General features: G+C 60.5%; 39 protein-coding genes and 4 pseudogenes (1 of these 43 cut by a window edge). 16 read left to right on the top strand and 27 right to left on the bottom strand.

Annotated features, from left to right (window positions below; all coding sequences use genetic code 11):
• Positions 1-124 precede the first annotated feature (124 nt).
• Complete coding sequence (locus FYJ31_RS04880) at positions 125-511, bottom strand: hypothetical protein (RefSeq protein WP_229773852.1); 387 nt, start codon at positions 509-511, stop codon at positions 125-127.
• Positions 512-686: 175 nt separating this feature from the next.
• Here FYJ31_RS04880 and FYJ31_RS04875 point away from each other — a divergent pair, with 175 nt between their 5' ends.
• Entirely contained in the window at positions 687-2,165 is a 1,479-nt protein-coding gene (locus FYJ31_RS04875) for an ATP-binding protein (protein WP_016463194.1), read from the top strand.
• 5 nt (positions 2,166-2,170) lie between these two features.
• Here FYJ31_RS04875 and FYJ31_RS04870 read toward each other — a convergent pair whose 3' ends face one another.
• The 3 genes from FYJ31_RS04870 to FYJ31_RS04860 all read right to left on the bottom strand — a co-directional run bounded on the left by FYJ31_RS04870 (position 2,171) and on the right by FYJ31_RS04860 (position 5,892).
• Complete coding sequence (locus FYJ31_RS04870; RefSeq protein ID WP_154536130.1) at positions 2,171-3,583, bottom strand: ABC transporter permease; 1,413 nt, start codon at positions 3,581-3,583, stop codon at positions 2,171-2,173.
• A complete protein-coding gene (locus tag FYJ31_RS04865; RefSeq protein ID WP_007052113.1) occupies positions 3,570-4,808 on the bottom strand; it encodes an ABC transporter permease in 1,239 nt (412 codons plus the stop codon). The genes FYJ31_RS04870 and FYJ31_RS04865 overlap by 14 nt, the downstream gene beginning before the upstream one ends.
• A gap of 100 nt (positions 4,809-4,908) precedes the next feature.
• Positions 4,909-5,892, bottom strand: a complete 984-nt coding sequence (locus FYJ31_RS04860) for an ABC transporter ATP-binding protein (RefSeq protein ID WP_007057287.1) — start codon at positions 5,890-5,892, stop codon at positions 4,909-4,911.
• A 385-nt stretch (positions 5,893-6,277) separates the two neighbouring features.
• Between FYJ31_RS04860 and FYJ31_RS04855 the strand changes: the two genes are divergently transcribed.
• Both FYJ31_RS04855 and FYJ31_RS04850 read left to right on the top strand, forming a co-directional pair.
• Positions 6,278-7,630 carry a sensor histidine kinase gene (locus tag FYJ31_RS04855; protein WP_065443996.1) on the top strand — a complete coding sequence of 451 codons (1,353 nt, stop codon included), beginning with the start codon at positions 6,278-6,280 and terminating at the stop codon, positions 7,628-7,630.
• Positions 7,630-8,283 (top strand): response regulator transcription factor, encoded by a 654-nt coding sequence (locus FYJ31_RS04850; RefSeq protein ID WP_007052109.1) that lies wholly within the window; start codon positions 7,630-7,632, stop codon positions 8,281-8,283. The genes FYJ31_RS04855 and FYJ31_RS04850 overlap by 1 nt, the downstream gene beginning before the upstream one ends.
• Before the next feature lie 183 nt (positions 8,284-8,466).
• Here the strand turns inward: FYJ31_RS04850 and FYJ31_RS04845 are convergent, their stop codons facing one another.
• A complete protein-coding gene (locus FYJ31_RS04845) occupies positions 8,467-9,090 on the bottom strand; it encodes a DUF47 domain-containing protein (RefSeq protein WP_154536129.1) in 624 nt (207 codons plus the stop codon).
• 17 nt (positions 9,091-9,107) lie between these two features.
• Positions 9,108-9,485: pseudogene (locus tag FYJ31_RS04840) on the bottom strand (inorganic phosphate transporter); the annotation flags it as partial.
• Between the two features lie 119 nt (positions 9,486-9,604).
• Between FYJ31_RS04840 and FYJ31_RS04835 the strand changes: the two are divergent.
• The gene (locus tag FYJ31_RS04835; protein ID WP_326831180.1) at positions 9,605-10,900 is read left to right on the top strand and encodes an alpha-amylase family protein; all 1,296 of its coding nucleotides are present in this window, start codon (positions 9,605-9,607) and stop codon (positions 10,898-10,900) included.
• 170 nt (positions 10,901-11,070) lie between these two features.
• On the opposite strand, the gene FYJ31_RS04825 is transcribed toward FYJ31_RS04835, so the two are convergent.
• The 6 genes from FYJ31_RS04825 to FYJ31_RS04800 all read right to left on the bottom strand — a co-directional run bounded on the left by FYJ31_RS04825 (position 11,071) and on the right by FYJ31_RS04800 (position 18,836).
• On the bottom strand, positions 11,071-11,712 hold the full coding sequence (locus FYJ31_RS04825; protein ID WP_229773851.1) for an MFS transporter: 642 nt from the start codon (positions 11,710-11,712) through the stop codon (positions 11,071-11,073).
• Between the two features lie 148 nt (positions 11,713-11,860).
• Complete coding sequence (locus FYJ31_RS04820) at positions 11,861-14,077, bottom strand: DEAD/DEAH box helicase (protein ID WP_326831179.1); 2,217 nt, start codon at positions 14,075-14,077, stop codon at positions 11,861-11,863.
• Positions 14,078-14,475: 398 nt separating this feature from the next.
• Positions 14,476-15,765 (bottom strand): uracil-xanthine permease family protein, encoded by a 1,290-nt coding sequence (locus tag FYJ31_RS04815; protein WP_154536133.1) that lies wholly within the window; start codon positions 15,763-15,765, stop codon positions 14,476-14,478.
• Positions 15,766-15,876: 111 nt separating this feature from the next.
• Positions 15,877-16,707, bottom strand: coding sequence for a histidine phosphatase family protein (locus FYJ31_RS04810; RefSeq protein WP_012577951.1), 831 nt, complete (start codon positions 16,705-16,707; stop codon positions 15,877-15,879).
• A 50-nt stretch (positions 16,708-16,757) separates the two neighbouring features.
• Positions 16,758-17,339: a haloacid dehalogenase-like hydrolase gene (locus tag FYJ31_RS04805; protein WP_012577952.1), complete on the bottom strand. Its 582-nt coding sequence runs from the start codon at positions 17,337-17,339 to the stop codon at positions 16,758-16,760.
• A 126-nt stretch (positions 17,340-17,465) separates the two neighbouring features.
• Positions 17,466-18,836 (bottom strand): MFS transporter, encoded by a 1,371-nt coding sequence (locus FYJ31_RS04800; protein ID WP_154536126.1) that lies wholly within the window; start codon positions 18,834-18,836, stop codon positions 17,466-17,468.
• A 132-nt stretch (positions 18,837-18,968) separates the two neighbouring features.
• Here FYJ31_RS04800 and FYJ31_RS04795 point away from each other — a divergent pair.
• A pseudogene (locus FYJ31_RS04795) lies at positions 18,969-19,067 on the top strand (YccF domain-containing protein); the annotation flags it as partial.
• A gap of 381 nt (positions 19,068-19,448) precedes the next feature.
• Here the strand turns inward: FYJ31_RS04795 and FYJ31_RS04790 are convergent.
• From FYJ31_RS04790 to FYJ31_RS04780, 3 genes and pseudogenes are all read right to left on the bottom strand, one after another.
• A complete protein-coding gene (locus tag FYJ31_RS04790) occupies positions 19,449-20,288 on the bottom strand; it encodes a sulfite exporter TauE/SafE family protein (protein ID WP_154536125.1) in 840 nt (279 codons plus the stop codon).
• Positions 20,289-20,715: 427 nt separating this feature from the next.
• Positions 20,716-22,002, bottom strand: a pseudogene (locus tag FYJ31_RS04785) (nucleoside recognition domain-containing protein); the annotation flags it as partial.
• A gap of 159 nt (positions 22,003-22,161) precedes the next feature.
• Positions 22,162-22,413 (bottom strand): FeoA family protein, encoded by a 252-nt coding sequence (locus tag FYJ31_RS04780; RefSeq protein WP_229773850.1) that lies wholly within the window; start codon positions 22,411-22,413, stop codon positions 22,162-22,164.
• Positions 22,414-22,850: 437 nt separating this feature from the next.
• Here FYJ31_RS04780 and FYJ31_RS04775 point away from each other — a divergent pair, with 437 nt between their 5' ends.
• The gene (locus FYJ31_RS04775) at positions 22,851-23,405 is read left to right on the top strand and encodes a helix-turn-helix transcriptional regulator (RefSeq protein WP_154536123.1); all 555 of its coding nucleotides are present in this window, start codon (positions 22,851-22,853) and stop codon (positions 23,403-23,405) included.
• A gap of 21 nt (positions 23,406-23,426) precedes the next feature.
• Here FYJ31_RS04775 and FYJ31_RS13290 read toward each other — a convergent pair whose 3' ends face one another.
• The 3 genes from FYJ31_RS13290 to FYJ31_RS04755 all read right to left on the bottom strand — a co-directional run bounded on the left by FYJ31_RS13290 (position 23,427) and on the right by FYJ31_RS04755 (position 26,818).
• Positions 23,427-23,543, bottom strand: a complete 117-nt coding sequence (locus FYJ31_RS13290) for an excalibur calcium-binding domain-containing protein (protein ID WP_442778609.1) — start codon at positions 23,541-23,543, stop codon at positions 23,427-23,429.
• Positions 23,544-23,736: 193 nt separating this feature from the next.
• Positions 23,737-24,900, bottom strand: a complete 1,164-nt coding sequence (locus tag FYJ31_RS04765; RefSeq protein WP_022527557.1) for an SPFH domain-containing protein — start codon at positions 24,898-24,900, stop codon at positions 23,737-23,739.
• Between the two features lie 373 nt (positions 24,901-25,273).
• Positions 25,274-26,818 (bottom strand): DUF6591 domain-containing protein, encoded by a 1,545-nt coding sequence (locus FYJ31_RS04755; protein ID WP_154536122.1) that lies wholly within the window; start codon positions 26,816-26,818, stop codon positions 25,274-25,276.
• Positions 26,819-27,251: 433 nt separating this feature from the next.
• Here FYJ31_RS04755 and FYJ31_RS04750 point away from each other — a divergent pair, with 433 nt between their 5' ends.
• Together FYJ31_RS04750 and FYJ31_RS04745 are read left to right on the top strand one after the other, a co-directional pair.
• Positions 27,252-27,692, top strand: a complete 441-nt coding sequence (locus FYJ31_RS04750; protein WP_195839441.1) for an XRE family transcriptional regulator — start codon at positions 27,252-27,254, stop codon at positions 27,690-27,692.
• Positions 27,693-27,741: 49 nt separating this feature from the next.
• Entirely contained in the window at positions 27,742-29,442 is a 1,701-nt protein-coding gene (locus FYJ31_RS04745) for a serine/threonine protein kinase (protein WP_154536120.1), read from the top strand.
• Between the two features lie 37 nt (positions 29,443-29,479).
• Here FYJ31_RS04745 and FYJ31_RS04740 read toward each other — a convergent pair whose 3' ends face one another.
• Both FYJ31_RS04740 and FYJ31_RS04735 read right to left on the bottom strand, forming a co-directional pair.
• Positions 29,480-30,970, bottom strand: coding sequence for an MFS transporter (locus FYJ31_RS04740; protein WP_154536119.1), 1,491 nt, complete (start codon positions 30,968-30,970; stop codon positions 29,480-29,482).
• A gap of 310 nt (positions 30,971-31,280) precedes the next feature.
• Complete coding sequence (locus FYJ31_RS04735) at positions 31,281-33,332, bottom strand: MDR family MFS transporter (RefSeq protein WP_326831178.1); 2,052 nt, start codon at positions 33,330-33,332, stop codon at positions 31,281-31,283.
• 879 nt (positions 33,333-34,211) lie between these two features.
• Here FYJ31_RS04735 and FYJ31_RS04720 point away from each other — a divergent pair.
• Both FYJ31_RS04720 and FYJ31_RS04715 read left to right on the top strand, forming a co-directional pair.
• Positions 34,212-34,874 carry a TetR/AcrR family transcriptional regulator gene (locus FYJ31_RS04720; RefSeq protein ID WP_025262926.1) on the top strand — a complete coding sequence of 221 codons (663 nt, stop codon included), beginning with the start codon at positions 34,212-34,214 and terminating at the stop codon, positions 34,872-34,874.
• Between the two features lie 154 nt (positions 34,875-35,028).
• Entirely contained in the window at positions 35,029-36,300 is a 1,272-nt protein-coding gene (locus FYJ31_RS04715) for an MFS transporter (protein WP_154536116.1), read from the top strand.
• A 183-nt stretch (positions 36,301-36,483) separates the two neighbouring features.
• On the opposite strand, the gene FYJ31_RS04710 is transcribed toward FYJ31_RS04715, so the two are convergent.
• The gene (locus tag FYJ31_RS04710) at positions 36,484-36,612 is read right to left on the bottom strand and encodes a helix-turn-helix transcriptional regulator (protein ID WP_229773849.1); all 129 of its coding nucleotides are present in this window, start codon (positions 36,610-36,612) and stop codon (positions 36,484-36,486) included.
• A 317-nt stretch (positions 36,613-36,929) separates the two neighbouring features.
• Positions 36,930-38,186 (bottom strand): HipA family kinase, encoded by a 1,257-nt coding sequence (locus FYJ31_RS04705; protein WP_154536115.1) that lies wholly within the window; start codon positions 38,184-38,186, stop codon positions 36,930-36,932.
• Positions 38,187-38,359: 173 nt separating this feature from the next.
• Here FYJ31_RS04705 and FYJ31_RS04700 point away from each other — a divergent pair, with 173 nt between their 5' ends.
• A complete protein-coding gene (locus FYJ31_RS04700; RefSeq protein WP_003829112.1) occupies positions 38,360-38,605 on the top strand; it encodes a type II toxin-antitoxin system RelB/DinJ family antitoxin in 246 nt (81 codons plus the stop codon).
• Positions 38,592-38,915 carry a type II toxin-antitoxin system PemK/MazF family toxin gene (locus FYJ31_RS04695; RefSeq protein ID WP_154536114.1) on the top strand — a complete coding sequence of 108 codons (324 nt, stop codon included), beginning with the start codon at positions 38,592-38,594 and terminating at the stop codon, positions 38,913-38,915. The genes FYJ31_RS04700 and FYJ31_RS04695 overlap by 14 nt, the downstream gene beginning before the upstream one ends.
• Before the next feature lie 216 nt (positions 38,916-39,131).
• Here the strand turns inward: FYJ31_RS04695 and FYJ31_RS04690 are convergent, their stop codons facing one another.
• A complete protein-coding gene (locus tag FYJ31_RS04690; RefSeq protein ID WP_003829107.1) occupies positions 39,132-39,746 on the bottom strand; it encodes a cupin domain-containing protein in 615 nt (204 codons plus the stop codon).
• A 151-nt stretch (positions 39,747-39,897) separates the two neighbouring features.
• Positions 39,898-40,254, bottom strand: a pseudogene (locus tag FYJ31_RS04685) (class I SAM-dependent methyltransferase); the annotation flags it as partial.
• A gap of 236 nt (positions 40,255-40,490) precedes the next feature.
• Between FYJ31_RS04685 and FYJ31_RS04680 the strand changes: the two are divergent.
• Both FYJ31_RS04680 and FYJ31_RS04675 read left to right on the top strand, forming a co-directional pair.
• Positions 40,491-40,856: a YccF domain-containing protein gene (locus FYJ31_RS04680; RefSeq protein ID WP_013140585.1), complete on the top strand. Its 366-nt coding sequence runs from the start codon at positions 40,491-40,493 to the stop codon at positions 40,854-40,856.
• 544 nt (positions 40,857-41,400) lie between these two features.
• Complete coding sequence (locus tag FYJ31_RS04675; RefSeq protein WP_154536113.1) at positions 41,401-42,666, top strand: Fic family protein; 1,266 nt, start codon at positions 41,401-41,403, stop codon at positions 42,664-42,666.
• A 155-nt stretch (positions 42,667-42,821) separates the two neighbouring features.
• Here the strand turns inward: FYJ31_RS04675 and ychF are convergent, their stop codons facing one another.
• From ychF to FYJ31_RS04660, 3 genes are all read right to left on the bottom strand, one after another.
• Positions 42,822-43,916: a redox-regulated ATPase YchF gene (gene ychF, locus FYJ31_RS04670; RefSeq protein ID WP_154536112.1), complete on the bottom strand. Its 1,095-nt coding sequence runs from the start codon at positions 43,914-43,916 to the stop codon at positions 42,822-42,824.
• A gap of 133 nt (positions 43,917-44,049) precedes the next feature.
• Entirely contained in the window at positions 44,050-44,871 is an 822-nt protein-coding gene (proC, locus tag FYJ31_RS04665) for a pyrroline-5-carboxylate reductase (protein WP_071478401.1), read from the bottom strand.
• Between the two features lie 61 nt (positions 44,872-44,932).
• A complete protein-coding gene (locus FYJ31_RS04660; protein WP_154536111.1) occupies positions 44,933-46,411 on the bottom strand; it encodes an alpha/beta fold hydrolase in 1,479 nt (492 codons plus the stop codon).
• Positions 46,412-46,510: 99 nt separating this feature from the next.
• Between FYJ31_RS04660 and FYJ31_RS04655 the strand changes: the two genes are divergently transcribed.
• Together FYJ31_RS04655 and FYJ31_RS04650 are read left to right on the top strand one after the other, a co-directional pair.
• The gene (locus FYJ31_RS04655; protein WP_154536110.1) at positions 46,511-48,904 is read left to right on the top strand and encodes a sensor histidine kinase; all 2,394 of its coding nucleotides are present in this window, start codon (positions 46,511-46,513) and stop codon (positions 48,902-48,904) included.
• An 83-nt stretch (positions 48,905-48,987) separates the two neighbouring features.
• Positions 48,988-49,461 carry the 5' portion of a response regulator transcription factor gene (locus tag FYJ31_RS04650; protein ID WP_136500154.1) on the top strand. 417 nt of this gene lie beyond the right edge of the window, so only the first 474 of its 891 coding nucleotides appear in the window; the start codon lies at positions 48,988-48,990; the stop codon falls past the right edge of the window.

The raw sequence follows: 49,461 nt of genomic DNA, 5'->3' as shown, positions 1-49,461 counted from the left end.
CCGATCTCGATCCGGATGCCCCGGCGTTCCTCTTCCGACAGGCGCGAACATGCTTCCCCCATAGGTGCAACATCCCTTCGGACTGGTTATCCGGACAATCTCCAATCTAACGGGTGTTGCACTTTCATTTAGACAACGGGTCTGACCAGTCGCTCAATGAGGACGGGCTGATCATCACCGATGGTTTCGCGGCAGTGGTGGATGGAGTGACCAGCAAAAGTGTGCACCACCCTGCCGGCCTTGTTCTTGGCCGCGTCCAGCACCGGGGTGATGTCAGCGGCCCATTTTCACGCACCGAACGTCCGGCGAGCATGTCGTTGCTGCCCACGCACACGATCAGCACGTCCGGCCGGTCGTTGATATCGCCAATCATCCGGTAGCGCACGCGCCGGGCGGTCGCGCCGAGCTTGCCGACCGTACGCCAGGCCACCGGCCGACCGGTACGCTTGGTGACGCGCGCGGCGAGCAACGGCATGATGCCTTTCGACTGGCCGTCCACGCCACCCAACATAGTCCGCCCGCCTCGACCGGCCGATCTCGTCAGTGAACACGCGGAACCGAACCCTACATCGACGTTCGTTTCGTCTGGTTTGGCCCATGAATTCTGCATGAATTGGGGTGAACTGGCGGGGCTGGAGGCGAGCGGGCGGCGGATTATGGGGCACAATGGTTTCAAGGAGGCCGCCATGGTCGATGACTATACTGCCAAAATGACTGAGCTGATCGAACTCATGCGTCTGATCGGCAACGATACGCAACAGTGCGAGGTCAAGGAATGCAAGCGCAAGATCTCCTCGACCATCACCGATACGCTGTCCGCGTTCTCCAATGGCTCCGGCGGCTGGATCATCCTTGGCCTGTCCGAAAAGAACGGGTTCACGCCGGTCGAGGGATTCGACGCGCGCGCCATGCAGGAGGCGCTGAGCCAGGCGTGCGAGAAGATGACGCCGGTGGTGCGGCCCGTGATCGTCACCTGCCCGTTCGAAGGCGCGAATCTGGTGTTCGCGCGCATCGACGAGATGCTGCCGCGCGACAAGCCCTGCTTCACCACCGCGCTCGGACCGCACGGCGGCTCGTTCATCCGCACCGGCGACGGCGACCGGCGCATGACCTCCTATGAGGTCGACCGGCTCATCGAGGAGCATCTGCAGCCCACATACGATCTGGATATCGTGCCCGGCGCCACGACCGATGACCTCGACCCGCAGCTCGTTTCCGGATTGTTGGCGCGCGTGCGCGAACAGCATCCGCGCGTGTTCGCCGACCGAGACGGCATCGATGTGCTGCTGGATCTGCAGGTGTTGCGCCATGATGATTCCGACGAGTCGGAGGTCGGCGGAATACTGCGTCCCACCTTGGCCGGACTGCTGGCGTTGGGCCGCTATCCGCAGAAGTTCTATCCGCGGCTCGGCATTTCGATAGCCGTGTTTCCGGGGACGAGCCGGGACGATGTGTTCCGGGGCGACGAGCGATTGGTCGCCTCGAAGTCGGTGGTCGGTTCGATTCCGGTGATGATCGACGATGCGGTCGACTCGTTGATGCGTTGGATTGGCGCGAAGAAGCCCGATTATCCGCCGCTCGTGTTGCGCGAGGCGATTGCGAACGCGCTCACCCACCGTGATTATTCGCCCGATGCGCGCGGCACGCAGGTGCATATCAGCGTGTTCACCGATCGCATCGAGATCACCAATCCGGGTGGTCTGTACGGCATGGTGACACATGATGTGCTGGCGAGTCCGCATCCGGTGACGGGTGCACCGTTCGTCTCCACCCGAAACCAGTTCCTGTTCACGCTGCTGGAGTCCACGCCGTATCCGGGCGGCGGGTTTGTGAACCCAGAAGGCGGCGACGGCTACCAGCGCATCGCCGCCGCGTTGCGCGAGGCCGGCATCGAGCCGGCGACCACGCGCAACGACATCAACACGTTCACGATGACCATCACCAAGCAGCGCACGATGGCGAACAGTTCACCGGGTGACGTGGTCAAGGCGATTATGACCGTACTGGAACGGCATTCGGCGATGAGCGTCAAGGAGATCATGCGCGAACTGCAGTTGACTCCGCTGGCCGCCACGTCCGGCATGCGCGAGCTGATGAAGGAAGGGCGGGTCGCCCGAGTCAAGTTCGCCGATGACCCGGTGCAGCGGTATCGGTTGAAAGGCTGATTTTCTCACTCGGCCAGCTGCGTGGTGGCGGGCGCGGCCAGGGTGGGACGGGATCGGCGGAAGCGGCCGGCGGCCAGGCCGATGCAGATGAACATCACACCGAACAGTGCGACCAATCCCAGCGAGCCGGCCCAGCCGGCGACGCTCACGCCGCTCTCCGCAGCCGTGCCGAAGCCGAGCGCGTTGTCGATCGCGGTGCAATACCACCAGCCGGGCAGGAACTTGGCTATGGTCACCATCACGCCGGGCATCATGTCAACCGGCAATGCGACGCCCGACGTGAACATGATGAGCAGGCCGAAGATATTGGCGAATCCGTTGGCAGCCTCTTCCGAGAGCCCGAACTCGCTGAGCATGAATCCGCAGGCGACGGTCATCAGCGCGTACACGCAGGTCGCGCCGAACGTCATCAGCACTCCCCCGACGCTCAGGTGCAACGGATCGAGCCCCGCCGCCATCATCAGACCGATTGACAGCACCAAATAGCCGACGCATACGACGAGCGCGAATCCGCCCAACGTCAGCAACCGCTGGACTCCCATCAGGACCATGCGTCGGGGCGAGGCGGTGAGACGCCGCCGCACCTCGCCGGTGGTGAACGCGCCCAGGATCATCGATCCGCAGATGGTCATCGCCAGGGACAGCGGGTACATCGCGGTTTTCATGGTGCCGCCGAATCCGCTGACCGCCGTATCCGCAGCGCTTGCCGACTCCTCGGTCGGCGTATCGACCACGGCGATCTGATGGTTCACGTCTGTATCGCTGGCCGATTCGGCGGCCATTTTGGCGGCCTGGGACAGATCCTTGATATCCGGCTTGTCGACTTGCCCTTCCGGCAGCGAGTCCAGCATGTCTTGGTCCAGACTCGCGCCATCAAAACCGGCGGCCCCTCCTGTAGCGTTCATCATGCCGGCGAGCGCCGCCTGGTCGACCCTCGTCTGCGCGCCGATCAGTGCGGTGCGGGTGAGCGAGAGGAACCCGCCGACGTTCATCCGCGCCATCGACCCGGAGCCGGATGCGTAGCTGGTAACCGTGTCCACGTTCGGCGGATTGTCGCCGTCCGCCGCCGCGGCGACATAATCGTCAGCGAATCCGTCGGGAATGATGACGATCAGGTCCACCCAGTTCGAGGCGACGGCCTGTTGCAGCGTTTCGCTGGTGTCGTCGAGGTCCACCAGTTCGCTGGAATCGCGCAGGTAGGCGCGCATCGACGTGGCGATATCACCCCGGTCGGAGTCGCGGTCGATGATGGCGACGCGCGTCTTGGTCGATTCGAGCACCGCGGACATGGAGCCGGATGCGGAGGTCAGCATCGCCCAGCTGATGGACATCATCAGGATGCCTATGAATACGAGGTAGATCATCAGGTAGACCCAGTGCGCGAACAGCACGCGCAGCGTGGCTTTACAGGTGTTCATAACGTTGCCTCCTCAGCATTGCGATGCCGGCCAAGAGGAATACCGCGCTCATCGCCAGCAGAATGATGCAGGTGGTGATGAACGGCCGGTAGCTGTCGTAGTACAGGATGTCGTAGAACAGGTTCGTCACCTGCTGTGCGGGGTTGATGGTGCCGAGTATGGGCGCGTTGCGGGCTATCCAGTCGCTGATCTGCATGGCAAACCCGCCGTACAGTCCGGTGAACAGCGACAGCGTGCAGGAGATGCCGGTCGACAGCCCGTATTTCGTGTTGTACGAGAGCTTCGGCACCGCACCGAGCAGGGTGCCTGCTGAGCTGGTCATGAACGAGGCGATGATGACCGCGAGGATCGCCGCCGGTTCGCGTCCGCCGAGCGAGACGTTGCAGGCGAGCCGGATATAGGCCAATGCGATGGACAGGGCGACCGACGAGCACAGCCAGCAGGAGAGGAAGCCCGCGACGAGCTGTTTGGCCCGGCTCAGCGGCGCTACGGTCCGCCGTATGCCCAGCGCGGACAGGTTCGCCTGTGCGGCGGCGACTGTGCTGATGGAGTATCCCATGGCCATCATGCAGGACATGGCCAGCAGCGCGTAATAGTATCGGGCGATCTCGTCAGGCTGGAAATGCGTGAGCGTCGTCTCATGGGTCATGTCGACGTTCTGCCCGACGCTGTTCCAGAAGTTCCGGCTGAGCGCGGCCTGTGGATTGTCGGCGATGGTCTGCCGGGTAACGGCGTCGGTGCGGTTGTACAGGTCGATGACGCTGCGCAGGGCCGCGAGGCTAATGTCCAGTCCGCTGTTTTGCGTGGAGTCCTTGGCTGTGACGGCGGTTTCCCGGCTCACGGTCATCGCCAATCGGCCGTTATTGTCGGCGGTCAGATAGCCGTTGGCAGTGCCGTCGGCGAGCCGTTGTTCGGCCTCCTTCACGGTGTCGACTGTGGTGATGGTCAGCAGCTTTTGGTCGATTTCGGCGTAGGTCGTGTCGTCTGAGGCCGATTCCGTTTCCCCGGCCAGCGCGTCTACGAAGGTGCGGGCACCGTCCGCCTGCTGCCAACGGGTGTCTTCGATGACGGCCATCGGCACCGGCTTGAGTTCGTATGCTTCGGCCAGCCCGCCGAACAGTCCGTTGAACATGGTCGCCAGCACAATCGGGAACACGGTCATCCAGAACAACGCCGACCGGTTACGCAAGTTCGCTTTCAATGCGACCAGAAATGTGGTCCACATGATGTCTCCTTACTCAGGAACTCCCCTCAGTCACCTTTGGTGACAGCTCCCCTCGGAGAGGGGAGCCAAGTTATTTGCTTGCCGACTGAGGGGAGCATGGTCAGTCCCTCAGTGCTTTGCCGGTGAGTTCGAGGAACACGTCGTTGAGGGTGGGCGGGCGACTGGTCAGGTGGCCGATGTTGGCGCCGGAGCGTTTCACCGCGTCGAGCACGTCGGTCAGGTTGTGTTCGCCGCGACGGCATCGCACGTCGAGTTCCTTGCCGTCGTAGGTGGCTTCGATCACGCACGGCAGCGCACGGACCTCGGCCATCGCCGAATCCGCCAGATCGAGCGTTTCGATGGTGATGCGCTCGCCCGTGTCGATCATGTTCTTGAGCTCGTCGGCGGTTCCGAGCGCCAGGTGCCGGCCGTGGTCCATGATGAGGATGCGGTCGCAGATCTGTTCGACCTCCTCCATGTAGTGGCTGGTGTAGATCACCGTGGCGCCGGCCTGGTTGAGCCGCTGGATGCCTTCCAGAATCGAATTGCGGCTTTGCGGGTCGACGGCGACCGTGGGTTCGTCGAAGAAGATCAGGTTAGGCTTGTGCGCGATGCCGCAGGCGATGTTCAGGCGTCGCAGCAGACCGCCGGACAGTTTGCCGGGCCGGAACTTGCGGAAGTCCTGGAGTCCGACGAATTCGATGGACTCCTCGACCAGCGGCGCGCGGTCGGTTTTCTTCGGCACGTACAGCGAGCAGAAGTAGTCGATGTTTTCGGTGACGGTCAGTTCGTTGAACACGGCCACGTTCTGCGGCACGATGCCGATACGACGTTTCAGCGCGTAGGAGGTCGGCGTCATCGGCTGGCCGAACACGCGAATCGTGCCCGAATCGTAGGTGAGCAGCGCGAGGATGCAGTTGATCGCGGTGGTTTTGCCGGACCCGTTCGGTCCAAGCAGCCCGAAAATCTCGCCCTGGTTCACGTCAAGGTCAAAATAGTCGAGCGCCACCATGTCGCCGTAGCGTTTGACCAGTTGGCTGACGTGCACGGCCAGAGCCGGGTTGGTTGTCGAGTCGTGTTCGGAAGCTCTGTTGTCGGTTGTCATAGTCACTCCCTTCCTTGGCGATTCCATCATCCCAAGAAGGGGCCGGACGCCGCCACAGGCAAACGTCACGACTTGGCCGTACAGGCGTGACATTTGTCATTACAGTCCTTCGGCGTCGGTCTGCATGGCCTTGTACACCTTATCGACCGGCATCAGGCTGATCTCGTCCATCGAATAGTTGGACGCCCTGTGGCTTTGCGTAATCATCGGTATCATCCCTTTACGGTTGTGTCGACGACATCCGACGCTTGTGCCTCATCTATTCGGGAAGTGTAAGCCCGTTGTCTTGGACCGTCATGCGGGTAATTCCGCACGCCCGTCAAGTTCGTCGTGTTCCGCACACCGCTAGACTGGTGGTGGAAGAGCGTCGAGCCGGGGAGGTGCCATGCGCGTGTTGGCCGAGATGGGCTTGCTACTCGTGTTGGGCCTGGCTTTGGCCTGGCTTGTCGGGCTACGGTCCGATGGCGTGTTCATCGCCGGCCTGCTGTTGGCCGTTTCCGTCGCCGGATTGGTGGAATGGCTGCGTCCCGCGCAATGGTCTTGGGTCTTGTGTACGGCGTATCTCGTCATCGCCGTGGCGGTGCCTTCATGGTGCGCGTTCATGCCGCTCATCGCCTACGATACTGCACGGCTGCCGGCCCTCGCCTCGACCGGAGCCCGGGCTGGGGCACGGACTGCGGCAAGTGGCCGCTCCCCCAGTGTCTCGCAGACCGCGGCCTCTCGCCGTTCCCTTGCCGATGCAATGCGTTCGGCCCCGTGGCTTTCGGCCGCCGCGCGCTGGATATGGGTGTTGCCGCTGATCGCGCTCTGGTTCGCCCGTGGCACCGACCGTCTCCAGACGCTGGTGATGACGCTGGTCGCCCTGCTTGGATTCGTTCTGGGCCGGGCCCGCGCCTCCTCGGACGAGGCGCGGCGCGCGTTGCTGCACGCGCAGGACAGGGCGCGCGAATCCTCGCGGGCCACTCGTTCGCGCATCGCCGACATCGATGAGGAACGCGCCCAGTCGATTCGCATGGCGACCCTCGGCGAGCGCACGCGTATCGCCCGGGAGATCCACGACAATGTGGGCCATCTGCTGACCCGCGCGATCATGCAGGCGCAGGCCGGCAAAACGGTGGCCAAGGCGACGAACGATACGGTCGCTGCGCAAGGGTTCGCCACGTTGGGTGCGACGTTGGATGATGCGATGACGATGGTGCGCCGTTCGGTGCATGATCTTGAGGATGATGGCACTGATTTCGCCGCGCAGATCGATGATGCCGTCACGTCGTTCGACGGCATCTTCCCCGGTTTCGCCGTGACGCTGGCCAACGATATCGCCAAGGCGCCTGCGCCGGTCTCGCGCTGTTTCGCGACCGTGATTCGCGAGGCATTGTCGAACGTGGTGCATCACAGCGCGGCGCGCGAGGCGAGCGTGACGTTGCGTGACTTCCCCGCGTTCTGGCAGTTGGTCATTCAGGATCCGGGGCCGGCCGTGTCCGAGTCCGATGGGTCCCGGACGGCCGCTGCCCGCCCGCGTGCGATGCGCGCCACGCACGTCGGCTCGCGACTCGCCGCCGACGGCGTTGCCGATATGCGTGGTTCGGCCGATGAGCTGATGCGCGGCATGGGTTTGGCGGATATCGAATCGCGCGTGCGCGCCCTTGGCGGCACCGCGGTCTGCGGGCCGTATGAGGACGGCTGGCGTGTGTTCGTATCCGTGCCGAAGAAGCGTTGGACCATGGAATCGAGGGATTGATGAGAATCGCAATCGTGGATGATGATCCGATCGTCTGCCAGTCGTTGGAGACGATTCTGACGGCCACCGGCACGGCCGAGGTGCTATGGATGGCAAATGACGGAGACGCCGCCGTGCGCCGTTATTTCGAGACACCGGCGAGCCGACCGGACGTGCTGCTGATCGATATTCAGATGCCCGGCACCAGCGGTTTGGATGCCGCGCGCGAGATTCTGGCCACGGACCCGGCCGCGCGCATACTGTTCCTGACCACGTTTGCGGACCAGTCGTATATCGCGCAGGCGATGGGACTTGGCGCCAAGGGCTATCTCATCAAACAGGATGTGGCGGCGGTCGGGCCCGCGCTGCAGGCGGTGATGGCCGGTCAGGTGGTGCTCGGCGCGGAAGTGCTCGGCAAGCTCACCGAACGAACTCCGGATCCTGCCGATTCCGACGATTCCAGAGATACCGCCGATTCCATCGAGGGCCTGCTTGGCGAGCGCGAACGTGAGATCACCGCGCTGGTCGCCGAGGGCCTCGATAACCGCGACATCGCCGCCAGACTGTTCCTGAGCGAAGGCACGGTCCGCAATCGCATCAGCGCGATACTGGACAAGCTCGGCCTGACCAATCGCACCCAACTCGCCATCCTCTGGCTCAACGCCCATAGGTGAGGGGGCTTTTGGTCAAGTAGGCCTCTCCCTCCGACATCGCTTCGCGATGCCACCTCGAACGCGATTCAGGACAGCTTGCAGCTGACCTCTTATTCGCTCGTTGTCACTCACCCTCGCCTAAAAACGCCTCCGGCGTTTTCTTCACGGCTCGGCTCATCAGAGGGAGGTTGTGAAAAACCAACCTCAGCTGTTTTTCATGACGATACTGTCGATGGTGTTGGCCACGCGCTCGCAGTCGTCGGAGCACTGTTCGAGGTGACGGTAGACGTCATGCCAGGCGAACACCTGCAGCGGATCGGTGCAGGTGGTGTGCAGCATGCGCATCGACTCGATGAACAGGTGGTCGGCGTCCGTTTCGATCGTGTTGATGGCGAACACCAGTTCGCGCAACGTCTTGGAATGCCGGAATCGCGGCAGTTCGTTGACCAGCTCGCAGATGCTTTCCGTGGCGCGCACCACCATATCCGACATCTGGACCGCGTCGTCGCGCATGTCGGTCACGTTGTCGTAGTACATGCGGTTGAGCACGCCTTCGATGCTGTCGGTCACGTCGTCGAGCACGTGGCCGAGCTCGTCGATGTCCTCGCGGTCGAACGGCGTGATGAACGCGGTCACCAGTTCGTCCATCATGTCGTGGCGCACCTCGTCCGCTGACTTCTCAATCGCGTGCATGCTGTCCATGCGTTCGCGCAGCTGGCCCGGATTGAAGTCGTGCATGACCTCGGACAGCAGCTTCGCGGCCTGGCATGCGTAGTCCGCGCTGCGGCGGAATCCGTCGAAGTAGAACGTGTCTTTTTGTCTCGCCATGATGGGTGGATTCCTTTCTAGAACACGACCATGAACAGTTTGGCCATTACGAAGCTGATGAGACCGCAACCGGGGAAGGTGAACACCCAGGTGAGCATCATGTCGCGCACCACGCCGAAGTTGATGGCGGAGAGGCGGCGTACCGCGCCCACGCCCATGATGGTGCTGCACAGGATCATGAGCCAGACCAGAATCATCACACCGGTCACGCTGGGTTGGCCATTGCAGAACGCCATGCCGAGGAACAGCACGCCGATGAACTTCTGGCCGTCCTGCGCGCCATGCATAAAGCTCATGGCCGCCGCGCCCACGATCTGCGCGTAGGTGAAGAACCCGTTGGTGCGGCGGCGGTCCATGCCGGCGCAGATCAGGGTCACGGCCTTGCACACCAACCAACGGAACGGGGGCAGGCTCATACTTTGCTTCGATATGCTCGTCGACATTTCCCGCCATCTGCCGAGGATTCGGTCATGCGTGTGCGAAAATGGACACGGTGTCAATCAGGAGGTGCACAGTGGTTGTAAGCACGGATTCGAGCCGCACAATGCCCGATTGGGTGAAGTACGGGGTGTTCTGGCACGTGTATCCGCTGGGCTTCTGCGGTGCCGATATCAGGCCCGCCGGCCCGCGCCAGTTCCATGGCCGCGGCCTTGACGCGATGATCCCTTGGCTGAAGTACGTGCGCGATCTAGGCGCGTCCGGCCTGCTGCTGGGTCCGGTGTTCGAGTCGGCGACGCATGGATACGACACGCTCGACCATATGCACATCGATGTGCGATTGGGCGGGGATGCCGCGTTCGACCAGCTGATTGCGGCCTGCCGGGACATGGGATTGCAGGTGGTGCTGGATGGCGTGTTCAATCATGTGAGCCGCGATCATCCGGCCGTCCGGGCGGCGCTTGACGAGACCGCCGGACGCTTGAATCCGGCCGACAACCCGTGGCATGGTCTGGTCCGCGCGCATGTCGGTGATAATGACGAACCCGCTTTGGATGTGTTCGAGGGGCACAGGGATCTGGTGGCGCTGGACCATTCGGCTGACGAGACCGTTGACTATGTGGTCCATGTGATGAGCCATTGGCTGGATCGCGGAGCCGCCGGCTGGCGCCTCGACGCCGCGTATGCCGTGCCGAGCCCGTTCTGGGCGCGCGTGTTGCCGCAGGTCAAAGCCGCACACCCGTATTCATGGATTTTCGGCGAGGTGATCCATGGCGATTACCCGCGCATCATCGAGGAATCCACGATGGATTCGATCACGCAATACGAGCTATGGAAGTCGATCCAGCATGCGCTGGAGACGGAGAACTTCTTCGAGCTGGATTGGAATCTCAAGCGGCACAACGCGTTCCTGGATTCCTTCGTGCCGCAGACATTCATCGGCAACCATGACGTGACGCGTATCGCATCGCAGATTGGCCCGGCCAAGGCGGCGTTGGCATTGGCGGTGCTCATGACGGTCGGCGGCGTGCCAAGCATCTATTACGGCGACGAGCAGGGCTATGTGGGCGTCAAGCAGGAGCGTTTCGGCGGCGATGACGACGTACGTCCGAAGTTCCCCGACTCCCCTGCCGAACTGTCCACGCTGGGAGAGCCGACATACCGGCTGCATCAGGCGCTGATCGCGCTGCGCCGTCGCAACCCATGGCTGATGGATGCGCGTACCGAGGCCGTGAAGCTGGAAAACAAGCACTTCGTCTATCGTTCGACGAGCGCCGACGCCCAGCATTCCCTGACCGTGGACCTCAACATCGAGCAATCCCCCACTTTCACCATCCGCAACGCCGACGGCAGTACAGCGTATCAATACTGAGCTACCTCATCAGAGGGAGCTCACCATTTACCGCCGAATGCCTCGGATCAGCAGGTCGAGCAGGTACCCGTACGACCGGTCGACCCGTTCGCGGCCTCGTGTGCGGGGTTGTGCGGAACGCAGTTCGAATTGGATGAACCCGTGTATGGACACCCAGATGGAGGATGCAATCAGGTGAGGGTCATCGTCGCGGATGCGACCGAGTCATCCAGCAATCTGCGCGGGGTGCCCGGCAGGGAGCCGGAAATGGATTCGGCAGCCATCACGGATTCCTTGGATGCGCCAAGGATGTCCTGGGGCAGGTGGGATCCTCGCAGCGCGTCCGTCAGGCCGGTGGTGTACGCACCGGCCTGCAGCGACCCCATGATGCCGACGCCGAGCGTGCCACCGAGTTCGCGGATCGTGTCGTTGACGGCACTGCCCATGCCTTCCTCGCCGACCGGCACGGCCGTCATCAGTGTGTCGGTGGCGGGACCCTGGACGAGGGCGATACCTGCGGCCATGACGACCGCGAACGGCAGTGTGGCAATCGCCGTCTCGAGCGCCGAACACCCACGCAGCGCCTGGAACCATTGGGTTGTGAGGAAGATGAAACCGAACGGGCACAGGAAGGCGGCGCAAATGGCCAACATGCCGATGACGGCGCACACCCAGAACACGCTATCCCATGCGAACCGTTGCAGCAGGATGCCGCCGATGACCGGGCCGAGCGCTATGCCCACCCCGGATGTGCCGACCCGCAGTCCGACGGCCAGCCCACGCATAGGCGATCCGTCGAACAACCCGATGATGGATGGCAGCGTGGCTCCCATCAAGTTGTATATCAATATATCATACTTATGGAACATTGATACACATCATGTCGGGAACAGGCATCCGCATCGCAAACACCGGTCTACAACACGATCAGGCCCGACGACCATCAAAGGTCGTCGGGCCTGATTCATACGCGCTGTCGGACTAACGGCGTCCAGACTTCATACGGAATGGCGCATTATTGCGATTCTTCTTGGAATGGCGGCGGTTCGGGCCTTCCGTGTTGCCGTATTTGGCGATCATGCGGCGTTCGTGACGCTTGGCACCTTCTGAACGCTCGTCGCGTACGATGCGGTTCTCGTTCTTGCGATGGATGCGCTTGCCGCCTTCGCCCTGACGGGTGTTGCGCATGGACTGCCTGCGGCCGTCATGGGAACGCTCGTCATAGGAGAAGCCGTAGTCCTCGTGGCTGCGCTCATTGCGGCGCGGCTTACGCGGACGCTCGAAATCGCGGGGATCAGTACGATCGAAGCGACGGCTTGATCCATGCTTACGGCCGCTGAAATCATCGTTGCGGCCGTATTCGGCCCCGTCGCGCTTGTCGAATTTTCCGCCCTTGCCGTACCGATCATTGCGACGGCTGCGACCAGAATCACGGCCTTCGAACTTGCCGCCACGACGATCGTCGTACCGGTTCTTGCCGTACTCGTTGCGGCCATCGTCCTGACGCTCGCTGTAACGGTCCTTGCCGTATCCGTCGCGACGGCCGCCCTTACGGCGGTCATCGCCATGCTCGAACAGATAGTCGCGGCGCTCGGCCTCGGGGTTGCTCATGCCGGCGCGGCGTTCCGCACGGTTGCGGTTCTTCTTCACGGCCTTCTTGCTGGCCTTGTCGCCGTGCTTGCGCTGCGGCTCGCCTTCGGCCACAAACTCGCCACCTTCGTTCTCGTGCTGGAATTCGGTCTCGGCAACGTTCTGCTCGTCGCGATTGCGATTGCGATTGCCGCCGCGGCCGGACTCGTCGCCCGCCGCGTTCTTGGCACCCTTGTTCTTGCCCTTGCGCGGGTTGCCCACGGGCTGCGACTTGTCGAGGCTCCAGCCATCCACGCGCTCGGCGCGGTCGCCCACAAGCTCAAGCACTTCGGGCGAATCGTGGGTCACTTCAATCATCTTGGTCTTGATGCCGGCCTGGTTCAGCAAGCGGCGTGTCTCGCGGCGCTGTTCGGGCAGCACGAGGGTGACCACGTCGCCCGCCTTGCCGGCGCGGGCGGTACGACCGGAGCGGTGTACAAAGGACTTCGGGTCGGCCGGCGGCTCGACCTGCACCACGAGCTCCACGCCGCCGACGTCTATGCCACGGGCGGCCACGTCAGTGGCCACCATGACGCGCACATCGCCGGAATCAAATGCGGCGAGGTTGCGATCGCGCTGGTTCTGGTTCAGGTTGCCGTGCAGCTCGGCGGCCGGAATGCCGTTCTGCGTCAGATTCTTGGCGAGCTTCTTGGCCTGGAACTTGGTGCGGGTGAACAGGATGCGGCGGCCTTCGCCCGAGGCGAGTGTACGCACGAGTTCGTGCTTGTCGCCGCGCGTGGTCTCGAACAAGTGGTGGGTCATCAGGTCAGGTTCGGTGGTGGCCGAATCGACCTCGTGCACCTTGGGATCATGCAGGAAGGTGTTCACCACTTCATCCACGCCGTGATCGAGCGTGGCGGAGAACAGCATGTGCTGGGCGTCGGGCGAAATCTGCTCAAGCAGTCGCTTGACCGGCGGCAGGAAGCCCATATCGGCCATTTCATCGGCCTCATCGATGACCACGACTTCGACGGACGAGAGCGTGAGCGCCTGCTGGCGCAGCAGGTCCTCAAGGCGGCCCGGGCAAGCGACCACGATATCGGCGCCGGCCTTCAGATCGCGGATCTGGTGGATGTACTTGACGCCACCGTACACCGTGGTGGTGTTCATGCCAAACGTGTGGGCCAGCGGCATCAGCACGTCGTTGATCTGGTTCGCGAGCTCGCGGGTGGGGGCCAGCACCAGGCCGCGCGGGTGCGGCAGGAAGTCGTCGGCGCGGCGCTCTTCCAGGCTGGCCTTCTTGCGGCGCTTGACTTCGTTGCGGAACTCCTCCATCGCGATTTCGCCAAGCGAATCATAGGAGCCAAGCCGGGTGACCAGCGGAATGGAGAAGGCGAGGGTTTTGCCGGAGCCGGTGCGTCCTCGGCCGAGAATGTCGCGGCCGGCCAGTGAATCGGGCAGGGTGTCGGCCTGAATGGGGAATGCGGTCTTCTTGTCATCTGCCGCAAGCACGCGCACCAGCGGTCCGGGTACGCCAAGTTCGCCAAAGGTAAGGGGGCGGGATTCCGCGCTGTCGTTCATCTGGAAATCAGCGGAATCGTCACGATCATCGAAATTATTACGGGGCACAGTGGCCTTTCATGTCAAAGGTTACACAAATTACGCAAGCTTTCCGAGCTTAGCGTAAGCCCCCTACTTTGCTTGGTGCTCGCCACGCTGTCATCCCACTCTTTACTTATGACCCCATGGGGCGGTAATTGGCCCATGGGGCGGTAACTTGCCCATGAGGCGGTTTGAAGAAATTGTGAAACCGCAGAATAAAGCCATTTTCACCTACCGCCCCATGAGGGTTTTACCGCCCCATGGGATGTTTGCCGCCCCATGGGCCAATTACCGCCCCATGGGTTCTACCACCATGTAAGGCGAGCACCGCTCCATGGAACACGCAAATGGCCCCTACCCGTGAAGGTAGGAGCCATTGTGCAAAAAGGCTGAGCCACAATACGGCCCAGTAGCACTAAAACACACTACAAAATATCCGGATCGTCTTTGGCAATAGTGCCGGTTGCCTTGCCAATGGCCTTCAGACCGTGGTAGGCCACAAGAATCACGATCGTGCCAATGGCAATGCCGTTGAAGGAAATGCCACCAACAGTGAACGCGAATTGGCCAATGGCAATAATCATGGTGATGGCTGCCACCATGATGTTCAGCGGCTTGTCGAAGTTGACCTTGTTCTCAACCCAGATGCGGATGCCGATCATGCCGATCATGCCGTACAGCAGCGTAGTCACGCCGCCGAGCACTCCGGCGGGGATCGTGTTGATCACGGCGCCGAACTTCGGGCACAGGCTCAGGATCAGGGCGAAGGCGGCTGCACACCAGTAGGCGGCGGTGGAGTACACCTTGGTGGCAGCCATCACGCCGATGTTCTCGCCGTAGGTCGTGGTGCCGGAGCCGCCGCCCAGTCCGGCGAGCGTGGTGCCCAGGCCGTCGGCCATGAGGGCGGTGCCGATCTGGTTGTCGTAGTCGCGGCCGGTCATCTGGGCCACGGACTTGACATGGCCGACGTTCTCAGCCACAAGCACGAGCACAACAGGGATGAACATGGGAAGGATGGAAAAATCGGCCTGCGGCAGGTGGAACTTCGGGAAGCCGATCCATGCGGCGTCACCGATGGCGGAGAAGTCGACCTGGCCACGGATGCAGGCATATACATAGCCGATAATTACGCCGACCAAAATGTTGAGGCGACCCAGCAAGCCCTTGAACAGCACGGCCACGAGCAGCACGGCCAGCAGGGTAACCAGTGCGGTGTCCGGCGCGGCTTGGAAGTTAGTCCACACTGAAGGTGCCAGATTGAAACCGATGATGGCCACAATCGCGCCGTTGACCACGGGCGGCATGATGATGTCGATCCATTTGGAGCCGGCGTAGTGCACGAGCACGCCAATCAGGGCCAGCAGAATACCGGTGACCATGATGCCGAAGCTGGCGACCGCAATGCCCTTGTTGGCGGCGGTGACCGCCGTGATCGGGGCGATGAAGCCGAAGGACGACCCCAAGTAGCTTGGCAGCACGTTCCGGTTGATGAGCAGGAACAGTGCGGTGGACATAGCCGTGAAAAACAGGGTGGTGGACGGGTCGAAGCCCGTCAGAATCGGCACCAGAAAGGTGGCACCGAACATGGCGATGACGTGCTGTGCGCCGATACCGGCGGTGCGCACCCAAGTCAGACGTTCATCGGGCTCGACGACCTCGCCGGGCGCCAGCGTCTTACCGTTGCCATGCAGCCGCCATTGGAAGATATTGGACATGGACATTGCTCACTTTCCTCGCTCTTGCTTGGTGGTGCGGCACACAAGACCGGCCGCGCCACGCGTCATTCTAGCGTACGGGGATCGTGCGGCGTCCATCCGTCGGAACGCTCACTTGCCGTAATACTCCAGCAGGTGGGGGTCGACGGCCTGCACCACATCGACCAGATCGCCGTTGGACAGGTACGGGCGCTTGAATTCGCGCCACGGCTCCACTTTGACCTCCCAGCGTCCGCTCGCCTCATCAAGCACGGGCCGGGCGGTCTGCTCCCAACGCACACGCTTGGACGTGCGACCGGTTTCGGGATCTCGGCGCGTGTAATGCAGGCACGTGCAGTTGGTGATCTTCCAGTCGTCCGAATCGGCGCGATGCAGGAACTCCTCGTCGGCCAGATCCTCGATGGTGAGCATCAGGGCGAGCATGAAGTCGCCGTGCGTGACCATGACCACGGACTCCGAGTCGGATTTGCGGCTCAACGAGGTCAGTATGTTATGCACGCGGTCCTCGGCCACGTCGGCGATGGATTCGCCTGCCGGCGGCCGCCAGTACAACGGGTCGGTGTTCTTGAAGTTCCAGTTGCGGGCGTAGTTGGTTTTGAACTCGTCCTTGGTGATGGTGTTGATCTCGCCCCAGGAGCGTTCGCGCAGCACACGGTTCTCCTCCCACTTGGCTTTGGGCAAGGCCATGGTGGCCGCGGTCTCGCGGGTGCGCACATACGGCGAAACCATGTAGCGGTCGAACAGCTGCTGCTGGCTGACGAGCCAGCGTCCGATGCAGTCGGCCTGCTTGCGACCGGTGGCGGTGAGCCGCCATGAGCGGTCGGGCACGGTGACGTTGTCCTGCGTGTACAGGGAGTTGTCGCCCTGCTCGCCCGCCTGGACGATGACGTTCGCTTCGGATTCGCCATGTCGGATTACATAAAGATCGAGCGGCATGCTCATCTGCGCTACTCCTTCGTTGTCGGTGACGTCGCGTTGTTCCGCGCCGTCCGCTATTTCACCCGCGTTATGGTGTCCCCTTTGACCATGAACGCGCGACGGGCCATATCGATCATCGGCTGGTCGAACTTCGAGTCGGTGTAGAACTCGTCGACGACGGCGTCCGGACCGTACAGCTCGCGGAATCGCCTGGCCTTGTTGGTGTTGAAGTTGAGATACGTAACCCTCATCGTCTCCAAATCGACCTTGCTGGCCACGAGGTTCCGCACGCCGAGCCTGCGGCAGGCCTCCCCCACCGTCAAATCGAAGGATGCGGTGAGGATCACGTCATCCGGTTCGGGCTGGTACCAGGGTTTGATGCGCGGGTAGTTCCGATCCCAGAAATCGTTCACGAGCTGTTCGACGCTCGCCACGCGTCGGGAACGGTTCAGTTCCGTAAGATAGCCTTCGGCCATTCTGCCCACGCCGTATTCCATCTGCTCAAGCGTGGCCCGCCCGAGTTTGTATTTGACCGCGTACCGCAGCACGGGTGCGATGAAACGGAACACCTTCGGGTCGTGTCGAGCGGAATACAGGTACAGGTCGAACAGGCTTTCGCCGTCGTAGATGGTTCCGTCAAAATCGAATACGCGCATACCTTCTGCTTCTACTCTGCTGTTCCTAGTTCAAGGCTAATCATGGCGGACCGGCAAAAGCGCGAATATGCGGTGAATTTCACATGAACACTGTTTTTGGAGGGTCGCAACCAACTTCCCCGGCGGTCATCGTCCCCGGTCCGGCACCGTTCCGGCACGCCTGCGCGTCTGGCCGAACAGGTAGACGCCGATGGGCAAGGTCAGCACACCGCCGATGACGAACACCAGCGAAATCGGAATCATGTCGGCCAGAGGCGCGAAGACCAGCATGCCCAGCGGCATGCCCAGCGTGCTGAGCGTGGTGTCGAGACCAAAGACGCGGCCGACCACATTCTCATCGGACTCGGTTTGCATGATGGTACGCATCGGACCCACGCAGATGGCCTCGGCGACGCCATTCGCAACGTCGACAAACAGGTACGCCAGCAGATTGGGCGCGACCCCGAGACCCACCACGGTCACGCCGACCAAAGTGACGCCGAGCGCGACCATGCGCATGTTGTCGCGCACGACCTTGGCCCCGACGGTGGACATGAACGCGCCGCCAAGCAACATGCCGATGCTCCATCCCAGCTCATTGGCCGCGAGTTTGTCGGAGGCGGTGGTCAGGTTGATGAATCCCAGATTCAAATCGATTCCCTCGTATTCGCGGGTCATGAGCAGCAGGGTCAGATTCATCGGGGCAACGGCGATGAAACAGGTCAGCGCGTCGCCCAACACCACGTTGCGCAGATTCGGCCGACGCCACGTGTAGTCGAATCCCACCTTGAGATCGGCGAAGACACGGAGGACGCCGGCGAGCGGCGAGCGTCCCTCCCCTTCGGGCACGGCGTGCGCGGCACGCTCCGCCGTCGCGCGTCTCTTCGGCACCTTGATCAACGCCACGAACCCGACGCCGATGACCGCCGTGGTCACGTCGATCAGCAGGATCGACCACAACGGCACCATGTTGATGAGCACGGCGGCCACAGCCGGTGCCACTATCATGTTCGCCGAGTTGATCACACCGTATATCGAATTGACGCGCAGCAGTTTGCCGGAGGGCACGACGTCCGGGATGAACGACTGCACGGCCGGCGTCTGGATGCCGCCGCCCGCCGAACGGATGAGCAGCACCACGAAGATCGTGGCCAGTCCGGCCCATCCCATCGCGAAACCCAACGACAACACGACGGTGACGGCGGCGATCACCATGTCCGGCAGCATGATCAGCAGTTTGCGATTATGGCGGTCCGCCCATGAGCCGCCGAAGATCGAGACCACGGCCTGCGGCACCACGCCGAACAGGGTGGCCAGCAGCATCGCCGAACCGGTTCTGGTCTGCAATACGATCCACCACCAGATGGCGTACTGCACGATGCTGGAGCCCAACAGCGAAAACGCCTGACCGACGAGCAGCAACGCCACACGCCGGATCCACGCGGCATCGGCCTCCTCGCTCGCCATGGCCTCGGCATACGCGCCGGACCCGTCCACCCCATCAGACGTCACGGGCATGGTCGCTCCAATCTACTCGCTTCAAGACGCATGGGCCTGGTCCCGGGCCCCGCTTCACCTCACACCAGTACCATAGAATGGAGGTCTGATATACCATCCGGCATCTTCCGGGACACGGTCGAGCGTAAGGAACACGCTATGAGCATCATCGGCATTCCCCTAGGCATCCAGGCGTTCAAGATGGCCAAACTCGCGCTCTGGCCGTTCGGGGCGAACGTCCACGGGCTGTAGGTCATCGCGGCACGTGCGGCACAGGCCCGGACTTCACGACCTTCCAGGGCGCCGCCCTTTCCATTCGCATCGTCTGCCGTCTATCATGGAATGCGGATGCACAACGCACCGAACGCATGAAAGGACAGATCATGATCAACCATGTGACCGTCAAGGTGAAGGATTTCGACAAGGAAGAAGCGTTCTACGCCGCGTTCGTGCATGATCCGGAGGGCAACAACATCGAAGCCATGCACAACTGATCGATCATCGGCCGATCGAGCGGGAATCCCGTCGGACGGAACACGCCTTCCATCCGACGGGATCGTCATAATTCCCCACCCACGCCCACGCATCACCGCACTGCAGTGACTGTTCAGCATGCCCCAGCAGCCAGGACCATCACAGGTAAGTGTTCCAGCCAAGCTTGACGGCGAGGATAATGCCGGTCAATACGGCGGCGGCCCGCATGATGTTCTCCGGAATACGCCGGGTGATGGGAGGCGCGATCGCGCTGCCGATGGTGCAACCGATGCACATCATGATGGCGAACGGCCAACAGACGGAACCACGGATTACGAACATGACCGCGGCGGAGATATTCGCGCCGAATCCGACCACGGTTTTCAATGCGTTGATCTGATGGAACGGGCCGATCCTGCCCAAATCGAGAATCGCCAAGGCAAGCGTACCGGCGGCCGCGCCGAAATAGCCGGAATAGACACCGACGAAGCTCACGCCGGCCCACAGCCACCACGGATCGTCGCGCAATGCGCCGTTCACCGTCGCACCGGCGATCCGCGCGGCGCGCTCCGCCTGATACGATTGCGGCAGCGCCCGTGCCACGGCATCGCGCGCGGCCGCTTTCCTCCGTGGATTGAGCGCGATGATGAGCGCACTGAACAGAATCAACGGCGGTACCGCGAATTCAAAGACCTTCGCGGGCATTTCAAGCAGCAACAGACCTCCGATGACGCCGCCGACCAGACCGATGCAGGCATAGACGATCACACGCCGGCCCTGGCCCGTGAGCTCCTTGCGAGCGGAGAGCAACCCGCCGATGCCGGTACCACACACGCCCACCGTGTTCGTGGTGTTGGACAGCACGGGCGGAATACCGAATGCCAGCAACGCCGGATAGGAAACCAATGAGGATGCGCCGACCGCGTATCCAACGAATCCGGCGGCGACGCCGGCTACAAGCACCGACAGCAACGTGGTGACGGACATTCCTGCAATCATGGGGCCCTCCCCCTTCTCATTCCGGTCTGTGTGGCAACGGGAGTCAAGCGTAATGGTTCGGCTCCCGCGCATCGCATCATCGCCCGTAACGTGGCCAAACACTGGCACCGCAGCCGACGCTCCGCATAGCCGGCGCGACGAAGATGATCGGCATGATTCGCCAAGGCGTCCTGAGACACGAACCTTGAACCGACGACGCCACCCGCATTCATGACCGCGCCGAGGAGGGCGCCCTGAACGGGCATCCCGCGCAGACCAGCGAGGCGGGGTCCGGTCGGCATGCCGTCCCGTCGCACAGGGATCGCGGTGCGCGGTCCATCAATGTGACCAGTCCACGCTCCTGTGCACGCATGATCGCCATATCCACGAAATCGGAGGGCAGACGCCGATAGTCGGCGATCTGCGGAACCGTCATCCCGGTTTTAAGATCGGCGGCGATGTCGGCAACGATATCGGCCGGCTGTTCGTCGGCATGATAGGACTGCGACATCGAACCGATCACGACTTCCTTGGCGACGAATCCCGTAATCAGCGCGGCCGACGCATGCCAGTCGTCGAAGCCCGCCGGAGCGAACACGGGGGCCACCGCATCGGCGAGCACGCCGTACGCGGAATCGTGCACATCGTCGACATGCGCGAAACCGCCGGCACCGGCCGTCATGGGAATGCCCTGCAGCAGCCATAGCGCCATGATCATCGAGACGATGATCACACTGGCGCCGCGAACGAATCCCCATAGACGCAGCAGCACCGAACGAACCAGCTGCAGGGCGCGGGGGCACTGGTATGGAGGAAGCGCCAGCATGAGCGGCTCCGGCTCAAGCCCACGGAACATGGTGTGGCGCAGCATCACGCCGACCAGCAGGATGATCATCACCGAAACGACGTACATGAGGAACACCACGAGACCCGCATACTTCGGAAAGAACGCATGGGCGAGCACCAGGAACACCGACAGGCGCGCGGAACACGCGGCAAACGGCACCAGCATGCCGGTCAGCACCCGCTGACAGGAATCAGGCAGGGTGCGGGTGGCCGCCAAGGCCGGCAGATTGCAGCCGAAGCCGACGATGATCGGCAAAAACGCGCGGCCGTCCAATCCCAAGGCGCGCATGGCGCGATCCATCACGAATGCGGCACGGGCCATGTAGCCGGAGTCCTCCAGGATCGACAGCAACAGGAACATGATGCCCATCACGGGAATGAACGTCAGCACGGTGATCACGCCATCGAGCACGCCATCGACCAGCAGCGAACGCACCCAGCCGCCGCGCCAGGCCACACCGAACAGCCCAAGCAACCAGTCGAGGCCGGATGTGCACCAGCCGCGGAACGTCACATCGATCCAATCCTGCATCGGACTGGCCAGCGTCGTCGTGGCTTGGAACACCGTGAACAGAACCGCGAGAAAAACGATGACGCCGACCACGGGGTGCAGCAGTATGCCGTCGATGCGGTCGGATAAGGTGACGCGACCGTCGTCGTGAACGTCAAGGCGACGCAATACGCCGGCGGTCCAGTCGAGACGGGCATCGGCCCGTGATTCAGCCCAGGAGCGCAGGTCGTCGACGGTGTGCCCGTCGGCGTCGGCCGTGATGGCGGACCATGCGGTCAGCCCAGAGGGAATGGGGGTTCCCCGGAAACCCACGGCGATGGCATCGGCCAACGCCTCGCCGCCGTCTCCGGTACGCCCGTCGACCGCGATGACCGGCATCGCAGGTGTCGCCGCGAGCGCCGTCACGCACGGCGCCATTCGCGGACGTCTCCGCATGGCGATCGCAACGCCGGCAGCAAGCGTCCTGCGAGCTGCAGCAGTCGCCACCTCTCAGGTCCCGTAGATTCATCATTCGCGCATATTCTCGTTCTCTTCGTGTTACGCAACGTCGTCTTGCGTATGTTCGTCCTGCGCGAACCGTACGCGGACGGCCCGCGCGGTGGCGCCATCCACCGCGACGCGTTCGTCTCCGAAGGCGATGACCCGCCCGCCGAAAGCGCCACGCTGCACGACCCGCAGGCCCGCGCCCGGAGCCAGGCCGATCTCGCAGAGGCGGAACCGGTGCCGTTCATCCAGGTCGATGCCGTCCACGACGACGCGCATGGCGCGCGGGCAGTCGCGCAGCGTCATGATGGCGCCGCGCTCCCCCGTCCGACGTCGCACCGTGCCATCGACGCGGCGAGCATGCGTATTATCCATGTTTTCACACATAGCAGGAAACGAAGCAAAGCACAAGAGTGTTTTTCACGGAACTGAACCGCACCCCGTTTGTTGGACGTCGGTAAGTGGGATGCAGTCTGAGACCGCGAGGGGCATGCTCCGGAACTCCTCCGGGGTGCATCCCTCGAGTCGCGTTCGGCGACGCTTGTGTGGGAGCCGGGCAGCCAATATAATCGCAATGCCATTGCGGTTCACACACCCAATGCCGGTCTTATGGGCTATGTAAGGCTAATCTCGGTAAACTGGCGAAAGCGCAGATACGCAGTGAATTTCACATGAACACTGTTTTTTGGATTGATTTCGGTACAGGTAACGTACACTGGTGACAGCGTGGAAGGAGGTGCGTAATGGCGGCGTCTGAAATCGAACAATGGTGGATTGATAAGTTTCAGGAGAACCTGGGTCCGATTCGCAAGGTAGCCGGATGGACGACTCAGCAACTGGCTGACGAGCTGGGAGTCGCGCGACAGACGGTGTCTAACTTGGAGACCGGCAAAAGCCCGATGACCAAACTGCAGTATCTCGCTTTACGTACGGTGTTCAGCGCCGAGATCGCACGTCGTGAAGACCGCGATCTGGCACGCATCATCAAGACTTTGGTCGACGATCCCATTGAGCAACGCATTCGCGAACGGCGCGCCCAAGAGCAAGACGGCGAGGCCGTTGCCGACAATGCCCCAGTCAATACAGGCTGTGGCAACGCTGCCGACAACGCCGCCACCGAGAAACGCAAGCCCAGTGTCGCCACATTGAAGGCTGCAAAGACTGCCGCAGCAGGCAAGCCTACGCTCAGCACGGCGATGCAGGCTCTTGCCGTCATCACCGGCGCATTGGCCAGTGGAACCGCCGCCGGCATCATCACCTACTTGATGTTCCCGGACGGCGGCCCGAACAAGCGCTGAGTCGCCGAAATATCGAATCCGTTACTCGCAGGCCACGCCATCGTGATCGCGATCGAGCTGGCTACTGTGTCCGGGCTGCCCCTGATAGATCGGAGCCGCTCCAGCCGCGCGAGCTTCAGAGCAGTTTGCATAGCACACATTCTGCTGTGCTTGTTGTTGCTGTTGTGCCTGCCGAGCGGCCTCCTCAGCCTGACGCTGGGCCTCGGCGTGTGCAGCAGCCTGTTCAGCGGCCTTTCTTGCAGCCTCTTCTTCGGCAGCCTTCGTAGCGGCCGATATACCGCACCAACGTTTCCCTCATTATCAACTGTCTCGAGTTGCATGAATGCACCGTTTATAGGCCGAGAATTTCGTGCTTTTTTGCATCAAATTCTTCTTGGGAGAGAATGCCGATATCAACCAATTCCTTCAATTTCTTCATCGCCTCGACTTGTTCTTCCACAGACATGGATGCCGTGTGAGAGGCGGGAGCAGCGGCTTCCGGTGCCGGCGCAGGTGCCGGCGCTTGAACCGGGGCGGCAGTCATAGGATTGATGGCTTGCGCCATATTCATACCAAGCAACATGCCGCCATCGCCAAAGCCGTTGTCTTGAATACCTTGCGCAATGCGCTGCTGGGCAGCCATATTGCCAGCTTGTTGGGAAACGCCCTCGTATGCGGCAACATTCATCTTATTCGAGGCGAACTGCTGCACGAGCTGACGTGATTGCTCGGTGAACTCGATGCTTTCGATGCCCACGCTGGACACTTCAAAGCCAAAACGATCATTCCATGTACCGGCATTGGCTCGATCGCCACGCACGCATGCTGCGATGTCATTCGCCTTGCCGGGCAATTGCGAAATACGATATTCATTGGACAACGAATTGATGGCCACAATAAACGACTGTACGAATTCGGACAGAATCTGCCTACGTGGCCCTTCATCATCGAATGAATACGACACGGTAGTGGCAGGCACAAAGTTACGAACGAATCGAACTGGATCAGTGACCTTTAGCGACATGGCTCCGCGTGCGCGAATTTCCAAATCGACGCCATAGAACCGGTCGTTATACACCAGCGGCGCAGAAGTGCCGAATTTGATGCCACGAATCTCACGCAGGTTGACGAAGGCCACATATTTGGTGCGGCCAGGCTGACCTCCGAAGGTGAATCGATCGGCGACCTGGTTGAAGAACGATCCGATGCCGTCTCCGGCGAGCACGCTCTGTTCCCCGTTGCGATATTCATAACCGCCCGACTCGGTGATGACGTTTTCGATACCTGTTTCAGAGAAAATGAACGCCGCAGTATTCTCTGGCACATAGATACGCGAACCATTGGTGATTATTCCCTCGGAACCGTATTCATTCGAACCGCGATCGTTGTTGCTTCCGCGGGGAATGCCCGGCACAACGACGGTGTGTTCCGTGAACGGACCAGCGGTGATGATATCACGCCACAGGTCCGCGAATGTACCGCCGAGCGCGCCGGCGAACGCCTTAATAACTGCCATCTGTTTTTTCCTCGATATCTCATGCATATGGCCGATCTTGCGACTATGCAATCGCAAGACCGGCCGTTATGCTGGCATGTTGGTTATAGCTGCGTTTCGCGATCGCAGTATTCGCATCGAACGACTTCTTTGCGATGACCGGAAAGCGGAGCGCCACAACCTTCGCAATTCACCGAAACCACGGGTTCGGTAATCCCAAGCCCACTACGGAATGCGCTAAAAGTGTCTTTCAGTGTCCCGGCCAGAGCCTCCGTTCCGGGGATGGCCTTGTTGAAGGCCGGCTCATCCATTGGCGTATACTGTCTGCCGCGTATACCCATATACCGTCATCGTCCCTTTCTTGGAAAACCGTTACCTCGATACGCCAGTCTGATCACTGGCCCACCGATGCGAGCTTCTGCGTGCATCGAGTCATGACCTCGGTGTAGTAGGCCAAATCCTCACTGCTGAGGGAGTTTTCGTCAATGGCGTCTACCTTCTGGGAGAACTCAGAGTAACGCTTCATCATGCTGGCATAGTCGGTAGCCATGCTGACCACGTTGTCGGATTTCTGATATTTGTTCATGAAGGCAACATACTCATCGATAAAGGCCTCGTAGCTGTCCATCGTGGCCTTGAAGTCAGCACTGTCATTGGTGTTCTGCTGCGCCTTCTGATCCGAAGACTGGTCGCTCTGCTTGTTGGCATCGCTGGAATCAGTGCCCGTATCAGTGCTCTTATCATCCTGCTTCGCGGCGTCGCCGTCCGTAGACGTATCTTCCTTCTTTTCCGGAACCTGGATAGTGATGGACATGATGGTCTCGTCGTCAGTGTCACGAGAAACGCTCACACTGTATCCATCGGCGTTCTTGGCATTGAAACTGTCAGCGGACTTGCTATAGTCCACGGTGAAACCGTTGTCTTGCACGGACTTGACGTAGTCGGCATACTGCTTGGCGTCGGTACCGCACACCTCGATGGAGAAATAGTCCGAAGACTCGCTTTTAATTTCACCCTTTGTGGATTTCGGCTGCGGCAGCAGCGCCGCGATATCCGACTCCGGCCATGAATATGCTTCGCACTTGGTGGCGAGCGATGCTTCCAATTCCGCCCGATCAGCCTTGGCCTTCGCATCGTCACGAATTACGAACACGCCACCGATTACCAGACCCACAACGGTGATACCGACTGCCACCCAGGCCAGCACTCGGCCTTGCACCTTGCCACTCGGGCGAGTCACGTATACGGCGAAACCTGAGAGCAGTGCCGGAATCACCGTGGCGAACAGCAGTCCGCCCCAGGATCGGCCAGAAACATCCACAAATTGGGCGAGTACGAACAACACTCCCCAAATAATGGCGAACACAGCCAGCTTGGAAGTCTTCTTCACCCCTTGTGCATTCGGAGCAAGCGCGGCAGGCGCAGCGGCACCAGCAAAACCAGTGGCAGCACCGGCACCATGTGTGGCAGGCGCAGGAGCCACACCAATACGCTTGTCCAAAGAGGCGAGGAACTCATCAACACGCTTGGCGCTTTCGTTCCCAGTCGCCTCCAGACGAATGGCGGTCCCAGCCGCACCTTGTGGAACTACGGTTAGCATGCAGTTCACCCCGTCATAGGAGTGGAAGGAGAGCGCTCCGGTCTGGGAGTTTTCGTTATCCAAGGTAAACGTGGCACCAGTGGTCAACTGGTCGTGAATAACTTGGAACAGCTGTTGCGGACTGACCGCATATACACGATCAAATGGCGCGCCGGCGGGCCGCTGCGATGCCGTAGCCGGAGTCATCGGAGTGGTGGTAGCACCATCAGACGCTACGTTCGGTTGGCCAGCCGGTACAGTATTCGGCACGGTAGGCGCATTCGCGCGATCTTCCGGTGCGTCATTCGTGCCTTCGGACGGTGGAACCGGCTGAGGTTGTTGATCAAATGGCGTTGTCATGATGCCCTTCTTTCCTTAAGCAGCAGCATTACCAGCACAGAAGAGGCAAGCCCGGCAACCGTTACGGTCAATCCGACTGCCATGGCAAGCCGGTATCGTTCGCTCATCATTGCGTCCCTTCTTATTGCTCGCTTTGCTCTGCGATACATCGAAACCAGTGTATGGCGTTGTTATTATGTACGCAAATTAGCATTTTGTATGCATGTTAGCTTTATTGTCGATGCTTGATACCGCGCATGAACATCCTTTCCGCCACCGCACCTACACGGATGGCATCGACCATTGTCGGCGACACGCACGGGCCATACATCAGCTGACAACTGAATTTTTCGGCGTGTTTCCGAAAAGTCGGCGTCCTGTACGCTGGGAATCGAGCAACCGCGTACGATGGCGCAGCACAGCACCCGCAACACAGCGACAAGGAGCATGGGCAATGGCAGACATCCCCGAAGAACATTTGACCGAGGAACTGTTGGATCGGCTGCTCGCCAGCGCCAGCATTGAGCAGTATCTCGATGAGGGACTCGTCAGCGCACGCACGCTGACCGACTATCTGTTCGACCGTATGGAAGCCCATGACCTGAGACGAGCCGACGTGGTGCGGGCATCCGGCCTCAACGCCACAGTGGTTTATGACATTTTCTCCGGCAAAAGCCGCCCCGGCCGAGATCACGCCATTATGCTGGCTTTTGGTCTCAAGTGCACATTACGTGAAACCCAACGGCTACTTCGTCTTGCAGGCGTTTCCGAACTGTGGTGCAAACAGCGACGCGACGCGATTATCATCTGGTGTATACGCAATGTATTCGACCGTATTGCCACGGACGACGAACTCTACCGTTTGGGAGAGCCCACGCTGCTCCAGGCCGATTGAGGGACCACGACTCGGGTATAAGCCGGCGTAAGAGGACAAAAGGAGAGACATGGACGACAAGCAAGCGATGCATGCGATGAGCATCGACGATGCGTACCATGTCGAGCGTACGCTCGCTCGCGGACCTTCCGGCGTCACCGAACTGGTGAGCATTGACGGCAACGGCCCGTTCGTACGCAAGAAGATTCCCTCTCCCCTAGCGCAACGCAATGTGTGGGCGATGCTCAGCGCCTGCCAGAGTAATCGTCTGCCGCGTGTGGAAGCGACGTACGAGCTGCCCGACCGGTTCGTCATCGTCTACGATTACGTGCCGGGCAGCACGCTTGCGCAAATTGCGGAGGAAAACGGGCGGCTTGCACCGAATGTGGCCGTGCAGCTTATCGACCAAATTTGCGAAGCCGTGCAGGAGCTTCACCAGCACGGCGTTATCCACCGCGACATCACGCCGGCCAACGTCATCGTGGCCCAGGATGGCGCGCATCTCATCGATTTCGGCATCGCGCGCATCCGGTCAGAGGCAAGCAACCGTTCACGGGATACCACGGCGCTTGGCACCTACGGATTCGCCTCGCCTGAGCAATATGGCTTTGCCAAAACCGACGCGCGTTCCGACGTATTCTCGCTGGGCCGGCTACTCGGATTCATGCTGACCGGCGTATATCCCGATGCCAGCGACTACGAGCAGCGACTTGCCGATGATGCCGCAGTACCGGCTCGACTACGCGCCGTCATCGGCTATGCGTGCGCATTCGAGCCCAGCAAACGGCCACAGAGCGTCCAAGAGTTTCGCCAGGCGCTGTTCTCCCAGTCCAATCCGCCCATACCGAACGCATCATCGGCAAATCCGCCATCAACGAGAACAACGAACGGCAGCGCGTCGGCGTCTCGACTATTCCGGCGTCTGCACTTGAGCAAACGCGCCATCGTGCTGTGGTCCATTGCCGGAGCGGCACTGATAATCGCCGCCATTGCGGGAGGCATTGTGTTGGCAGGCCAACTTGGCATTATCGGGTCGGCAACATCACCCGATTCCTCGACACAATCCAGCAGCCAATCAACCGATAAGGCCGATGGCGGGCACTCCTCGAACGGGTCAGGAACCGACAATGCCGATGGCACGGGCGGAGTAGGCGGCACTGACGGCGCTGATGGAGACAATCAAGACACCGTCACCGACAATCCTCTGAAAATAGTGGAATCCGGCTGGTCGGCGGACCAGCAAGGGTACGTCCACTACGCTTTCGCCCTGCGCAACACCAGTAAGACCCAGCAGGTGCAGTATCCGCAGATTACCATTACGGGGCGGGCCAAAGACGGTTCCATCGTGTTCTCGCAGACGCAAGCACTGAATATGGCATTCCCGAATCAGACTGTATATGACGCCGGTCAAGCAGGCGAAGGCACCGCCCCAGAAACGGTTGATTTTACTGTGCTCAATCCGGATACATACAACGTCGCCAAGGCTCAGGGAACCGCCGCCTTCCCCATCAGTGGAATATCCAAAATAGACAACAGGGACGGCGGCACGACGTTCAATGGCGAGGTCCGCGCCGTGGCAGATGGATTCAAGCCATCTGATGGACAGCAAATCAAGATTTCCCTAGTACTGCGTAACGCACAGAACGCAATCATCTATGGAGATATCGCATTCGTGGATTGGCCGGGCAATGGCCGATCCACGCCATTCTCGATTACCGTCTACGATCTGCCGAAGTATGTGTCTTACGATCTGTATGCGCAAATCTGGTAGTTGACTTTACGTCTGGCAGGTGGCCGTCAGGTGCCTGTCAGGCCGCTGTTCGCGTCACCTGCGCACTGACGTTACGGCGCGCCTGGCCGAACAGATAGATGCCGATGGGCAGGGTCAGAACACCGCCGATGATGAACACCAGCGAAATCGGGATCACGTCGGCCAGTGGCGCGAAGATCAACATGCCGAGCGGCATTCCGAGCGTGCTCAGGGTGGTGTCAAGGCCGAATACACGGCCCACCATCTTCTCATCGGCCTCGGTCTGGATGATGGTGCGCATCGGGCCCATGCAGATGGCCGAAGCCAAACCGTTCACCACATCAATCAGCAAATACGCCAGCAGATTGTGAACCACGCCAAGACCAACGACGGAGACGCCCACCAGAGCGATGCCGAAGGCGACCACGCGCATGTTGTTGCGGATGAGCTTGGCACCGATGGTAGACATCAGCGCGCCGCCGAGCAGCATACCGATGCTCCATCCCAGCTCGTTGGCGGCGAGTTTATCGGAGGCGGTGGTCAGGTTGATGAATCCGAGATTCAAATCGATGCCCTCATATTCGCGGGTCATGAGCAACAGCGTAAGGTTCATCGGCGCCACGGCCACGAAGCACACCAAGGCGTCACCGAGCACCACGTTGCGCAGGTTCGCCCGGCGCCATGTGTAGCTGAAACCATCTTTCAAGTCAGCAAACACACGACGGACGCTGGCAATCAGCGAACGATCAGCATTGGCATCCGACATCGGTTCGAGTGTGGGTTGCCCGCTATTCTCCGCTTCAGCCATACGCCTCGCAACATGTTCCGCGCTCTTCTTCGGCGCTTTGATCAACGCCACAAAGCCGACGCCGATAATGGCCGTGGTCACATCGACTAACAGAATCGACCACAGCGGCACTGTGTTGATAAGCACAGCAGCCACCGCAGGTGCCACAATCATATTCACCGAATTAATCACGCCGTATATTGAGTTGACGCGCAATAGTTTGCCCGAGGGAACAACATCCGGTATGAACGACTGCACAGCGGGCGTCTGCACCCCGCCTCCCGCCGAACGAATGAACAGCACCACGAAAATCATGGTCAGACTCGCCCATCCCATCGCGAAGCTCAGCGACAGCACGACGGTGACCACAGCAATCACCATATCCGGCAGCATAATCAGCAACTTGCGACTGTGACGGTCGGCCCAGGAGCCGCCGCAAATCGAGACGATGGCCTGCGGCACCACGCCAAACAACGTGGCCAGCAGCATGGCCGAACCGGTTTTAGTCTGCAATACGATCCACCACCAGATGGCATATTGCACAATATTGGAGCCCAGCAGCGAGAACGCCTGGCCGGTGAGTAGAAGCACTACACGGCGGATCCACGCACGCTCGGATTCCCCGTTGGCCACTGCTGCGGCATAGGCGGCACCGGGTTTGTTCGCGCTATGGACCGCTGCGCGCGCATTCGCATTGTCATCGCCGGAAACCTCGGGTGTTTCGCGCACAGTTGGTTCAGTTGTTGTACTACTAGAAGACATACGAGTGTTCTCAATCTTCAATTCCACTACAAAGGTCACATCACGGCATACGCACGCCGACGCGCGTATGCGTGCACGACTCCAGCAACGAGCCGTACCCGCCGTTAGATGGCAGGCTTCAGTATCGTGACGCCATGCGTTAGCGTCACCATGCAACGATAGGAACACACTATTCGATAGTATATCATGAAGACGTGACGTTGCCCTTGCGCAGGTGCCGTAAGACTCCGCGGACAAAGCAATGAGGCTTCCCCCGCGAGAAGGGAAGCCTCATATTCCATTCATTCTATTCAGCGATGATGGCGCCTAATCACCGATCATCCTTTGGGAACAGCGCATCGAAGGCATGTTCCATCACGGACTTACGGCGGATCACACCGACGAGTCTGCCATCACCATCCACCACCGGCAGTTTCTTGAACTGCTTCTTGGCGAGGATGCGGGCCACCTCTCCAACATGCTGGTCGGGCGTGGCGGCAACGACCTTACGCGTGGCGATGTCCATCACCTTCTTGCCGGAGAGCGCCTGCACCTTGGAGGCCACGGTTTCGTCGTCGAACACCACCATCGTCGAACCGGTGCCGGTGGAAACCGTACGGGATTCATAGGTGGCAATCGATTTCATGACATCGCCGTCGCTGACGAAGCCGACGAGCCTGCCATCGCCGTTCACCACGGGAAGGCTGGAGACGTTGAGGCGGATGAACTCGCGCACCACATGCGTGATGTCATCGCTGTCCAGGCAGCTGTAGGGCTGATCGTCCATGATTCCGCCGATGGACTGTTCCTGGGCCTGCTTGAACAGGGAGGCGGCGGGGGCCACGTATGCGCCGGCGTAGTGATGCTCGGCGGGCTGGCCTTCAATGGGTTCGGCCGCGACTTCGGCGGAGGCTTGCGCCTCGGAGGCCTTGGCGTTGCGTGCGGCCTTCTCCTTGGCACGGCTGGTGACGGTGAAGATGCAGATGATCAGGGCGACCAGCGAGATGGCGGCGCACAGCAGGTAGGAGAACGCGATGCCGCTGGCCGTGGCGGACTTCACACCCTGGGACATGTGCGAGGCGGTCACAGATGTTTCTGCGGTGACCAGAAGCGAGGTCGCAATGGCTGCCGCGATCTGGCGGCCGGTGTTGGCGATGGCGTTTCCATGGGCGATCATGTCGTTCGGCAAAGCGTTGACGCCCCAAGTGTTGATCGGCATGTTGGCGATAGCCTGACCGGATGCCTGCAATGCGCAGAACACGGCGACAAACAGCACTGATGTCCTGGTGTTGATGGTGCCGAGAAGACCAAGAGAGATGGTCATGAGCGCAAGGCCGCCGATGCCCACGCCGCGAGGGCCGAATTTGTCGAATGCGGCACCGGCGACCGGACTCAGGATGATGCCGACCGCCGCGGCGGGCAGCATGACCATGCCGGTGACGGTGGCGGATTGGCCGAGCACATTCTGGATGAAGATAGGCAACGTCACGTTGGTTGCGGCGACTGCGGCGTTGATCAGAGTGACCAGAATCGCGGAGTTGCGGAAGTTGCGGGTGGCAAGGGTGTCAACGCGCAACAATGGCTCATCGAGCTTGACTTGCTTGTATACGAATGCGACGAAGGCCACAAGACCAACGACGATTGAGATAATGACGACCGGACTGGCCCATCCCATCGTGGAAGCGGACGAGAAGCCATAGAGCAGGCCACCGAACGCGATGGTCGAAAGAATCACGGACAGGATGTTGAGCTTTGGGTTCTTCAACTCGCCGACGTTCTTGAGCATCATCGTGCCTCCGACAAGGATGACCAGTGCCACGACTGCGATGCCGATGAACATCGGGCGCCATCCGAAACTGTCAATCACCAGACCACCGACAACCGGGCCGATAGCCGGGCCGGCGGCCATGACGATACCGGCCATGCCCATGGCGGTGCCGCGCTTATCCGGCGGATAGACGAGCATCGGCACTACGGCGACCAATGGCAGCAGCACGCCGGAGCCGGCGGATTGCAGTATGCGTCCGACGAGCAACAGCATGAAATTCGGCGCGACGGCACACAGCAGTGTGCCGACCATGAAAGTGGCAAGAGCTCCGGCGAAGAGCTTTCGGGTGGAGAATTTATCAATCAGATAGCCTGAAATCGGCACCATGATGCCCGAGACCAGCATGTAGACGCTGGTCACCCACTGCACGGTGCCGGTGGTGATATTGAAATCACGCATCAGTGCCGGCAAGGCCGGTGACATGACGGTCTGGTTGAGCAGCGCGATGAACGAGCCGACGACGATCACGCCCACGATGATGAATCGGGTGTGCGGATCAATAGGCTTTACGGAACTGGTGGCGGACCCGAGTTCCGCGTTTTTCTGTGAGGTCACAGCATTTCCTTCTGTTGGTAACGTCATGTGTGGCGATCCGGCCCCATGCTTGTGTCAAGACGCGAGGACACCGATGAGTCCGGACGTAAAGGAAAAGCCGCCATCCGTTCCGCATTCATATACGGCAAACGATTCGCGGCTTTGCGTAAGTTGATGGCTATGGTGAGCGATTCATGCGACGTCGACTGCGGATGGGCCATCGGTACATCCCGGCATAAGGCGTGTCCCCGCTACACCAGCATCGAGAATAGGGCCATTCGTGGATTGGCAAACAGAACATTGCCGACGAACGACCCACGGCAGGCGCGTGCGATGAACATCGCGTAGCGATACAGGTTCATGGCATCTCCTTGATGGGGTCTTCGTACGGCAGACATCGAGAAGCCTATCATCATTCAAATCGACGGTGAAACCCACGCATGCCTGACAATACACAAAATCTTCACAAAAGGATTGGGCTTACCGCATACGCTCCGCCTGAATAACGGTCCGGGGATGAATCAGGGGCGAGCTAAGGGTTGCATCTCGTGTTTCCGTCATGATTTCTGGCGAAGACTCATAATAGAACACACATTATGCTGCTGCAGCAGCCAGCCCTTGCAGAACAATGTCATGACAAAGGCCTGAGAAGACGACTTCTCAGGCCTTATCCGCGCCGCTCCTCAGTCGCTTGTAGCGACAGCTCCCCTCAAAGAGGGGAGCCAGAGAAACACTTACTTCGAGATGTTGAACTTGAACTCTGCGTCTTACCGGTCTTCTTCGTCCTGCCTTGCCGCGGATATTCAATCGCATCGCAGGGGTGACTTCCTCGATCATTTGACAGACCGACCGACGGTCTGTATGCTTGACGGGGACATGAACGAAAGGCAGGCCATCCGCATGGCGCACGATATGCATTCCGGAGACACCGAACGACGAATCCTCGATTCCGCCCGCAGGCTCTTCGCTGAAAAGGGCTACGAGAAGACGTCCATCCAGGACATCCTGAACGACCTGGGACTGTCCAAGGGCGGGCTCTACCACCACTTCAAATCGAAGGAGGCGATTCTCGACCGGCTGAACGCCGACGAGTGGGCCGTAACCGCGCGTCTTCTCGACAAACTCATCGAGCGCAAGGACATGAGTGCGCTTGAGAAGCTGCGCGCGCTCATCGTTTCCGCCGTGGACGCCCCCGATCATCTGGACCTGGTCCGTTCCCAGCTGGCGCTGCTCAAGGATCCTGCGTTCTTTACGGCGAACATGCGCTTCTGGTCGACGAGACTGCCGGAGTCCTTCCGCTCGCTCATCGATATGGGCGTGCAGGACGGCTCCATTCCCACGGCATACCCCGAGGAGGCGGCGCAACTGCTCTCGCTCCTCGGCAACTACTGGCTCATGCCCTGCTTCTACCCCGCCGATCATGCCGGCATGGAACACCGCATCCGCTGCCTCGCCACGATGCTCGACGCCATCGGCGCGCCAGTGTTCGACGAGACGCTCATCCTGCGGACGACCGAAGAGCTCACGGCCCTGACGCCGGAAGAGGATACGGCGTCCGCATAGGAGACGCGCCCGGGTGCGCCGCTTCTTGCACATCCTGATGCCACAGATGTCGAAGCGCTTCCGCGCCCTTTTCCTTGGGCGTATTGTTATCACCATAACAGACCGACGGTCGGTTTGTATAAATGGCCGTCCAATCACAAGAAAGGAATCCACGATGACGAACGCATACGAATGCACGACCCAACCACAAAGAAGCCAAGCCGCTGATCCTCTTCGCACACGCGACTTCCGCCTGCTCGTCGCGGGTCTCGGAATATCGCTCTTCGCCAACCTTATGCTGCGGTTTGCCATGTCCATGTGGGTGCTTGACAAGACCGGCTCGGCGGCGGCGTTCGCCTCCATTCTTACTGCGAGCATCCTGCCCACGATTCTGCTCTCGCCCCTTGGCGGCGTGATGGCGGATCGTACGAACCGTCGGACCGTCATGGTGGCGCTTGACGCGCTTTCCGCCGTGACGGTGCTCGTCTGCGTGACGATCTTTTCGGCCGCCGGTTTCAATCTGGCGGCGATAGCCGTGATGCAGGTGGTGCTCGCCGTGCTTGACGCGATGGAGACGCCTACGGTGCAGGCGGCGCTGCCGCAGATGTTCCGCTCCCATGGCGAGGATGTGATGCGTCGCGCGATGGCCGTGGTGAACGTGGTGAACCAGACGAGCACGCTCGTTCCCGCCGTGCTCGGCGGCGTGCTGTACGCGGCGGTTGGTGCGATGCCCATGATGGGAATCACGATCGTGGGGTTCGGTACGGCCGCCGTCGTGGAGTGTTTCATCCGGCTCGGCGCTCCCGACCGCGGCGACGCCGGCCGCGTCACCGCGGTCGACGACCTGCGCGCGGCCGGACGTTTCCTCACCCGCGAACATCCTCATGTGCTGCATCTGGTGTTGATCTGCGCCGCGCTCAACTTCCTGGTGACGGGGTATGCGGAGGTCGGCTTCCCCTACATGGTGCGGACCGTACTGGGGTTCGGCTCCACGGCGTACGGCCTTGCATATGGTCTCGTGGGAGCATCCGGACTGCTCGGCGCGCTCGTCGGTGGGCGGGTCGCGAGGTCGCTGTCCATGCGGCGATTCCCGATGGCGATCGCCGCCTTCTCGCTCACCATCCTGCCCCAAGCGCTTGTCATGACGATTCCCGCAGGTGGAGTGATGCGACTCGCGGTGCTCACGGCGAGCACCTGCGGAACCATGATCGCCATCACCCTCGCGAACCTCATCGCCGTGCCGGCGATCCAGATGGGCTGCCCCGAGGACATGACCGGCAAGGTGATGTCGCTCGCGCTCTCCGCGAGCATGTGCGCTCAGCCCCTCGGACAGATCGCATACGGCTGGGCGTACAGCGTCTACCCGGCGGGCGCGGTCCTGGCGGTGACGTTCGCCCTGGCCACCGCGATGCTGCCGCCAGTCGCGCACGTAACGCGGCGGTTCTAGGACGGGATTCCATCACCTTCGCTCTGGACAGCTGAGACATCAAAGCCATGTGTGGATATGCAAACGGCCGCCATCAATCATGGTGATGTTGGCCGTTCACGTCATCCCCGTACCGTAGGTATGAAAACGACCACTGTAATCGCACATACGACGATGGTGGTCATTGGATCAAGCGCCCCGGCGTCAGGCCTCCACGAGCGGGCGGATGTCGTCCAAGGTGCTGGGGTCGAAGGTCAGCAGATCGTGGTCGACCTGAAGGTTCGCCCAGAACTCGGGCGTGGTGTCGAGCGCCTTGCCGAGCCGCCATGCCATGGGGTGGTGATGCGCCGCCTGCCGTTGACGATCTCGCCGATCAGCGACATCGGCGTGCTTTGCCGTACCCGTCGAGGCGGGTGTGGACCTGCCAGACGTCCCAGATATGGTATGCGCCGATGAGTCCGAAGCAATCGGACTTTGATTCGGAAACGGCCTTCATACCGCACTTGTCCATCACACAACCGGACTGGAACATGAACAGGCACGCAGTCACGGTTGCATAATAGGATTCAAGTCAATAGCAGCCTTCCACGCCTCCTCACAGTGCGCAAACCCGGAAGGTCCTTTTTATTGGCGAACTCGACCGGTTTGGCCTATCGCAACAGTCGTTCGTTGAGGATGACAGGAGCGTGTTCGATTGACGGCTGCAACGCATCGAGCTGGTCGGACAGCTTCGACTCGTCGACCACCGGCAGTTCGAGCAGGGATCGTGCGGCCGCGTGCAGGTAGTCGTTCAACGCCTCGATGCGGCCCGGCTCCAGCGGGTAAGCCGGGTCGTTCTCCAAGGTGACGTCCAACGTTTTGCGCAACATCTCATGCTGCGCGCTGCCCATGATGGCCGCGCACTGGTCGCGGAACGTCATACGAGAATTTGCCGGCTGACGTTCGGACAGTACCTGCGGAATCCACGCGCCGCCCTCCCAGTCGGCGCGCATGTCGTTCTTGAACAGCGACATGTTATGGTCGAACAACGGCGCCGGACCCAGAATCCGGCCGGTACGGTTGTCGCGCAGGAACCCGTGGTTGTTGGCGTGACGGTCCTGATTGACGATGAGCGCGTCGAACACTAGCATCGTGCGCATCGCCTCGAACGATTCCTCGGACACGGCGCGTGCGGCGGCGAGGCTCTCCGGGAACGACGCCAGCTGCGTCGCCGCATAGAACGGCACGAACGACACGTCCTTTGAGTTCATCGAACCGCACACCGACGCGAGCTTGCCCTTCCAACGGGCGATGCGGTAGTCGACCGCGTTCACACCGAGCCTGCGCGCCAGCTGCGAGGCGAGATACTCGGAATACGGTTCCAAACCGGCGTTCGCATACCATTCGGAACCCGCCTTCCACAGTTCCAGCCCACGTTCCGTATGCCGCCACGCCTTCGGGAACTGGCCGTCCGTCGTCCACTCGCTCGACAGGCCGATCGCATGCTTCTCGCTCGACGTATACCCCGTGTAGGCCACGATGGCGAGCGTCTCGTCCAACGGATTGTCATACAGGTTGATGTCCGCGAACTTGAGGTTCTCACCGTCGCGTTCCGCCCAGAACGAATCGTTGACCGACAGCCCCTTGCACAGGTCGATGATCCCCAGCGTATCCGCAATGCTCAACCCCGCCTGCGCAAGAACCTGCGTGGCGAACTCACGATTCTTCGGAATCGTGCGCCGCTCCAGCCACGTCGTCAGCTTCGCATTATCCGGCTCCGGAGCCAACGGAAACGGCAGCAACGCGCGCTTCGACTCATCGAACCAGCGGACATGCGCCTCGATCTTGCCCGACAGCAGGCCCTCGCCATACGACGCATCGAACCGGAGCAGCGGATCATCATAGAGCCGCAGCACGTAACTCGTCATATCCGGCCCCTCCAATCACAAGCCCGCTCCAAAGTCATATCGGGCGATTCACATATGAAGAACAACTGTCTACAGTATAGACAAGGGCCTTGGAACGCGGGGGCTTCACTCTGAAGTCAAGTATTTGATACAATTTGGTGCAAAAAGATAGTAAATAGCAATAAGGAGTGGCTATGAGCATGCAGATTGCCACGCGAGTTGATGACGAGCAGGCTGCGTTGTTTAAGGAGACGACCCGACAGCTGGGTACCACCCCGGCCGATGCCCTGCGTATGTTCATCAGCGCGTTCAATGATTACCGTGGGTTCCCCTATGAGGTGCGTTTGCCACGAAATGACGTGGAGCCGTTTGCGTCCGAGCGGGACGCTACTGAGTATGCCAGTCGTCTCGCCTTGAGGATGTCCGATGAAACGAGGTGAGATTTGGACGTTGCAGGCCGATGGCTACGCCAGCAAGCCACGGCCGGTTGTCATCGTGCAGAGCGATGCCGTCGATCGGTTCGATTCCGTCATCACTTGTCTGCTGACCTCATACGATTACTCCGACATCGACACGCGGGTCCGATTGGAACCAAGTCCGGAGAACGGCCTGAACAAAGTGAGTTACGTGATGACGGACAAGATCGTCACCGTCGACCGCAAACTGCTGGGATACCAAGTCGGCGTGGTTGATGATGCAGCCATGGCGAATATCGGCCGTCAGCTCTTGCGGGTTCTAGGTTTGCTGTGACGTTTGGGATGGCTGGCGGGCGTGCGTCTACTTGTGACATCGTTTATGCACCCTTGAGGCCGTATGATGATGGCGTCGAATTCAAGCTCTCCCCAACGTCTAAGAAATGGCTTCCTTCATATTACGGTCATACGACCAACACCATATGAAGGAAGCCATTATGAATGGTCTAACGGCAATCAGCTTCTCATACGTGATTGCCAGTCATTCACCGAATCAGCCGCGGTTGTCGAACATCTGCAGCAGCATCTTGCTGGGTTCGACGGCATAGACGGTGTGCGGCAGACGGGCGCTCAGGTAGACGATGCCGCCGGCCGTAAGCTCGACTTCACGGCCTTCGCCGCCGACGCGCAGCTTGCCTTCCAGCACCTGGATGATCACGGGCATGGCCGCGGTGTGCTCGCTCAGTGCCTGGTCCTTGTCGAAGCCGAACAGCACGGCGCGCAGGCCGTCCTCGCGCAGCACCGTACGGGAGACAGTGGCCTCCTCCTGAATATCGATCAACGAGGCCAAGTCTTCGATGAATCCAAGATGCGGCTCGGTCGAAATGGCGTGGCCTTCGGCGTCGTGGGCGTCGTGCTTGCAGGCGCAGTGCTTGGCCTCACCCGCTTCAGCGGCCGCGACTTCGCCATGCTTGCAGTGGCACTCCTTCTTCGCGCCCGGCTCCGCGGCCGCGCCCTCGGCGTGCTCGTGCTTGCAGGCGCAGTGGTGTTCGCCGTTGGCGGCAGCCGCCTCGGCTGCCGCGGCGGCTTCCCTACGCTGCTTGCACTTGCAATGCTGCTCGTCGCGTCCTGCCTTGCATGCGGTCTGCTGCTCGTTCTCATCGGCCATGATGTTCTCCTATTCGTCGCGCGTATCTCACATACGCGTCATCGCTTTTACTTGTTTCCCATTATCCGGCCATCGTTGGGCCGGCACACCGCTGTTACGCTTCGGGCTTGCGTACCTCATCTTTGACGGATTCGTCCAGGTTGTCCGGCTACAGGCCGAGTTCGTGAATCGAGTAGGTGCCGCCGGCGCGCAGCAGCCGGAAGGCCTCGCCGATAATCGCCTGCTTGCCACGCTCGGTCTGCATGGTAAGCATGGCTTCGCCGATCCCCACGTCGGCGCTGTTGGATTCCAGACCGGTGTCGGCGGCGTCGCGCTGCACGCAGCTTGCCGGAATCGTGGCCTTCTCACTGGTGAGTTTGGAGATGATGTCCACGACCTGCGGATCGCGGTCCACGCCACGGTAGCTCTTGGGGTCGCGGTCGGACTGCGTCAGGAGCAGCTCGCGGTTGGCGGCGGGTTTGGTGGCGGTGGACTGAGATGCCTGAGAAGGCTGCGGTGTAGTGGTCATGTGTCGTGATGCTATAGTCCACAGCCCGCCCGCACAAGGGTTTTCGCTAGAAATCAGCCGAATGTGAGAATGCTCACCCGAGTAGGCGCCTGAGCATGCGGCTCAGGGACGATTCAGGGGATGCTCAGGGGTCCCGTCACCGATTCCCCACATATCGCCCGCGTTCGCCTAATAGAATGGAATCCAGCATTCGATTCGGTATCCGGCGCAATGCCGGCAAACGTGAGGAACTTACGATGAGGGTCATCGGCAATATTCTGTGGATCATTCTGGGCGGACTGGCAATCGCCATCAGCTGGGCACTGATCGGACTGTTTCTGTGCATCACCATTATCGGTATTCCACTAGGAGTTCAGGCGTTCAAAATGGCGGGCCTTACCTTGACGCCGTTCGGCAAAACCGTGCAATACGGTGGCGGCGTTGGCTCCACGCTGGTCAATATCCTCTGGGTGGTGCTGGTCGGCTGGTGGATGGCACTCGGCTATCTGGGTGCAGGCGTGCTCAACTGCATCACCATCATCGGCATCCCGTTCGGCCTCCAGTCGTTCAAAATGGCCAAGCTCGCGCTCTGGCCGTTCGGCGCACAGATCTACAGTCTGTAACAATTGTTTCTGCAGTAAGTCCGGTGCAACGCATTATCATCGTGCGTTGCACCGGACTTTTTTATATACAACGGGCATTTCACACACCGCGTGATTTGACGGATTTGGATGCAATGCCTTATAGTGCGCGAACCATGATCAACACATCGCATTCAGCAGCAACGGCGTGAACGAACACGCCATCTGATCAGTACACCTCTCATTGGCGCATAGCTGAATCATTGCCGGTGATATCGAGCCGACTCGTTCGCACCATGCCCCATAAACGTACCTATACGAGTATGCGTTCTTGGCATCGTCGCAACGCAATGCACCGCGGCAAAACCCATTGCATACCATCACATATTCAGAAAGAACAACAGATCATGAAGTATTTCACTACTGACACGCATTTCGGGCACTACCATATGTCACTCACATGCAGTCATGCGCACAACTATATTTTTGTATTATCCATGATTTTATAGTTGTTTATTGACTCATTTCCTTCTCTATCTTATACTTTCTACAATCAAGGATGCTCTTTGGGAAGCGAGTCTCTCTCATGGATATGAAGTATAGAAGTTTGGCAAGGCTGTTCCATGCCGACAGGTCAGTTGATTCCTTCAATAACCATGCAGCACTCGCACGGCAGCGGCTTGAGGCAGATTCCACATTCAGGACCGGGGTCATCACGCCATTGGGCGAGCTGTTCTCCGCCACGCCACGCGAGACGACCCTGCTCACGGAAAATATACTTCTCGCCGAAAGGCGCATATCACGGCTATGGAACCTGATTCCCGGCGTCATGCACTGGGACTACATACGGCATTCCATCAGTGAGGAACTGTTCGCCACCAACGAGATGGAAGGCGTGCGCAGCACCCGCAAGGAAACCCAGGACGCCGTGGACGCGGCCGACAAGGCAAGGAGGGACGGCGACGACTCCAAGGCGCGGTTCAGCGAATTTGCCAAGCTGTACCTGAACCTCACGGACAAGGACTCCGCGTTGCCGGCGGGCATCGCCGCCATCCGCGACATCTATGACAAGGTCGTGCTCGACGAAATCGATGAGAGCGATCAGCCGGACGGCGACCTGTTCCGGAAAGGCGATGTGGAAACACAGTGGCCGCACGGCCTCGCGATCCATAACGGAGTCAAAGGCGAAGGCAACATCGGCGCACTCCTCACCGACATGATCCACCTCACGACCTCCGACGAGATTCCCCGGCTGCAGTCGGCCATCATGTCGCACTTCCTGTTCGAATACGTCCACCCGTTCTACGACGGCAACGGCAGAACCGGCCGGTATCTCCTGGCCCTGTACCTGAACCATGACCTGACTATGCCCACCGTGCTATCCCTGTCCCGCACCATCGCGGAGAACAAGAACGCCTACTACAAAGCATTCATGGAGGCGGAGGACAAGCTGAACTGCGGCGAACTCACGCTCTTCGTGAACACCATCCTCGGATTCATCCAACAAGCCCAGGATGAGCTGATTGACGAACTCAGTATCAAGGTCGATCAGCTCGACAAAGGTCGGATACTCTGTACACAGCTTGAAAAGAGGCATGGCCTATCGCGCAATGCCGTCTCGGTGCTCTATGGCGTGATTCAGGAAGAGCTGTTCGACTCGTCCAAATCCATGTCGTTGGACGAAGTGGCCCATCACATCGGACTATCCAAACAGAGCGCAAGGAAATACGTGGAAGAGCTCTTGGCCGCGGGGCTGGTCGTACAGACCGGAAAACGTCCGCTGAAAATACAGGTATCGAAATCATTGAGGAATGTTCTCGTCACAGGAGTCGACGAGAACGCGGAAGCCTAAGAAAAGTAGACGCAAACATCTCATCTCAACGAGGTTCATAAAGGTTCGTAACATGAAGAAAGGTCTGGGCAACCAACACTGCTCGGACCTTTCCGCAACACTCCCGTCAGTCGCTTTCCGCGACGGCTCCCCTCAGGAAGGGGAACCGAGGAAAACTACTTGGACACGTTAAATTTGAACTCCACAATATCTCCGTCGGCCATGACGTAGTCGCGGCCCTCCTGACGGAGCTTGCCTTCCTCCTTGATCTTGGCCATGGAGCCGTCGGCGGCCACGAAATCGTCGTAGGAGACGATGTCAGCCTTGATGAAGCCCTTTTCGAAGTCGGTGTGAATCACGCCGGCGGCCTGCGGGGCGGTCCAGCCCTTGTGGATCTGCCAAGCGCGCACTTCCTTGACGCCTGCGGTCAGGAAGGTCTGCAGTCCGAGGATGTCGAAGCCGACGCGGGCCAACTGGTCAAGGCCGGATTCGCTTAAGCCCGCGTCCTCGAGCATTTCGCGGGCATCCGACTCGTCGAGCTCGGTCAAGTCCGCCTCGAACTGAGCGTTGAGGAACACGGCCGGAGCCGGGGCCACGGATGCGGCGAGCTTAGCCTGCAGGTTCTTGTTGGCCAGCTCGTTGTCGTCCACGTTGAACACGTAGATGAACGGCTTGGCGGTCATCAGATGCAGGTCGTAGACGGAATCCTTGTCGAAGCGGCCTTCGCGTGCGGCCTTGTCGAGCGTCTCGCCGGCTTCAAGGATGGTCTTTGCCTGCTTGACAGCGTCCATGTAGGCCGGCTCGATCTTCTTGCCGCGCAGATCCTTCTCCAGCTTGGGCAGCGCGTTTTCGATGGTCTGCAGGTCGGCAAGAATGAGCTCGGTGTTGATGGTGTCGATGTCGTCGGCCGGATCCACCTTGCCGTTGACGTGGACGATGTCGTCGTCCTCGAAGGCGCGCACAACCTCGCAAATCGCGTCCGCCTCGCGGATGTTGGCCAGGAACTTGTTGCCCAGGCCTTCGCCCTCGGAGGCGCCCTTGACGATGCCGGCGATGTCCACGAAGGTCACCGTGGCGGGCACGACCTTTTCGGTGTGGACCAGCTTGGCCAGCACGGGCAAACGCTTGTCCGGCAATGGTACGATGCCGGTGTTCGGTTCGATGGTGGCGAACGGGTAGTTTTCGGCCAGCACGTTGTTGCGGGTCAGTGCGTTGAACATGGTGGACTTGCCGACGTTGGGCAGTCCGACGATTCCGATAGTAAGAGACATGATTCCAAGTCTAGGGAGAAGCTGGACACCTTGAACCTGCATGTGGTGAATCGGCCATATGCAAAAGCCTTCGAGCATACGGTTCGAAGGCTTTGACTGTGATATGCGAATATACGCGAACTCTGATTGGCAGTCAGCCGACGATGGCGTCTACGGCGTCGATGACCGAGCCGCGGAAACCGTCCTTTTCGAGCTGGGCGACGCCCTTGATGGTGGTGCCGCCGGGCGAGCACACGGCGTCCTTCATGGCACCGGGATGGGTTTCGGTGGCCATGTAGAGCGCGCCGACACCTTCGACCATCTTGGCGGCAAGCCGGTAGGCGGTGGCTCGCTGCAGACCGTACTGCACGCCGGCGTCGCCCAAAGCCTCGATGTACATGTCAGTGAAGGCGGGCGCGCAGCCGGCCACCACCATGGCGATGTTCATATGCGCGGTGTCCACGCGCTCGATGAGGCTGATCGGCCCGAACAGGCTTTCGAAGGTTTCGGTTTCGTCGTCGGTCAGTGTGTTGACGGATTCGGTGACAAGCACGCCCTTGCCCACGGCCATCGGAGTGTTCGGAATGGTGCACTGGATATGGATGTCCGAAGAGTCGACGGATTCGCCGTCTTCGGTGGTGAACAGGTCCTGGTACTTCTTGAGATTCCAGCCGGCGGCGATGGAGACGACGATCTTGCCCGGCTTGGCAAGTTCGTCGGCCAGCGGCTTGACAACGGCGGCAATCTGGTAGGGCTTGATGGCGATGATGACCACGTCAGCGGCCGTCACCACTTCCAGCGCATTGTGCAACGGACGCACGCCAAGTTCGGCGGTGGTCTTCTCAAGCTTGTCGTAGTGGGCGGCGCAGGCAACCATCTGGCCGCCGGCGACCACGCCCGCGTCAACGAAGCCTTGGGCGATGGCCTGGGCCATGTTGCCATATCCGATAAAACCGATGGTGAGGTTCTGAGTCATACGTTTTCCTTTCGTGCATGTATACAGAGCTCCATCATCAGAGGGAGCTTGCTTCCTTGAGTCAGAACAGTTCTTCGAGGTCGCCCCGGTTGAGGGCTTCGTCATAGAGATGCTTGAAGACGAGCGAGCCGTGCAGACCATCATGCTCGAATTCGTTGGTGGTCCAGTAGTGGCTGTTGCCCACCCGGCTCAAGGTGTCGAGCTGCAGGCCGGAATCGACGTACATATCGTCGAAATAGACGGCGGCCTGCAACGGCACTTCGTTGCGCGCCAGCTGGTCCTCGTCGTAGATCACGCCAAAACGCGTGTCTTCCATAAGCAGGTCCATGGCCGGCCTGAACGGAAGCAACGCCCCCTCCTGCTCGAACATCCAGGGGAACATGGCCTCGCCGGTGAAATTGAGCGGACGCGCAACGGCATCGAATTCGGACCTGCAGTCGCGCACGCGCTGGGCAGCCCAACGAATGGGCTCGTCAAGCTCGCCGTTGGCGTAGATGAATTCCTGCAACGGCCAATACAGCGGGCGCGACGAAGTGGCGTTCATCACCTTGGTCAAAAATTCGTCAGACAACGGCGAGTCGGCAGAAGCGGAACCATCGCCATCAAGGAAGGCGTCGTCAAGAATCCAATGGACACGCTCGAAGCTCGGCTTCATGCCAAAGTCGGATCCCAAGCACTGGAAGCGTTCGACGGTGAGCGGGTCGCCGTTCGGCAGCAGAGGGAAACCGTGGGCGGCCATGGCGGCGATTGTTCCCGGACGATGCGCGGCATCGGCCCGCATCATCGGCGTCGGCGCACGGCCGGTGAGCCCGTCGGTGAATTCGGCGACCTGTGCCGCGGTGGGCAACCGGTCGGCGATGGCGGCCGCACGCTCCCTGTCTTGCGGGTAACGCTCATAGAAGCATGCCGTCTTGCGCGCCATGCGCGGGAAGGTGTGCTCGTACACCTCGGTGGCGTCGGCCGGCACGTGCGGGATGCCGCCGGTGGTGAAGCTGGCGATTACGCCGGCCGGGAACAGGGACAGTGTGGTCAGGGTCAGGAAGCCGCCGTAGCTTTGGCCCATCGTCACCCACTTGCGGCCACCGAATTCGGTCAGGCGCAGATGTTCGAAGTCACGCACGATGGAATCGGCAAGGAACTTCTTCAGATAGTCGGCCTGGGCTCGGGCGCCTGCCACGGCATCATCGTCGTGCGCGGCGGCGATGCGGGCCATGGTATGCGTGTCCACTCGCGAGGAACGACCGGTGCCCCGCTGGTCGGGCAGGATCACCCGGAAGTGCCTGATGGCCTCCTCGATCCATCCGTCGGAGGTCGGGCTGTTGAGGCGCGGGCCGGCGCCGCCGGGACCGCCTTGCAGGAAGATCAGCAGGGGAAGGTCGTCATGCACGTGTTCGGGCGCGGTGACCACGCGATAGAACAGTTTGATGGTTTCCCCGTCGAATGCCCGTCCGGGCTCGTGGCCGGTCCAGTCGAGCGGAACATCGATGGAATGGTCCTCTATGGCCAGTCCGGGCACGTGGTATTTGCTCAGCATTGTCATGGTTCAAGACTCTAGTCCACAAACTCTAGTCCACAAATCCTCCTGAAGAGTGATACCGGTTCGTCGCCGGACACGCTAGCCTTGTGCGTTATGGAGATGATGGCGCGCGTGAGGGCATGGTGCGCACGGGAGTCGACCCGCACACTGCTATGGGACGCATTGCTCGCCGCGGCGCTGATCGCCGTTTGCATGCTGTTCAACGACTCCACCAACCCTGATTCGACGGCCGGCATATTGTTTCCCGCAACTCAGGCGTCGATGACGCTGTGGTCGCTGCCGGTCTTCGTGCCGCTGATGCTGCGCAGGTATCGCCCGGAGCCGGCGGCCTGGCTGTTCGTGGCGCTGACCATCACGCATCTTGTGTTCGGCCCGGCGATCACGTATTTCGATTTCTATGCCCTGATCATGGTGTATTCGGTGATTCTGTACGGCAATCCCCGACATTCCTGGCGGTTCATCGTCACGGCGTTCGTCATGGGACTGGTCGCGGCGACGGTCTGGTCGGTGTCTTTCAACGTGGGTCCGCTGTTCGCCGGACCTTCCTCCGGTTCGCGCGTCATCCGCGACGGCTGGCTGGCCGATGCCATCATGATGCCCGCATGCCCGGCGGTCACCGGCGTCGTGGGGGCAAGCGGCGCCGTCAACTGCGGGGCCAAGATGCTCGCTGACTTCGGCATGGAGGCGGCGTTCATCGAATCGAGCGTGCTGAGCGTCATCATCATGGCCTTGTGGCAGCGAGCGCGCAACGCCACGCTGGCGGCCATGCGCGAGCGCAACGCTTCCATTGTGGCAAAAGAGGCCGAGGAGACGCGCATCGCGGCGCTGGCCGAACGCGCACGCATCGCCCGTGATATGCATGATGTGGTGGCACATACGCTCTCCACGATTATTGTGCAGTCGGATGGCGGCCGGTATGCGGGTGCGCATGATCTGGCCATTGCCAAGCACACGATGGGTACGATTCGGCATGAGGCCGAACGCGCGCAGCATGATATGCAGCGTCTGTTCAATGTGTTCGGTGCGAGCGGCAGTACCGGATATGCCGACATCGATTCGCTGTTTGATGGTCATCTGGTGGTGTCCCGGCATATGACCGGCAAAGCGCAACCTGACCGGCTGTCCGCCGACGCGGAAACCGCCGTGTTCCGTCTTGTGCAGGAAGCGCTGACCAATACGCGCAAACATGCGGGCGAGGGCGCTAAAGCCACCATCGATGAAATCTGGTCAAACGATGTGCTGTCGATTACCGTATCCGATAACGGCCGTGGCGCGGCGTCTGCAGCAGACGGTCATAAGCCCGGATACGGATTGGTTGGTATGCATGAACGCATTGAGTCGTTGGGGGGCAGCGTGCAGGCCGGCCCAGGGCCGAATGGTGGCTTTATTGTGGCGGCTACGATTCCGCTCTCCCCTGCCGCCCCACAGTCTGGCACCGATACGGAGGATCCGGTGCTAACCGTTATCTCGCGTATACGAGGATTGATGGATCGGGCGCGCCCCAAAGTACTCGACCAAGGAGATACGCGTGAGTCGAACTGGGTGGGTCGATTTGCGCAGTGGACCGAGCGGCACTATCTTCTGATGGACGTTATCGCCACTATCGTGCTGATTGCGCTATTTGATTCCGCCACGTATGGCGATTTGCAAATGATCGGCAATGCCCCGTATTCGCCGAACCGCATGCTGACTATAACGCTGTCGATTATTATGCTTTCGCCTTTGGCGTTCCGCCGCCGCTTCCCAGAGGGCAGCGCGCTGGCGATGGCGGTGCTGTCTGCTGTGCAACTGTTGTTCTTGCCATCGATTTTGACCATCAATATGTTTGCGATGGTATCCGTGTATTCGGCGGTATTGTATGGACGAGAGTCCGCTTGGCGCTGGGTGAGCGTGGCGCTGGCAGCCGATTCGTGGCTTGCGGGCATCAAGGTGATGACTGGGTGGAATGGATACAGCCAGCTGTTCCATCTGTTTTTGCCCGATGGTAGTTCCATGCTCTCAAAATGGAGGCTGGTTTTGTCTGGCTTGCTGCCGGGCGTGGGAATCATGTTGGTAGGTTTTGCCTGCATTGCGATGGCTCGATGGAGCCGTTCGCGTGGCGCAAACGCTCTGGTGCTGTTGCAACGCGAGGAGGCGCTGCGAGCCGAGCAGGAGCGGCAAAAGGTGCTGGCGGCCAACTTAGAGCGCAACCGTATTAGTGCGGCGATGCAAACCGAAGTACTGACCACGCTGGAATCGGTGATCGCGCAGGCTGATGAGGGACTGGTGATGCTCAACGCCGAACCTGCGCCTGATAGTATGCAGATTGCAGCGGCTTTTGCCGCGATTGGCGCTCGGGGGCGTGCCGCATTGGCTCGTATGCGTCAGCTGTTGAAAGTGTTGCGTGAAACCGGGTTCAGCGACGAGACCCATGAGGGTGTGCAGCCGGATATGCAGTTGCGACCGGCGGCTTCGTTGGATAGTCAGATGCAACACGCGGGAACGTTACCCCGATGAGAGCCTTGTCCAATAAGAACTCAGGGAACAATCAGGGTGTTTATGGAGCGGCGCTCCGATAGGAAACGGATACAGTGGAGAGCATGAACGAGAGCAGAAGCATTCGCGTGATTATTGCGGACGACCAGGAGCTGGTGCGTGCCGGCTTCGCCATGGTGATTGGTTCGCAGCCGGATATGGAGGTGGTCGGGCAGGCGTCCGACGGCGCCCGAGCCGTGGCGTTGGCGGAATCCCTGCATCCCGACGTGGTGCTGATGGATGTGCGCATGCCCGGCATGGATGGCATTGAGGCCACGAGCCGTATTACCTCGCTCTCCGCCGTGCCGAGCGACGCGGCCGATTCGGCCAGCCCGGCCGCCGACGCGACCGTCTCGGCCGAATCGGCTGACGACCGGCCGACGCGCGTTATCATTCTGACGACGTTCGATTTGGACGAGTATGTGATGGCGACCATCACCGCCGGTGCTTCGGGCTTCCTGCTCAAGGACACCGAACCGGAGACGTTGCTCAATTCGATTCGTACTGTATTCCAAGGCAATGCAATCATCGCGCCTTCC

The sequence above is a fragment of the Bifidobacterium sp. WCA-178-WT-4B genome (genome assembly GCF_009696495.1).
Classification (GTDB): Bacteria; Actinomycetota; Actinomycetes; order Actinomycetales; family Bifidobacteriaceae; genus Bifidobacterium; species Bifidobacterium infantis.
Note: the sequence above shows the minus strand (reverse complement) of the source record. Positions and strands in the feature narration are given on the sequence as shown.

Bases quoted from the DNA above. Each gene is read 5' to 3' on its own strand.
- FYJ31_RS04720 (WP_025262926.1), top strand. From the start codon at position 34,212: ATGGCGCACGATATGCATTCCGGAGACACCGAACGACGAATCCTCGAT.
- FYJ31_RS04680 (WP_013140585.1), top strand. From the start codon at position 40,491: ATGAGGGTCATCGGCAATATTCTGTGGATCATTCTGGGCGGACTGGCA.
- FYJ31_RS04825 (WP_229773851.1), bottom strand. From the start codon at position 11,712: ATGGGAGCCACGCTGCCATCCATCATCGGGTTGTTCGACGGATCGCCT.
- FYJ31_RS04870 (WP_154536130.1), bottom strand. From the start codon at position 3,583: ATGAACACCTGTAAAGCCACGCTGCGCGTGCTGTTCGCGCACTGGGTC.
- FYJ31_RS04880 (WP_229773852.1), bottom strand. From the start codon at position 511: ATGTTGGGTGGCGTGGACGGCCAGTCGAAAGGCATCATGCCGTTGCTC.
- FYJ31_RS04875 (WP_016463194.1), top strand. From the start codon at position 687: ATGGTCGATGACTATACTGCCAAAATGACTGAGCTGATCGAACTCATG.
- FYJ31_RS04695 (WP_154536114.1), top strand. From the start codon at position 38,592: ATGAAACGAGGTGAGATTTGGACGTTGCAGGCCGATGGCTACGCCAGC.
- FYJ31_RS04710 (WP_229773849.1), bottom strand. From the start codon at position 36,612: ATGGCATGGCGGCTCGGCAAGGCGCTCGACACCACGCCCGAGTTCTGG.
- FYJ31_RS04700 (WP_003829112.1), top strand. From the start codon at position 38,360: ATGAGCATGCAGATTGCCACGCGAGTTGATGACGAGCAGGCTGCGTTG.
- FYJ31_RS04705 (WP_154536115.1), bottom strand. From the start codon at position 38,186: ATGACGAGTTACGTGCTGCGGCTCTATGATGATCCGCTGCTCCGGTTC.
- ychF (WP_154536112.1), bottom strand. From the start codon at position 43,916: ATGTCTCTTACTATCGGAATCGTCGGACTGCCCAACGTCGGCAAGTCC.
- FYJ31_RS04810 (WP_012577951.1), bottom strand. From the start codon at position 16,707: ATGAGCATGCCGCTCGATCTTTATGTAATCCGACATGGCGAATCCGAA.
- FYJ31_RS04845 (WP_154536129.1), bottom strand. From the start codon at position 9,090: ATGGCGAGACAAAAAGACACGTTCTACTTCGACGGATTCCGCCGCAGC.
- FYJ31_RS04740 (WP_154536119.1), bottom strand. From the start codon at position 30,970: ATGTCTTCTAGTAGTACAACAACTGAACCAACTGTGCGCGAAACACCC.
- FYJ31_RS04780 (WP_229773850.1), bottom strand. From the start codon at position 22,413: ATGACGCTGCGCGACTGCCCGCGCGCCATGCGCGTCGTCGTGGACGGC.
- FYJ31_RS04715 (WP_154536116.1), top strand. From the start codon at position 35,029: ATGACGAACGCATACGAATGCACGACCCAACCACAAAGAAGCCAAGCC.
- FYJ31_RS04660 (WP_154536111.1), bottom strand. From the start codon at position 46,411: ATGACAATGCTGAGCAAATACCACGTGCCCGGACTGGCCATAGAGGAC.
- FYJ31_RS04815 (WP_154536133.1), bottom strand. From the start codon at position 15,765: ATGTCCAATATCTTCCAATGGCGGCTGCATGGCAACGGTAAGACGCTG.
- FYJ31_RS04790 (WP_154536125.1), bottom strand. From the start codon at position 20,288: ATGATTGCAGGAATGTCCGTCACCACGTTGCTGTCGGTGCTTGTAGCC.
- FYJ31_RS04765 (WP_022527557.1), bottom strand. From the start codon at position 24,900: ATGGCAGTTATTAAGGCGTTCGCCGGCGCGCTCGGCGGTACATTCGCG.
- FYJ31_RS04800 (WP_154536126.1), bottom strand. From the start codon at position 18,836: ATGCCCGTGACGTCTGATGGGGTGGACGGGTCCGGCGCGTATGCCGAG.
- FYJ31_RS04655 (WP_154536110.1), top strand. From the start codon at position 46,511: ATGGCGCGCGTGAGGGCATGGTGCGCACGGGAGTCGACCCGCACACTG.
- proC (WP_071478401.1), bottom strand. From the start codon at position 44,871: ATGACTCAGAACCTCACCATCGGTTTTATCGGATATGGCAACATGGCC.
- FYJ31_RS04850 (WP_007052109.1), top strand. From the start codon at position 7,630: ATGAGAATCGCAATCGTGGATGATGATCCGATCGTCTGCCAGTCGTTG.
- FYJ31_RS04750 (WP_195839441.1), top strand. From the start codon at position 27,252: ATGGCAGACATCCCCGAAGAACATTTGACCGAGGAACTGTTGGATCGG.
- FYJ31_RS04855 (WP_065443996.1), top strand. From the start codon at position 6,278: ATGCGCGTGTTGGCCGAGATGGGCTTGCTACTCGTGTTGGGCCTGGCT.
- FYJ31_RS04775 (WP_154536123.1), top strand. From the start codon at position 22,851: ATGGCGGCGTCTGAAATCGAACAATGGTGGATTGATAAGTTTCAGGAG.
- FYJ31_RS04755 (WP_154536122.1), bottom strand. From the start codon at position 26,818: ATGACAACGCCATTTGATCAACAACCTCAGCCGGTTCCACCGTCCGAA.
- FYJ31_RS04675 (WP_154536113.1), top strand. From the start codon at position 41,401: ATGGATATGAAGTATAGAAGTTTGGCAAGGCTGTTCCATGCCGACAGG.
- FYJ31_RS04860 (WP_007057287.1), bottom strand. From the start codon at position 5,892: ATGACAACCGACAACAGAGCTTCCGAACACGACTCGACAACCAACCCG.
- FYJ31_RS04805 (WP_012577952.1), bottom strand. From the start codon at position 17,339: ATGCGCGTATTCGATTTTGACGGAACCATCTACGACGGCGAAAGCCTG.
- FYJ31_RS04690 (WP_003829107.1), bottom strand. From the start codon at position 39,746: ATGGCCGATGAGAACGAGCAGCAGACCGCATGCAAGGCAGGACGCGAC.
- FYJ31_RS04745 (WP_154536120.1), top strand. From the start codon at position 27,742: ATGGACGACAAGCAAGCGATGCATGCGATGAGCATCGACGATGCGTAC.
- FYJ31_RS04865 (WP_007052113.1), bottom strand. From the start codon at position 4,808: ATGTGGACCACATTTCTGGTCGCATTGAAAGCGAACTTGCGTAACCGG.